Source organism: Pseudacidovorax intermedius, from assembly GCF_003350475.1.
GTDB lineage: Bacteria > Pseudomonadota > Gammaproteobacteria > Burkholderiales > Burkholderiaceae_C > Xenophilus > Xenophilus intermedius.
In genome coordinates this window covers 222,509-266,771 of sequence record NZ_QQAV01000009.1, presented here as the reverse complement: position 1 = coordinate 266,771, position 44,263 = coordinate 222,509, and the positions used below count along the sequence as shown (strand labels likewise).

41 protein-coding genes and 1 tRNA gene (1 of these 42 only partly in view) are annotated in these 44,263 nt (G+C 67.0%); 13 read left to right on the top strand and 29 right to left on the bottom strand.

The features are described from left to right. Positions 1–124: 124 nt before the first annotated feature. The 12 genes from DFR41_RS20995 to DFR41_RS20940 all read right to left on the bottom strand — a co-directional run bounded on the left by DFR41_RS20995 (position 125) and on the right by DFR41_RS20940 (position 16,412). Positions 125–976, bottom strand: coding sequence for a DMT family transporter (locus DFR41_RS20995; RefSeq protein WP_043119061.1), 852 nt, complete (start codon positions 974–976; stop codon positions 125–127). Between the two features lie 52 nt (positions 977–1,028). Continuing rightward, the gene (gene typA, locus DFR41_RS20990; protein ID WP_114804134.1) at positions 1,029–2,855 is read right to left on the bottom strand and encodes a translational GTPase TypA; all 1,827 of its coding nucleotides are present in this window, start codon (positions 2,853–2,855) and stop codon (positions 1,029–1,031) included. Further along, positions 2,852–3,844 carry a tRNA pseudouridine(55) synthase TruB gene (truB, locus tag DFR41_RS20985; protein ID WP_114804133.1) on the bottom strand — a complete coding sequence of 331 codons (993 nt, stop codon included), beginning with the start codon at positions 3,842–3,844 and terminating at the stop codon, positions 2,852–2,854. Before truB ends, typA begins: the two co-directional genes overlap by 4 nt. Before the next feature lie 4 nt (positions 3,845–3,848). Then, on the bottom strand, positions 3,849–4,220 hold the full coding sequence (gene rbfA, locus DFR41_RS20980) for a 30S ribosome-binding factor RbfA (protein WP_114804132.1): 372 nt from the start codon (positions 4,218–4,220) through the stop codon (positions 3,849–3,851). 24 nt (positions 4,221–4,244) lie between these two features. After that, positions 4,245–7,235 carry a translation initiation factor IF-2 gene (gene infB / locus DFR41_RS20975; RefSeq protein ID WP_114804131.1) on the bottom strand — a complete coding sequence of 997 codons (2,991 nt, stop codon included), beginning with the start codon at positions 7,233–7,235 and terminating at the stop codon, positions 4,245–4,247. Positions 7,236–7,258: 23 nt separating this feature from the next. Beyond that, complete coding sequence (nusA, locus tag DFR41_RS20970) at positions 7,259–8,746, bottom strand: transcription termination factor NusA (protein ID WP_114804130.1); 1,488 nt, start codon at positions 8,744–8,746, stop codon at positions 7,259–7,261. Positions 8,747–8,771: 25 nt separating this feature from the next. Continuing rightward, on the bottom strand, positions 8,772–9,386 hold the full coding sequence (rimP, locus tag DFR41_RS20965; protein ID WP_114804129.1) for a ribosome maturation factor RimP: 615 nt from the start codon (positions 9,384–9,386) through the stop codon (positions 8,772–8,774). 316 nt (positions 9,387–9,702) lie between these two features. Then, on the bottom strand, positions 9,703–10,839 hold the full coding sequence (locus DFR41_RS20960; RefSeq protein WP_052383722.1) for a YbfB/YjiJ family MFS transporter: 1,137 nt from the start codon (positions 10,837–10,839) through the stop codon (positions 9,703–9,705). Between the two features lie 65 nt (positions 10,840–10,904). Beyond that, positions 10,905–12,521, bottom strand: coding sequence for an ABC transporter ATP-binding protein (locus DFR41_RS20955; RefSeq protein WP_114804128.1), 1,617 nt, complete (start codon positions 12,519–12,521; stop codon positions 10,905–10,907). Between the two features lie 3 nt (positions 12,522–12,524). Continuing rightward, positions 12,525–13,568, bottom strand: a complete 1,044-nt coding sequence (locus DFR41_RS20950) for an ABC transporter permease (protein WP_114804127.1) — start codon at positions 13,566–13,568, stop codon at positions 12,525–12,527. Between the two features lie 2 nt (positions 13,569–13,570). Further along, entirely contained in the window at positions 13,571–14,605 is a 1,035-nt protein-coding gene (locus DFR41_RS20945) for a microcin C ABC transporter permease YejB (protein WP_114804126.1), read from the bottom strand. Between the two features lie 10 nt (positions 14,606–14,615). Continuing rightward, positions 14,616–16,412, bottom strand: a complete 1,797-nt coding sequence (locus DFR41_RS20940; protein ID WP_114804125.1) for an extracellular solute-binding protein — start codon at positions 16,410–16,412, stop codon at positions 14,616–14,618. 37 nt (positions 16,413–16,449) lie between these two features. Between DFR41_RS20940 and fabI the strand changes: the two genes are divergently transcribed. From fabI to DFR41_RS20925, 3 genes are read left to right on the top strand one after another with little or no spacing between them, the layout of a single operon-like run. Beyond that, entirely contained in the window at positions 16,450–17,244 is a 795-nt protein-coding gene (gene fabI / locus DFR41_RS20935; protein ID WP_017762261.1) for an enoyl-ACP reductase FabI, read from the top strand. Between the two features lie 28 nt (positions 17,245–17,272). Beyond that, positions 17,273–18,109 (top strand): DNA ligase, encoded by an 837-nt coding sequence (locus tag DFR41_RS20930; protein WP_043116145.1) that lies wholly within the window; start codon positions 17,273–17,275, stop codon positions 18,107–18,109. A gap of 5 nt (positions 18,110–18,114) precedes the next feature. Beyond that, positions 18,115–18,540 (top strand): YbaN family protein, encoded by a 426-nt coding sequence (locus DFR41_RS20925; protein WP_342354305.1) that lies wholly within the window; start codon positions 18,115–18,117, stop codon positions 18,538–18,540. Between the two features lie 88 nt (positions 18,541–18,628). Here the strand turns inward: DFR41_RS20925 and phnX are convergent, their stop codons facing one another. The 5 genes from phnX to DFR41_RS20900 all read right to left on the bottom strand — a co-directional run bounded on the left by phnX (position 18,629) and on the right by DFR41_RS20900 (position 24,527). Then, a complete protein-coding gene (gene phnX / locus DFR41_RS20920; protein WP_114804124.1) occupies positions 18,629–19,447 on the bottom strand; it encodes a phosphonoacetaldehyde hydrolase in 819 nt (272 codons plus the stop codon). A 20-nt stretch (positions 19,448–19,467) separates the two neighbouring features. Beyond that, positions 19,468–20,601, bottom strand: a complete 1,134-nt coding sequence (locus tag DFR41_RS20915; protein WP_017761706.1) for a TIGR03364 family FAD-dependent oxidoreductase — start codon at positions 20,599–20,601, stop codon at positions 19,468–19,470. A 19-nt stretch (positions 20,602–20,620) separates the two neighbouring features. After that, the gene (locus DFR41_RS20910) at positions 20,621–22,321 is read right to left on the bottom strand and encodes a putative 2-aminoethylphosphonate ABC transporter permease subunit (RefSeq protein WP_114804123.1); all 1,701 of its coding nucleotides are present in this window, start codon (positions 22,319–22,321) and stop codon (positions 20,621–20,623) included. 2 nt (positions 22,322–22,323) lie between these two features. Further along, positions 22,324–23,412, bottom strand: coding sequence for a putative 2-aminoethylphosphonate ABC transporter ATP-binding protein (locus DFR41_RS20905; protein ID WP_244917821.1), 1,089 nt, complete (start codon positions 23,410–23,412; stop codon positions 22,324–22,326). Between the two features lie 77 nt (positions 23,413–23,489). Next, positions 23,490–24,527, bottom strand: coding sequence for a putative 2-aminoethylphosphonate ABC transporter substrate-binding protein (locus DFR41_RS20900; RefSeq protein WP_114804121.1), 1,038 nt, complete (start codon positions 24,525–24,527; stop codon positions 23,490–23,492). A gap of 158 nt (positions 24,528–24,685) precedes the next feature. Here DFR41_RS20900 and DFR41_RS20895 point away from each other — a divergent pair, with 158 nt between their 5' ends. From DFR41_RS20895 to DFR41_RS20885, 3 genes are read left to right on the top strand one after another with little or no spacing between them, the layout of a single operon-like run. Beyond that, positions 24,686–25,423: a phosphonate utilization associated transcriptional regulator gene (locus DFR41_RS20895; protein WP_114804120.1), complete on the top strand. Its 738-nt coding sequence runs from the start codon at positions 24,686–24,688 to the stop codon at positions 25,421–25,423. 8 nt (positions 25,424–25,431) lie between these two features. Then, complete coding sequence (locus DFR41_RS20890; RefSeq protein ID WP_114804119.1) at positions 25,432–25,986, top strand: phosphonate degradation HD-domain oxygenase; 555 nt, start codon at positions 25,432–25,434, stop codon at positions 25,984–25,986. After that, complete coding sequence (locus tag DFR41_RS20885; protein WP_017761700.1) at positions 25,983–26,849, top strand: EamA family transporter; 867 nt, start codon at positions 25,983–25,985, stop codon at positions 26,847–26,849. Before DFR41_RS20890 ends, DFR41_RS20885 begins: the two co-directional genes overlap by 4 nt. A gap of 45 nt (positions 26,850–26,894) precedes the next feature. Here DFR41_RS20885 and DFR41_RS20880 read toward each other — a convergent pair whose 3' ends face one another. Further along, a complete protein-coding gene (locus tag DFR41_RS20880; RefSeq protein WP_017761699.1) occupies positions 26,895–29,189 on the bottom strand; it encodes an arginine/lysine/ornithine decarboxylase in 2,295 nt (764 codons plus the stop codon). 135 nt (positions 29,190–29,324) lie between these two features. On the opposite strand from DFR41_RS20880, the gene DFR41_RS20875 reads away from it, so the two are divergent. From DFR41_RS20875 to xth, 5 genes are all read left to right on the top strand, one after another. Further along, on the top strand, positions 29,325–29,750 hold the full coding sequence (locus DFR41_RS20875; RefSeq protein WP_114804118.1) for an NfeD family protein: 426 nt from the start codon (positions 29,325–29,327) through the stop codon (positions 29,748–29,750). 56 nt (positions 29,751–29,806) lie between these two features. Beyond that, entirely contained in the window at positions 29,807–30,733 is a 927-nt protein-coding gene (locus DFR41_RS20870) for an SPFH domain-containing protein (protein ID WP_017761697.1), read from the top strand. A gap of 15 nt (positions 30,734–30,748) precedes the next feature. Then, positions 30,749–30,839, top strand: a tRNA-Ser gene (locus tag DFR41_RS20865). A gap of 684 nt (positions 30,840–31,523) precedes the next feature. Then, on the top strand, positions 31,524–31,847 hold the full coding sequence (locus tag DFR41_RS20860; protein ID WP_017761696.1) for a hypothetical protein: 324 nt from the start codon (positions 31,524–31,526) through the stop codon (positions 31,845–31,847). Positions 31,848–31,992: 145 nt separating this feature from the next. Continuing rightward, positions 31,993–32,772: an exodeoxyribonuclease III gene (gene xth, locus DFR41_RS20855; RefSeq protein ID WP_017761695.1), complete on the top strand. Its 780-nt coding sequence runs from the start codon at positions 31,993–31,995 to the stop codon at positions 32,770–32,772. A gap of 33 nt (positions 32,773–32,805) precedes the next feature. On the opposite strand, the gene ntrC is transcribed toward xth, so the two are convergent. The 10 genes from ntrC to DFR41_RS20805 form a co-directional block, all read right to left on the bottom strand. Beyond that, positions 32,806–34,389 (bottom strand): nitrogen regulation protein NR(I), encoded by a 1,584-nt coding sequence (ntrC, locus tag DFR41_RS20850; protein ID WP_114804116.1) that lies wholly within the window; start codon positions 34,387–34,389, stop codon positions 32,806–32,808. A gap of 24 nt (positions 34,390–34,413) precedes the next feature. Next, positions 34,414–35,490 (bottom strand): nitrogen regulation protein NR(II), encoded by a 1,077-nt coding sequence (gene glnL, locus DFR41_RS20845; protein WP_114804115.1) that lies wholly within the window; start codon positions 35,488–35,490, stop codon positions 34,414–34,416. Further along, positions 35,490–35,987, bottom strand: a complete 498-nt coding sequence (locus DFR41_RS20840; protein ID WP_114804151.1) for a hypothetical protein — start codon at positions 35,985–35,987, stop codon at positions 35,490–35,492. Before DFR41_RS20840 ends, glnL begins: the two co-directional genes overlap by 1 nt. A gap of 164 nt (positions 35,988–36,151) precedes the next feature. Further along, entirely contained in the window at positions 36,152–37,567 is a 1,416-nt protein-coding gene (gene glnA, locus DFR41_RS20835; protein ID WP_017756968.1) for a type I glutamate--ammonia ligase, read from the bottom strand. Positions 37,568–37,718: 151 nt separating this feature from the next. Continuing rightward, positions 37,719–38,531, bottom strand: a complete 813-nt coding sequence (locus tag DFR41_RS20830) for a competence/damage-inducible protein A (RefSeq protein ID WP_114804114.1) — start codon at positions 38,529–38,531, stop codon at positions 37,719–37,721. Further along, complete coding sequence (locus tag DFR41_RS20825) at positions 38,528–39,418, bottom strand: EI24 domain-containing protein (protein WP_114804113.1); 891 nt, start codon at positions 39,416–39,418, stop codon at positions 38,528–38,530. Before DFR41_RS20825 ends, DFR41_RS20830 begins: the two co-directional genes overlap by 4 nt. A gap of 50 nt (positions 39,419–39,468) precedes the next feature. Then, positions 39,469–40,452: a sterol desaturase family protein gene (locus tag DFR41_RS20820; protein WP_017756971.1), complete on the bottom strand. Its 984-nt coding sequence runs from the start codon at positions 40,450–40,452 to the stop codon at positions 39,469–39,471. 27 nt (positions 40,453–40,479) lie between these two features. Further along, the gene (locus DFR41_RS20815; RefSeq protein ID WP_017756972.1) at positions 40,480–41,301 is read right to left on the bottom strand and encodes a polysaccharide deacetylase family protein; all 822 of its coding nucleotides are present in this window, start codon (positions 41,299–41,301) and stop codon (positions 40,480–40,482) included. Next, positions 41,291–42,286 (bottom strand): YncE family protein, encoded by a 996-nt coding sequence (locus DFR41_RS20810; protein ID WP_425326717.1) that lies wholly within the window; start codon positions 42,284–42,286, stop codon positions 41,291–41,293. The genes DFR41_RS20815 and DFR41_RS20810 overlap by 11 nt, the downstream gene beginning before the upstream one ends. A gap of 35 nt (positions 42,287–42,321) precedes the next feature. Continuing rightward, on the bottom strand, positions 42,322–43,086 hold the full coding sequence (locus tag DFR41_RS20805) for a pseudouridine synthase (RefSeq protein ID WP_017756974.1): 765 nt from the start codon (positions 43,084–43,086) through the stop codon (positions 42,322–42,324). 109 nt (positions 43,087–43,195) lie between these two features. Here DFR41_RS20805 and DFR41_RS20800 point away from each other — a divergent pair, with 109 nt between their 5' ends. Beyond that, positions 43,196–43,654: a DUF192 domain-containing protein gene (locus tag DFR41_RS20800; protein ID WP_017756975.1), complete on the top strand. Its 459-nt coding sequence runs from the start codon at positions 43,196–43,198 to the stop codon at positions 43,652–43,654. A gap of 179 nt (positions 43,655–43,833) precedes the next feature. Beyond that, the gene (locus tag DFR41_RS20795) at positions 43,834–44,082 is read left to right on the top strand and encodes a CsbD family protein (protein ID WP_017756976.1); all 249 of its coding nucleotides are present in this window, start codon (positions 43,834–43,836) and stop codon (positions 44,080–44,082) included. A 6-nt stretch (positions 44,083–44,088) separates the two neighbouring features. On the opposite strand, the gene DFR41_RS20790 is transcribed toward DFR41_RS20795, so the two are convergent. Beyond that, a protein-coding gene (locus DFR41_RS20790; RefSeq protein ID WP_114804112.1) for a sensor domain-containing protein crosses the window boundary here: on the bottom strand, positions 44,089–44,263 show its final stretch. Its footprint extends 1,202 nt past the window's final position; 175 of the gene's 1,377 nt are visible here — the last part of the coding sequence; its start codon lies off the right edge, out of view; the stop codon is at positions 44,089–44,091.

The following is a 44,263-nucleotide window of genomic DNA, read 5'->3' as shown; positions in this document are numbered from 1 at the left end:
TCATGACCTCAAGCGCTCGAACCGCCCGGTGCGGACCCGCATGCCGGGTGGTGTGGGAGGGGCTCCGTCGACAATGACGGACCCCTATCCCGATTGCTGCTCGCTCACACCGCGCCAGTGAGGATCAACGCTGCCCACGCGCTGCGCGCCATCCCAGCCATTCGTTGGCCACCAGCGCACCGATCACCAGCAAGCCGCCGCTGAACACCGTCGGCGCCGGCGCCTCGCCCGCCCCGACCCAGGCGAGCGCGATGCCGAAGAGCACTTCCAGCAGGGCCAGCAGCGCCACCTCGGGCGCCTTGAGCACGCCCGCGGCCATCATCGACAACATGCAGGGAATGGCGAGCTGGAACACGCCCAGGAAGCCCAGCAGCGCTAGGTCGCGTCCGCTGGCCGTGAAGGGCCAGGCCAGCGGCAGCGTGCAGGCGGCCGACACGGCGGCCCCGATGAGCACGGCGGGCAGGAGATCGACGTCAGCCCCGCTCGCATGGGCCTGCTGCACGTTGGTCCAGTGGCAAGCCCCGGCGATGGGCACGCACAGGGCCACCAGCGTGCCCGCCAGCGCGCCGTCGTCGCCGATCTGCGCGCCATACATCCAGGCGATGCCCGCACCGGCCACGGCAATGGCCGCCCAGGTGCGCGCCGGCAGGCGGTGGCCGATGAAGAGGCGCGCTGCCAGGGCCGCGAGCAGCGGCCCGGTGGCCAACGTGACCAGCACGTTGGCCGTCGTGGTCAGCGTGAGCGCCACCATGAAGGCGGTGAACATCACGCTCCAGCAGGCGCCGGAGATCCACAGGTGACGTCCGCCCTCGCGCAGGCTGCGCCAGAGGCCACGCCCGCGCCACGCACCGAGGATCAGCACCATGGCCAGCAGCGTGAAGAAGCTGCGCCAGAAGGTGACCTCGAAGCTGGCCGCCCGCTCCAGCTGGCGGGTGACGACGCCGGCCGTCGCCCACATGAGCGTGACCAGCACCATCAGGCCCACGGCGCGGCTATGCGTCAGGCCGCGCCGCGCCGAGCGCGCAGGATCAGGCTTCGCGGCTGGCGCGCTTGCGCTCATGTTCCTTCAGGAAGCGCTTGCGCAGGCGGATGCTCTTGGGCGTGATCTCGACCAGTTCGTCGTCCTCGATGAACTCGACGCCGTATTCGAGCGTCAGGTCGATGGGCGGCGTGATCTTGATCGCGTCTTCCTTGCCGCTGACGCGGAAGTTGGTCAGCTGCTTGGTGCGCGTGGCGTTGACCACGAGGTCGTTGTCGCGGCTGTGGATGCCGACGATCATGCCTTCGTACACCGGATCGTTCGCCTTCACGAACATGCGGCCACGGTCGTCCAGCTTGCCCAGGGCGTAGGTGAAGATTTCACCGTCGTCCATCGAGATCAGCACACCGTTCTTGCGGCCGCCGATGTCGCCCTTGTGCGGCTCGTAGCTGTCGAAGATGTTGCTGATGAGGCCAGAGCCCCGCGTCAGGTTCAGGAACTCGTTGGTGAAGCCGATCAGGCCACGCGCCGGAATGCGGTACTCCAGGCGCACGCGGCCGCGACCGTCCGATTCCATGTTGACCAGCTCGCCCTTGCGCTCGCCCAGGGCCTGCATCACGCCGCCCTGATGGCCTTCCTCGATGTCGGCCGTCACCAGCTCGATGGGCTCGTGACGCTCGCCATCAATCGTCTTGAAGACCACGCGCGGCTTGGAGACGGCCATTTCGTAGCCCTCGCGGCGCATGTTCTCCAGCAGGATGGTCAGGTGCAGTTCGCCGCGGCCCATGACCTCGAACACGCCTTCCTCGTCCGTTTCGTTCACGCGCAGCGCGACGTTGTGCTGGAGTTCCTTCTGCAGGCGGTCCCAGATCTGGCGGCTGGTCACGAACTTGCCTTCACGGCCGGCCAGCGGGCTGGTGTTGACGCAGAAGTTCATGGTCAGGGTGGGCTCGTCCACCTTGAGCATCGGCAACGGCATCGGGTTGGCCGGGTCGGTCACGGTCACGCCGATGCCGATGTCGGCAATGCCGTTGATCAGCACGATGTCGCCCGGGCCTGCCTCGGTGGCCTGCACGCGGTCCAGGCCCTGGAAGGTCAGCACCTGGTTGACGCGGCCCTTGTAGCTCTTGCCGTCCGGACCTTCGCAGACCAGCACGTCCTGCATGGGCTTGAGCGTGCCCTGGCTGATGCGGCCCACGCCGATGCGGCCCACGAAGGTGGAGAAGTCCAGCGCCGAGATCTGCAGCTGCAGCGGCGCCGACGGATCGCCCTTCTGCGAAGGCACATGCTTGAGCACGGTGTCGAACAGGGCCGACATGTCGGGGCCCCACTGCTCGCCCGGCGCGCCCTCTTCCAGCGAGGACCAGCCATTGATGCCCGAGGCGTACACCACGGGGAAGTCGAGCTGCTCGTCCGTCGCGCCCAGCTTGTCGAACAGGTCGAAGGCGGCGTTCACCACCTTGTCGGGGTTGGCGCCGGGCTTGTCCACCTTGTTGACCACGACGATGGGCTTGAGGCCCAGGGCCAGCGCCTTCTTGGTCACGAAGCGCGTCTGCGGCATCGGGCCTTCCTGCGCGTCGATCAGCAGCAGCACGCCGTCCACCATGGACAGCGCCCGCTCCACCTCGCCGCCGAAGTCCGCGTGGCCGGGGGTGTCGACGATGTTGATGTGGGTGCCCTTCCAGCTCACGGCGCAGTTCTTCGCCAGGATGGTGATGCCCCGTTCCTTTTCGATGGCGTTGTTGTCCATCACCGTGTCGACCACCTTCTCGTGGTCGGCGAAGGTGCCGGACTGGCGCAGCAGCTGGTCCACCATGGTGGTCTTGCCGTGGTCGACGTGGGCGATGATGGCGATGTTGCGGATCTGTCGGGTCATGGTGTCGTTACCTCCTGCGAGGGCTCAAGTGACTTTGAATGGGTTTGCAATAGGGTCTGCTGGATTTCGAGCGGGCTCAGCAGTCGCCCGGGAATCAACTCGCCGGCCTTCACATGGGCACTGCCCAGGAAGGCTTTGGGCTGTGCGCTAAAGACGGCCACCGCCTCGGCGTCGGCCCAGTGGCCGCGCCGACGCATGCCGGACAGGAAGCGACCAGCATCGTCCGTGCCCAGCGTGACGGGCACATGGCCGGCCACGAGCGCCTCGGTCGGCATCAGCGCCTCGAGGCGCTGCGCGTCGTCCATGGCCTCCAGCGCCTGTAGCGACACGCACTGGTCGGCCGCGAAGGGTCCGGTGCGGGTGCGGCGCAGGGCCGTCAGGTGGCCGCCGCAGCCCAGCGCCGCGCCGATGTCGGCGCCCAGCGTTCGGATGTAGGTGCCTTTGGAGCACTGCACCGCCAGGCGCAGGAAGGGCTCCGGCCCCTCCAGCCGCGCCTCGAGCAAGCTCAGCGCATGGATCACGACCGCGCGCGGCTCGCGCTCCAGCACGATGCCTTCCCGGGCGTATTCGTAGAGCGCCTTGCCGTCCTTCTTCAGGGCACTGTGCATCGGCGGCACCTGCGAGATGGGTCCGCGAAAGCGCACCAGCACCGCCTGCACCTGCTCGGCCGTGCAATGGACCGGCTGTTCGCTGGTCACCTCGCCCTCGGCATCGCAGGTGCTCGTCGTGCGGCCCAGGCGGACCGTGGTCTCGTAGCACTTGTCGGCGTCCAGGTGCAGCTGGCTGAACTTGGTGGCAGCGCCGAAGCACAGCGGCAGCACGCCGGTCGCAAGCGGATCCAGCGTGCCGGTGTGGCCGGCCTTTTCGGCGCGCAGCAGCCATTTGGCCTTCTGCAGCGCCTGGTTGCTGGACAGGCCCAGCGGCTTGTCGAGCAGCAACACCCCATGCACAGGGCGCCGCTGCACCCTGACACGGGATGGCGACGTCATCGGTCTACTCTTCTTTCGAGCGCGAAGACACCGCCTTGGCGATCAAGGCGTTCATGTCCGCGGCACGCTCGGTGGTGCGGTCGAACACGAAATGCAGCGTCGGCACGGTGTGGATGTGCAGCCGCTTGAACAGGCCGTTGCGCAGGAAGCCGGCGGCCTGGTTCAAGGCCTCCTGCGTCTCCTGCGGATCACCCACCAGCAGGCTGAAGAAGACCTTTGCGTGGGCATAGTCGGGCGTGACCTCGACGGCCTGCAGGGTGACCATGCCCACGCGCGGATCCTTCAGCTCGCGGGCGATCAGCTCCGACAGATCGCGCTGGATCTGGTCCGCGACCTTGAAACCGCGGTTGGGGACGGATGACTTCTTCGCTGGCATGGCGTAGGGACCTCTGACCGGCGCTTACAGCGTCCGGGCGATTTCCTTGATCTCGAAGAGCTCCAGCTGATCACCCTCGCGGATGTCGTTGTAGTTCTTGAGCTTGATACCGCACTCGAAGCCTTCGCGCACTTCCTTGACGTCGTCCTTCATGCGCTTGAGCGAATCGAGCTCGCCGGTGTAGATCACCACGTTGTCGCGCAGCAGGCGGAAGTGGGCATCGCGCTTGACCACGCCGTCCAGCACATACGAGCCCGCCACCGTACCGATCTTCGTGGCCACAAACACCGTGCGGATCTCGGCGTGGCCGATGACCTCTTCGCGGCGCTCAGGCGCCAGCATGCCGGCCATCGCGGTCTTCAACTCGTCCACGGCGTCGTAGATGATGCTGTAGTACTTGATGTCCACGCCATTGCCTTCGGCCAGCTTGCGCGCGCCCGAATCGGCACGCACGTTGAAGCCGATGACGATGCCCTTGGAAGCGATGGCCAGGTTGACGTCCGACTCGCTGATGCCGCCGACGCCGGCGTACACCACCTGCACGCGCACTTCTTCGTTGCTCAGCTTGAGCAGCGACTGCGACAGCGCTTCCTGCGAACCCTGCACGTCTGCCTTGATGATGATCGGCAGCGTCTTGACCTCGCCGGCCGTCATCTCGGAGAACATGTTTTCCAGCTTGGCGGCCTGCTGGCGGGCCAGCTTGGTGTTGCGGAACTTGCCCGCGCGGTAGGTCGCGATCTCGCGGGCACGGCGCTCGTCAGCCATGACCATGAAATCGTCGCCGGCCTGCGGCACCTCGGTCAGACCCTGGATCTCCACCGGGATGGAGGGACCGGCCGACTTGGTGTTCTTGCCGTCCTCGTCGGTCATAGCACGGACGCGGCCGAAGGTCGCGCCGGCCAGAACCACGTCGCCCACCTTCAGCGTGCCCGACTGCACCAGCACCGTGGCCACGGGGCCGCGGCCCTTGTCCAGTTGGGCTTCGATCACCAGACCCTTGGCGGCGGCATCCACCGGCGCCTTGAGCTCCAGCACTTCGGCCTGCAGCAGCACCTGCTCCAGAAGCTCGTCGATGCCCTTGCCCGTCTTGGCCGAGACCTCGACGAAGGGCGAGTCGCCGCCGAATTCTTCCGGCACCACCTCTTCGGCCACCAGTTCGCTGCGCACGCGCTCGGAGTTGGCGTCGGGCTTGTCGATCTTGTTGATCGCGACCACGATCGGCACCTTCGCCGCCTTGGCGTGCTTGATGGCTTCCTTGGTCTGCGGCATCACACCGTCGTCCGCCGCCACCACCAGGATGACGATGTCGGTGGCCTGCGCACCACGGGCACGCATGGCCGTGAAGGCCTCGTGGCCCGGGGTGTCCAGGAAGGACACCATGCCGCGCGGCGTCTCGACGTGGTAGGCGCCGATGTGCTGCGTGATGCCGCCGGCCTCGCCCGCCGCCACCTTGGTGGTGCGAATGCGGTCCAGCAGCGAGGTCTTGCCGTGGTCGACGTGACCCATGACGGTAACCACCGGTGCCCGCGGCAGCGCGTCGGCCGCTGCGGCCTGCACTTCTTCCTCGGTGAAGGCTTCGGGATCGTCCAGCGCGGCCACGACGGCCTTGTGGCCCATTTCCTCGACGAGGATCATGGCCGTGTCCTGGTCCAGCGACTGGTTGATGGTCGCCATCTGGCCCAGCTTCATGAGCTGCTTGATCACCTCGGACGCCTTGATGGCCATCTTGTGCGCGAGTTCGGAAACGGTGATCGTCTCCGGCACGTGCACTTCGATGATGCGCTGCTCGACCGGTGCCGACTGCTGCGGCGAGTCGTCGCGATCACCGCCGCCACGGCGGCTGCGGGGCCCGCTGCGCCAGTTGTTGCGGCCCACGCCACCGCTGGCATCGCCGCGGGTCTTGATTTCCTTCTTCTTGGCGTTGTCGTTCGCCCAGCTGGAGGACAGCTTGGCCGACTTGACTTCCTTGCCGGCGCCAGGCGCGGCAGCCGGGGCGGCCGTCGTGCCAGCCGGACGCGTACCGGTGCCCGTCGCAGGCTTGTGCAACGTGCCCTTGACGGCCGGCTTGGCCTCGACGGGCTTCGGCTCTTCCTTCTTGGCCACGAGCACGCGCTTGGGCGCGTTCATCATCTGGCGGATGGCTTCGGCCTCGGCCAGGGCCTTGCGGCGGCGTTCGTCCAGGTCGCGGGCACGGGCGGCCTCGGCGTCGGCGGCCGCCTTGGATTCGGCGGCGGCCTTGGCGCGGGCTTCTTCCTTGGCATCCTCGCGGGCCTTCTCGGCCGCGGCGCGGTCGGCGGCGACCTTGTCGGCGCTGGCCTTGGCGGCGGCGGCGGCATCGGCTTCGGCCTGGGCGCGGGCGGTGGGCGACGACGCCACACGGGCCTGGTGCGCAGCGGCGTTCAGCGCGGCAGCCTCGGCACGCGCACGCTCGACCTGCGCCTCGCGATCGCGGCGGGTACGGTCCACGGCGTCCACGGCATCGGCCTTGGCACGGGCAGCCGCTTCTTCAGCGTCTTCTCTTGCCTGGCGCTCGCGCTCGGCAGCCTCGGCCGCCTCACGCTCGGCGCGCTGCCGGGCGAGTTCCTCTTCCTGCCGGCGCAGGGCCTCGGCGGCCTGACGGGCCTCTTCCTCGCGGCGCGCCAACTCGGCCGCACGGCGGGCGAGTTCGGCCTCTTCCTCCTGCTGCGCGGCGGCGTTGTCGACCGGCGCATCGTCACGCTGCATGAAGGTGCGCTTCTTGCGCACCTCCACCTGGATCGTGCGCGCACGGCCCAGGGCGTCGGCCTGCTTGATTTCGCTGGTCGATTTCTTGGTCAGCGTGATCTTCTTGCGCTCAGGCGGCGCGGCAGTGCCATGGCTCGCCTTGAGGTGGCTGAGCAGGCGCTGCTTGTCGCCCTCGGTGAGGGCATCCGAAGCGGCAGACTTGGCCACGCCGGCGCTGCGGAGTTGGTCAAGCAAGGTTTCGGGCGTCTTCTTGAGTTCTTGTGCGAACTCTGCAACGGTAGTGCTGGACATAGGATCTGGTGCCTCCCATCACATCACTCTTGCGCGCCGTCGAACCAATGTTCGCGTGCCTTGAGGATGAGGGACTTTGCTTCGTCGGCGGTCTGGCCGGTGATTTCGGTGAGTTCGTCGACGGCGAGGTCGGCCAGGTCGTCGCGGGTGTGGATGCCGGCTTCCGCCAGCTTGCCGATCAGTTCGGGCGTCAGGCCTTCCAGGTCGCGCAGGTTCTGCGACACGGCCTCCACCTTCTCCTCGCGGGCGATCTCCATCGTGAGCAGCACGTCCTTGGCACGGGCGCGCAGTTCGTTGACGGTATCTTCGTCGAACGCCTCGATCTCGAGCATCTCGGCGATGGGCACGTAGGCCACCTCTTCCAGGCTGGAGAAGCCTTCCTGGATCAGGATGTCGGCGATTTCTTCATCGACGTCCAGCTTCTCCATGAAGAGCTGGCGCGTGACGGCGGTTTCCTCGGCCTGTTTCTGGGCCGATTCGTTCGCGTCCATGATGTTGATCTTCCAGCCCGTGAGCTCGGAGGCGAGCCGCACGTTCTGGCCGCCGCGGCCGATGGCGATGGCGAGGTTCTCCTCGTCGACCACCACGTCCATGGCGTGCTTCTCTTCATCGACGACGATGGACTGCACGTTGGCCGGGGCCAGCGCGCCGATGACGAACTGGGCCGGATCCTCCGACCACAGCACGATGTCCACGCGCTCGCCGGCGAGCTCGTTGGTCACGGCGTTGACGCGGGTGCCGCGCACGCCGACGCAGGTACCGATGGGATCGACGCGCTTGTCGTGGCTCAGCACGGCGATCTTGGCGCGGCTGCCGGGGTCGCGGGCGCAGCTCTTGATCTCGAGCAGGCCCTGCTCGATCTCGGGCACTTCGTTGCGGAAGAGCTCGATCATGAACTCCGGCGCCGAGCGCGACAGGATGATCGGCGCGCCGCGCAGCGTCAGGTCGACCTCCATGATCATGGCCCGGACGCGGTCGCCGTTGCGCAGGTTTTCCTTGGGGATCATCTCGCCGCGGCGCAGGCGGCCTTCGACGCGACCGGACTCGACAATGATGTCGCCCTTGTCCATGCGCTTGACGGTGCCGGTGAATATCTTCTCGCCGCGCGACATGAAGTCGTTGAGCAGCATCTCGCGCTCGGCGTCACGGATCTTCTGCAGGATCACCTGCTTGGCGGCCATGGCGCCGATGCGGCCGATGGGCAGCGATTCGACGGGCTCCTCGATGTACTCGTCGACCTGGATGTCGGCCACTTCTTCCTTGGCTTCGAACAGCAGGATCTCCTGGTCGGGCATCTGCAGGCCGGCCTCGTCGGGCACGACGTGCCAGCGGCGGAAGGTTTCATAGGCGCCGGTGTCGCGGTCGATGGCCACACGGATGTCCACATCGCCCGGATACAGCTTCTTGGTCGCCTGTGCCAGGGCGGATTCCACGGCAGCGAAGACGACGTCGCGCTCGACGTTCTTCTCGCGCGAGATCGCATCCACCAGCATCAACATTTCGCGATTCATTCGATGACCCTACTGTTCGTTCTTGTCACTGCGGCGTCGCCGCGCCGCTCTTGGGCTTGCGCCCCTTGAAATCCACGATGGGGGCGAGTCGCGCCTCGCGCAACTCGTCCAAGGTGAAGCCGAGCGCCTGCAGCGTGGCGGGCGCGCGCTTCTTGCTGATCTTCTGGCCCGGCTTGGCGGGCGTCGGCTCGTCGCTCCAGACAATCTGCCAGCCATGGCTGCCGTCAGCGGCCTCCACGCGCTCGAGCGTGCCGCGGAACTTCTTGCGGTTGGCGCTGACCTGGCCGGCGGCTGCCTGGCCCATGGGCGCCTTGAGCACGATGTCGATGACCTCGCCCGCGAAACGCTCGAAATCGCGATCGTGGCGAAGGGGACGATCGATGCCGGGCGAGGAGACCTCGAGCCGCTGGTAGTCGACGCCTTCGACCTCCAGGGTGTATTGCAACTGGCGGGTGACCTTCTCGCAGTCCTCGACGGTCACGAAGGCTTCTTCAACGCCTTCGGCAACGGGGCCCGCCCAGGGCAGATCGATCGTGACACGCAGCAATCCACCGGCCGAGCGCTCGATCTCGACCAGGTCGTAACCCAGCCCAGTCACTGTCTGGGCTACCGTTTTTTCTACCGTCTGCTGCAATGCCACCGTTCGCGTGCGTCCTTCTGACTGAAAGCCCTGGCCGATCTTTGCTGCCGCACCAGAACCGAAGGCCTGCCGGACGGCAGTGCATCCGGCGGGCCTGAACATCAAGTACCCGAGGCGGCGAAGAAGGGGGGACAACCAAAAAAAAAGGGCGGTGAGTACCCGCCCGTTTGGTCGTGAGCCTCCGATTATAGGGAATTTGTGTCGCAATTGCACCTGCTGCTCAGCGCGGCGGACAAGACGCACGCAGAAAGGCAAATGGGAGCCCGAATGGCCGCTCTTTCCTTTCGCATTCCCCGCCGTACCGAGCGCGCCGGATTCAGCGCCCACGCCCCTCGGATGCAGTGCGATGCCAGACGATCACGAACAGCAAAGCCCCCAGCATCAGCGCTGCCGCGGCCACCCACAGCGCCGGCGCAAAGCTGCCCCAGCGCTGCGCCACCGGCGCGGCGAAGAGCGGCCCCACGATCTGCCCCAGTCCGTAGGAGGCCGTGGCATAGCCGATCAGTCCGGCCGCCGCATTGCCACGCAACCGGCGCGCCTCCCGCACGGCGAACAGGGTGATCGCGGTGAAGGGCAGGCCCAGGAGCATGCTGCCGACCGCAAAGCCCGTGATCGTCGGCCACGTCACCGACAGCAGCACCCCCATCGCCTGCATCAGATAGCCACCGGCGAGCAGCAGCCGGTTGTCCCAATGCTGCGGTGCCCGGCCGCCGATCAGCACCCCCGGCACCACGGCCAGCCCGAACAGCGGCCAGAACAGGTCGGGCCAGGTCGAGCCCGGCAACGCCTGCCGGGCGATGACCGGAAGGAAGGTCGCCGTGATGATGTAGCCGAAGCCGGCCAGGCCGTAGAGCCCGATCAGCCAGGCCGCCTCGGCGCCGCCGCGGGCCGCGGCGGGCGGCGTGGACGGAGCCGCTGCGGACGCAGGCACTCCCTCGCACCCATCGTCGAAAACGCGCCAGACCAGCGCAATCAAGGCCAGGGCCAGGACGCCATACACGCACCAGGCGATCGAAGCCCCCCACCGCCCTGCCGGCCCACCCAGGAAGCCCGTGATCGCAATGCCCAGACCCGGCCCCGCATAGATGACGCCCCCCAGTCCGGGCGCATGCACCTCGGCCAGCCGGCGCGCACCCCATCCGCTGGCAAAGACGAAGACCCAGGCGCTCGCGAGCCCGGCCGCCGTGCGCAAGGTGGCCCAGGAGGCAAAGCCATGCAGCAACCCCATGCCGACCAGCAGCGCGGCCGTGGCCACCAGCCCCCCGCGAACCAGCGTGCGCGCAGGCGCACGCAGCCAGGCGCTGGACAAGGCGCCGACGAAATACCCCAGGTAGTTGAGCGAGGCCAACACGCCGCCCGCCTGCAGGTCGATCTGTCCCTCGCCGAGCATGACCGGCAGCATGGGCGTGAAGGCGAAACGGCCCAGACCCATGGCGACCGCCAGCGCCACCATGCAGCCCAGGGCGGCGCGCCAGGCCTGGGCGCCTTCGGAGCGCGGGCCGCCCTGACCGGTGCCGCTCACGCGGGATGCCCCACCAGCGCCGCGGAGACCAACTGACGGGTATACGCATGGGTGGGTGCGCCGAGGACGGCATCGACCGGCCCCTGCTCGACGATGCGCCCATCCTTCATGACGACCACGCGATGCGCCATCGCCTGGACGACCTCGACGTCGTGCGTGATGAGCAGGTAAGCCAGACCCTGCTCGCGCTGCAGCCGCTGCAGCAGGGCCAGCACCTGCTTCTGGATGGTGACGTCGAGCGCACTGGTGGGCTCGTCCAGCACCAATAGGCGCGGCTGCACGATCAGCGCACGCGCGATGGCGATGCGCTGGCGTTGGCCACCCGAGAACTCGTGCGGATAGCGGGACAACAGCTGCGGGAACTGCGCTTCCTCGAGCCCGACTTCCGCCAGCGCCTGCACGACACGCGCATGCCGTTCGGCTGCCGTCAACTCCGGCGCATGGACCGACAGGCCCTCGCCCACGATCTGCGCCACGGTCATTCGCGGCGACAGCGACGAAAACGGATCCTGGAACACGGCCTGCACCTGCCGTCGCAGGGCGCGGTCGGCCTTGGCGCCGCGGCGCCAGGCCTTGCCGGCCACGCGCATCTCGCCCGCAAAGGGCAGCAAGCCCAGCGCAGCCAACGCCAATGTCGACTTGCCGGAGCCGGACTCGCCGACGACGCCGAGCGTCTCGCCGGGCTGGATCTGGAGTTCGGCGTCCTGCACCGCAACGAACCGGTCGCGTCCGAACCAGCCGCGAAAGCCCGGACGCGGCACCGGATAGCTGACCATGACCTCGCGGGCCGACAACACCGGCGTGTCGCGGCCTTCCGCCGGCACATCGGCCACCCGCCGCTCGGGACGGCTGTCGATCAGTTTGCAGGTGTAGGGATGGCGCGGCGCATCGAAGACCTGCCGCACGCTGCCCTGCTCCACCAGCCGCCCATGCTCCATGACCGCGACGCGGTCGGCAAAGCGGCGCACGAGGTTCAGGTCGTGCGTGATCATCAGCACGGCCATGCCATGGCGCTGCTGGAGCGTGTCGACCAGGTCGAGGATTTGCACGCGCAGCGTCACGTCCAGGGCCGTGGTGGGCTCGTCGGCCAGCAACAGCCGCGGCTTGCAGGCCAGCGCCATGGCGATCATGGCGCGCTGGCGCTGCCCGCCCGACAGCTGATGCGGAAAGGCACGGGCGCGGCGCGCCGGCTCCGGCACGCCCGTGTCGGCGAGCAACTGCACCGCTGCCTCGTGCGCATTGCGGGCATCGAGGCCTTCGTGCAGCCGCAGCACCTCGGCGATCTGGTCGCCCACCGGGTAGAGCGGGTTCAGGGCCGTCATCGGCTCCTGGAAGATCATGGCGATCTCGCGGCCGCGAACGCCGCGCAGCGAGCGCTCGGGCAAGGCCAGCAGATTGCGCGGCGGATCGCCGTCCAGCCAGACTTCGCCGCTCACCTGAGCATCGGGCACCAGCCGCAGCAGACTCAGCGCCGTGACGGTCTTGCCCGAACCGGATTCGCCAACGAGCGCCAGCTTCTCGCCGGCGGCCAGATCGAAGTCGACGCCGTGCACCACCGGCTTGCCATCGAAGGCGATACGCAGGTCCTTCACACGCAGGAGCGGCTGGGTCATGGGTCAGGCCTTCCGCGGATCCATGGCGTCGCGCAGCGCGTCGCCCATGAAGGTGAGCAACATCAGCGTCACCACCAGCACGCCGAAGGTGGACAGCGAGATCCACCAGGCATCGATGTTGGCCTTGCCCTGGTTAAGCAGCTCGCCCAGCGAGGGCGTGCCCGGTGGCACCCCGAGGCCGAGGAAGTCCAGCGAGGTCAGCGCGAGGATGGCCGCACTCATGCGAAAGGGCAGGAAGGTCACTACCGGCACCAGGCTGTTGGGCAGGATGTGGCGCCACATGATGGCGAGGTTGCCCACCCCGAGGGCGCGGGCCGCGCGCACATAGTCCATCTGCCGGTTGCGCAGGAACTCGGCCCGCACATAGTCCGACAGCCCCATCCAGCCGAAGAGCGACAGCAGCACCAGCAGCAGCGCCACGCTGGGCGCGAAGATCGCGCTGAAGATGATGAGCAGGTAGAGCTCGGGCATCGAGCCCCAGATCTCGATGAAGCGCTGGAAGGCCAGGTCGGTCTTGCCGCCGAAGAAGCCCTGGATGGCGCCGGTGATCACGCCGAGCACCACGCCGATGACCGTCAGTGCCAGTGCGAACAGCACGCTCACACGAAAACCGTAGATGAGTTGCGCCAGCAGATCGCGGCCCCGGTCATCGGTGCCCAGCAGGTTCTCGGACGAAGGCGCGGCCGGATTGGGCCGGCTGGCAAAGTAGTTGAGCGTGCGCGGTCCGTAGGGATTGGGTGCATAGACGGCCCAGTTGCTGCCCTGGGTGATGCGCTCTCGGATGAAGGGATCCAGATAGTCGGCAGGGGTCTCGAAATCGCCGCCGAAGGTCTTCTCGGAGTATTCGGTCAGCACCGGAAAGTACAGCCGGCCCTCATAGCGCACCAGCAGCGGCCGGTCGGAGGACAGCACCTCGGCGAAGAGGCTGAGCACCACCAGCACGACAAAGAGCACCAGGCTGACGAAGCCCAGACGGTTGCGGCGGAAGCGCCGCCACGCGCGGCGACCGGGCGACAGCGGGACGGGAGACGCGGAAGGATCGCTCATGCTCAATCGAACTTCACGCGCGGGTCGACCCACACGTAGCACAGGTCGCTGATCAGCTTGGTCACCAGGCCGATCAACGTGAAGAGGTAGAGCGTGCCCAGCACGACCGGATAGTCGCGGCGGATCACGCTCTCATAGCTGAGAAGGCCCAGGCCGTCGAGCGAGAACAGCGTCTCGATCAGCAGCGAGCCGGTGAAGAAGGCACCAATGAACGCGGCGGGGAAGCCTGTGATGATCGGGATCAGCGCATTGCGCATGACGTGCTTCCACAGGATCTGCTTCTCGCGCAGGCCCTTGGCGCGGGCCGTCAGCACGTACTGCTTGCGGATCTCTTCAAGGAAGGCGTTCTTCGTCAGCATGGACGTGACGGCGAAGCTGCCCAGCACCATGGCCGTGATGGGCAGCGCGATGTGCCACAGGTAGTCGACGATGCGCGCGCCCCACGAGAGCTGCTCCCAGTTGGCCGAGGTCAGCCCGCGCAGCGGGAACCACTGCAGTTGCCCGCCAAAGATCACCAGCAGCGCGACGCCCAGCACGAAGCCCGGAATCGCATAGCCCACCAGCACGAGCAGCGTGGTGATGAAGTCGAAGCGCGTGCCGGCCCGCACCGCCTTCGCCACACCCAGTGGCACGGCAATGAGGTAGCTGATGAAGAAGGTCCACAGACCCAGGCTGATCGACACCGGCAGCTTTTCCTTGACCAGGTCCCAAACGGCCTTGCGCTGGTAGAAGCTCTGGCCGAGATCGAAGCGCGCGAAGGCCGTGAGCATCTGCCAGAAGCGCTCGGGCGCCGGCTTGTCGAAGCCGTACAGCGCCTTGATCTCGGCCACCTGTTGCGTGCTGAGTCCCTGGCGGCCGCGGTAGGCAGAGCCGCCGGCCGAAGGCCCTTCGCCGCCGGCCGAGCGGCCCTGCAGTTGCGAGACCATCTGCTCGACCGGACCGCCCGGCACGAACTGGATGACCGCGAAGCTCACCAGCAGCACGCCCAGCAGGGTCGGCACCATCAGCAGCAGACGTTTGAGGATGTAGATGGGCATGCCGCGCTGCCTACTTGTTGCTGGGGGACGCCCACCACGTTGCCGCGGCCCAGCTGTCCGGTTCGTAGTAGGGCGGGACGCTCGGCGGCAGCACGAAGCCGGCGGGCCGGTAGCCCACTAGGAAGCCACTGCTGTACCACTGCGGGATGCCGTAGTAGCCGTTGGTGAGCACGCGGTCGAGCGCGCGCATGGCGGCGCCCAGCTCGTCGCGCGTGGTGGCGGCCAGCACGCGGCGAATGAGCGCGTCCACCGCCGGATCCTTCAGGCCCCAGTAGTTGGCCGACCCATGCGTGCCGGCTGCTTCGGAGCCGAAGTATTCGAGCAGTTCGCTGCCCGGCGTGGTCCGTGCCGGGATGCGGATGCTGCCGAGCTCGAAATCGAAGTCGTCCATGCGCTGCTGGTACAGCGCACCGTCGACGTTGCGCACCGTCATCTGGATGCCCAGCTTGGCCATGGCGGCCTGCATCGGCAGCACCAGCCGCACGCCCGAAGGCTGGGCGTTCAGGTATTCGAGCGTGAACGCTTCGCCCTTGGCATTGCGCAGCGCGCCGTCGCGATAGGTCCAGCCCGCTTGGGCGAGCAGATCGCGGGCCTTGCGCAGGTTCTCGCGCAGGCTGGAGGGCGGCACGGTGCTGGGCGACAGCGGCACCGGCCCGAAGACCTCGGGCCGCAGTTGGGCGCGCAGCGGCTCCAGCAAGGCCAGTTCATCGGCGCCTGGCAGGCCCTTGGCCTGGAAGGGGCTGTTGGGAAACCAGCCCTGCACGCGCGTGTAGATGCCATAGAACATCTGGCGGTTCAGCCATTCGAAGTCCATGGTCAGGGCCAGCGCCTGGCGCACCCGCACGTCCTGCAGCTTGGGGTTGCGCAGGTTGAAGATGTAGCCCTGGTAGTCGCCCGGCGCGCCGCTGGGAAAGACCTGCTTCTTCACCTCGCCGCGGTCGAAGGCGCGGCCGGTGTACTGGCGCGCCCAGTTGCGCGAGATGAACTCGCGCTTGAGGTCGTACTCGCCCGCCTTCAGGCCCTCGAAGCGGGCCGTATCGTCCAGGTAGAGCTTGTAGGTGATGCGGTCGAAGTTGTACTGCCCGCGGCGCACCGCGAGGTCACGCCCCCAGTAGTTCTTGTCGCGCACGTAGGTGATGTCACGGCCCAGCCGGGCGCTGGATGGCCGATACGGACCAGAGCCGATGGGCAGTTCGGTGATGACTTGGTCGAAGGGCTTGCCCTGGCCCCAGCGCTGGCTGAAGACCGGAATGCCGCCGGCCAGCAGCGGCAACTCGCGGTTGTCCGAATCGAAGTCGAAGCGCACCACGCGCTCACTGACGGCCTTGACGCTGCGGATGCCCGCCAGCAGCGTGCGGTACTGCGGCGCCGCCTGCTTGCTGATGAGCGTACGCCACGAATACACGACGTCTTCGGCCAGCACTGGCGTGCCGTCGCTGAAGCGCGCCTCGGGCCGCAGGCGGAATACGGCAGAGCGATGGTCGGGCGCCACCTCCACATCCTCGGCCAGCAGGCCGTAGGCCGTCGAGGGCTCCTGCAGATTGCCCACGAGCAGCGACTCGAACACCAGGTCCGTGAGGCCTGCGGGCGCGGTGCCTTTGAGTGTGAAGGGATTGAACTTGTCGAACTGCGTGACCGCGATCGGCGGCACCAGCCGGATCTCCCCGCCCTTGGGTGCGTCCGGATTGACGTAATCGAAGTGGGTGAAGCCGGCGGAGTACTTGATGTCGCCGAACTGGGCATAGGCGTGCGCACCCCACACGGGCAGCGCCGCAACCAGGAGGGCCGGGAGCAGCCAGAGTCGCATGCGAGAATTCTGCCCAAGTTTTTCTCAAGGCAGACCCATGGGCTTTCTCAGCGGCAAGAAACTTCTGATCACCGGCGTCCTTTCCAATCGTTCCATCGCCTACGGCATCGCCAAGGCCTGCCATGCGCAAGGCGCAGAACTCGCCTTCAGCTACGTGGGCGAACGCTTCAAGGACCGCATCACCGAGTTCGCTGCCGACTTCGATTCCAAGCTGGTCTTCGACTGCGATGTGGGTGACGACGCCCAGATTGCCAAGCTGTTCGAGGACCTGTCGCAGACCTGGCCCAAGTTCGACGGCTTCGTGCACAGCATCGGCTTTGCGCCGCGCGAGGCCATCGCCGGCGACTTCCTGGAAGGGCTGTCGCGCGAAGCGTTCAAGATCGCGCACGACATCAGCGCCTACAGCTTCCCGGCCATGGCCAAGGCCGCCCTGCCCTACCTCAACGACCAGGCGGCGCTGCTCACGCTGACCTACCTGGGCGCCGTGCGTGTGGTGCCCAACTACAACACGATGGGCCTGGCCAAGGCCAGCCTGGAAGCCTCGGTACGCTACCTGGCCGGCTCGCTGGGCCCCAAAGGCGTACGCGTCAACGGCATCAGCGCCGGCCCCATCAAGACGCTGGCGGCCAGCGGCATCAAGGGATTCGGCAAGCTGCTGCCCGCCGTGGCGGCCGTCTCGCCCATCCGCCGCAACGTGACCATCGACGACGTGGGCAATGTGGCCGCCTTCCTGCTGTCCGACCTGGCCGGTGGCGTGACGGCCGAGATCACCTACGTGGACGGCGGCTTCAGCAACGTGGTCGGCGGCATCGACGAGCCGTCCGAAGGCTGAGCCACTATCCCTTTCTCTTGTGATGAACATGCGCCGTCGCGGTCTTCTGCTGGCGGCGTTTTCGTTTGCGCTGAGCGCGCCAGCATGGGCCGCGCAGCCTGCCCTCATGCTGGCGGAAGTCTGGCGCCCGGGCATGCCGCTGGACGGCTACTGGGTCAGCGAGAAGTACGACGGCGTGCGCGGCTTCTGGGACGGGCAGGCCTTGTGGACGCGCGGCGGCGAGCGCATCGCCGCGCCGGCCTGGTTCACGGCAGGCTGGCCGCAGCAACCCATGGATGGCGAGCTCTGGGCCGGCCGCGGGCGCTTCGAGCATGCCTCGGGCACGGTGCGCAGCCAGGCGCCCGACGATGCGGCCTGGCGCGCCATGCGCTTCATGGCCTTCGACCTGCCCGCAGAATCCGGTGACTTCGACCATCGACTGCAGGTGCTGCAGCGGCTGCTTCCGATCAAGGCCATCCCCTGGCTCGAGCCCGTGCGGCAGGAACGCGCCACCACGGCCGAGGCGCTCAGGCGACAGCTCGACGCCACAGTGCGGGCTGGCGGCGAAGGACTGATGCTGCACCGGGGCAGTTCGCTCTATGGCGCGGGCCGCAGCGCGGATCTGCTCAAGGTCAAGCCCTACGACGATGCCGAGGCGGTGGTGCTCGCGCACCTGCCGGGCCAGGGCCGGCATGCCGGCCGGATGGGCGCGCTGCAGGTGCGCACACCCGAAGGCGTGGTGTTCAAACTGGGCGGCGGATTCACCGATGCACAGCGCGACGATCCGCCGCCTGTGGGCAGCACGGTCACCTACCGCTACAACGGGCTCACGGCACAGGGCGTTCCACGCTTCGCGCGCTTCATGCGCGTGCGCACGGATCGCTGAGTCACGTGGAGCCCACGCCGCCCCCAACGCCCGCCGTTCAGCCGCAGGACGCGGCACCCCGCCGCCTGCGCGGCCCGGCGCGCTGGCTGATGATGGCTCTGGCCGTGGTGGCGTTGGTGCTGGCCGTGGCCGGTGTCGTCCTGCCGGGCCTGCCCACCACGCCCTTCGTTCTGCTTGCCGCCTGGGCGGCCGCCCGCAGTTCGCCGAGGCTCGCGGGCTGGCTCGAAAGGCACCCGCTCTTTGGGCCGTTGATCTTGAACTGGCGTGCGGGTGGCCGCGTCAGCCGACGGGCCAAGCGCAGCGCGGCAGCGGCCATGACCGTGTGCGCCGTCGTGCTGATCTGGCTGTCGCCCTCCCGCTGGGGGGCCGCAGCAGGAATCGGCGCCATGGCCTGCGTGCTGATCTGGCTGTGGCGGCGGCCGGAGCCGTGAGACTCGGATCGCGGCTCCGGCCAGGCGGCATCGGCGCGGATGGCCTCAGCGGCATCACGCCAGGCTCCCGTCGCGCGCCGGCAGGCGTTCAGGCTGACGGCCATTCGCCGCGCGCCAGCCGCGCTTCGATGTCGTCCAGCACCGGCATCAGGTCCGCCACGCTGTCGATCACGTAGTGCGCCCCGGCGCTCTTCAGTTCCGCCGTCGCGCGGGCACGCACCTGCGCCTGGCCTGCGGCATCGAGCGCCTGCCACTCGGCCAGCGTCAGGCCCGCCGCATTGCCGCTGATCGCCAGCCCCACGGCCCAGGTGCCGGCATTCAGGCCCTCCTGCACGCCGACACCGGTGTCGTCCACCTTGACCACCGTATGGGCCGGCCACACGCCGAGGTCGGCGAAGCAGCGGTACATCATCAAGGGCGAAGGCCGGCCGGCCGCCAGGTCGCCCGCGCACACGAGGTTGTCCGGCACGTAGCCGCCCTTGGCGGCGATGGGCGTCACCACCTCCATGATCGGCCGGTTGTAGCCGGTGGTGGAGCCAATACGCAGGCCACGCGCACGCACGGCGGCCACGGTGTCGAGCGCGCCCGGGATGAAGTCGCAGAAGTCGGGCACCACGGCAGCGTTCATCGGCGTGAACACCTCGTAGAGCTCGTCGATGTCGGCCCGCGTGAAGCCGCGGCCGAAGCGCGCCTCCCATTGTGCTGCCACGCGTGGCAACTGGCTGAGCGCATGAATGTGGTCCCACTTGGCCACGCCCATGGGCCCGCGCGCCTCGGAGATGCTGAGGTCGATGCCGTAGCGCTCGAACAGACGCACGAAGGCGCCCATCGGCGCGCAGGAGCCGAAGTCGATGATGGTGCCGGCCCAGTCGAAGACGACGGCCTGGAGTTTTTGCTGGTCAGTCATGGGATAAGCGGTGGGTCGACCTACCAGCCGGCGAAGACTTCTTCGGCGATGCCGAAGGCCGTGCTGGCGCCGGTGCCGCTGGTGACGATCACCAGCCGGGTGGCGTCGTCCGGCGCGTCGATCAGGCAGTCGGTGTCGGGCGACGAGGGATAGGTGCCCACCCAGCGCTGGGTGACGGTGTAGTCGGGCAGGTGCAGCGCCTGCTGCATGTGACGCAGCATCAGCGCGTCGACCTGCGTGTCGGCGAAGGGTTCGAGCACCGGGCCGTAGTGGTGGGAGTCCCCCACCACCAGCGAGCCGTCGGCGCTCTGCACCACGATCAGGTGGATGCCGTGGGCCAGCGACCCGCCCTCCTCCGCCTCCAGTTGGGCCCGCAGCGCCTGCGCCGCCGGCAGCTTGCTGTAGCCGTGGTAGCGCACCAGGCTCAGGTCGGCCATGACCGAGCCGGGCAGCTTGAAGCCCTTGGGCGGCTGAACACGCAGCATGTGCAACTGACACAGCTGCAGGCGATGCGGCGCCAGCCGCTCGGCAAACAGGCCGTTCAGTTCGATGTTGGTGCAGGCGACCACGCGCTCCGCATGCAGCGTGGCGCGGGCGGTGCGCACGCGCGGCGTCGCCACCTCCAGCACCTGTTCGCTGAAGCGGAAGACCACGCCATGCGCCTCGGCCAGCCAGGCCGCCAGCAGGCCGATGGCGGTGCGCGACTCCACACGCGCCTCATGCGGGCTGTAGAGGACCGCACGGGCCGGGCCTTCGGGCCCGTCCAGCCGCAACGTCGGTGCGCGCTGCGCGGCCTCGGCCACGTCCAGCAGTTCGCAGCCTTCGGCCATCTCGGTGTCCATGAACTGCTCCAGCACCGCCAGCGCCTTGTCGCGGAAGGCCGTGAGGTACAGGCCCTGGTGAACCACCTCGACGCCCGCCTGCGGCGCCACCTCGCCCCACACCTCGCGTGCGCGTCGGGCGCGGCGCCAGGTGTCGCCGGCGCCCTGTCCGGTCACGGTCACGAAGCCGAAGTTGCGGATGGACGCACCGACGCAGGCGGCGTCCTTCTCGATCACGCAGACATTGAGGCCGCGCCGCGCGGCGGTGTATGCATGCGCCAGGCCGACGATGCCGGCACCGACCACGATCAGGTCGAAATGGGTGTTGCTCATTCGTGGGAATCCCTTTGGCTCATCGCAGCCGCCAGCGCTGGGTGCGGCGGTCCACCCAACGGCCGAGCAGCAGGTACAGCACGTTCACGATCGCCGAGGTCCCGGCGATCAATACCGCCATGGCGGCGGCAGCGCCGATCTCGCCCGCCTCGTCGAGGTTGAGGATGGCGACCGAGGCCAGGCGCGTCTCGGGCGAGTACAGGAAGACGACCGCCGAGATGGTGGTCATCGCGTTGATGAAGAAGTAGCGCGACACGTCCAGCAGCACGGGCAGGCAGATCGGCAGCGTGACGCGGCGCACGGTGGTGAACACCGGCACCTTGAGTGAGGCGGCGACGGCCTCGAACTCGCCGTCGATGGCCTTCAGGGCCGTCACCATGGTCAGGTGACCCGTCGTGTAGAAGTGCACCACCGTGCACAACACCAGCAGGCCCATGGTCTGGTACAGGCCATTGAGCGGGTTCCACGGCGCGTTGAAGAAGAAGATGTAGCCCAGGCCGAGGACCAATCCCGGCACCGCCATGGGCAGCATGGCCATCAACCGGATCAGGGGACGCAGCACATCCAGGCCGCGCGTCTTCTCCAGCAGGTAGGCGCCGCAGAACACCACGGCTGTGCCGACCACGGACGTACAGGCTGCCAGCAGCAGGCTGTTGAGCACCGCGCCGCCCAGTTCGGCATCGACGATGCCGGCGACGTAATGGTCGAGGCTGGGCGTGAGGTTGTAGGGCCACAGCTTGGCAAAGGAAGCGAACACCGCCATGCCGAACATCGCCACCATCAGTGCGCACACGAGCAGGCAATAGGCAGTCATGGCCGCATCGAAGCCCTTTGCAGGCCGGGGCGCCAGCGCCACGGCGCGCGCCGTGAGCATGGCCGTCTGCTTGCGCTGCACCAGGTGGTCGACCGCGAAGGTCAGCAGCGCGGGCGCCAGCAGCAGCAGGGCCACGACGGCGCCACGCTGAAAGTCCTGCTGGCCGATCACCAGCTTGAACACGTCGGTCGCCAGCACGTTGAAGTTGCCGCCGACCACCTTGGGAATGCCGAAATCGGTGATGACCAGCGTGAACACCACCAAGGCGGCGGAGATCAGCCCGTACTTCGCGCCCGGCAGCGTGATGGTGAAGAAACGCCGCAGGGTGCGCGTCCCCATCGCATCGGCGGCTTCATAGAGCCGTGCGTCGGCCAGCGACAGCGCCGTCACCAGGATCATCAGCGCATGCGGGAAGGTGGCGAAGCATTCCGCGAGCACGATGCCCGGCGCGCCATAGATGCTGTCGAAGCCCAGCGCCTGCCACAGCGCCTTGGCCGCGCCCTGGTTGCCGAACCAGTAGATCAGTGAGATGGCCGACAGCAGCGAAGGCGCAAGCAGCGGCAGCAGCGTGATGCTGCGCAGCAGGCCCTTGGCGGGCATGCAGCTGCGCGTGAGCGCATAGGCGAAGCCGAAGGCCAGCGGGATCACGAGGGCCGTCACCAGTGCGGAGACCCACAGGCTGTTCCAGAGGCTGCCCAGCAAGGCGGGCGATGCGAGGTAGGCGCGGAAGTGGCCCCAGCCCGAGCGCTCCTCGGTCTGCTGCAGCGCCTGCGACAGGATGGCACCCAAGGGCAACAGCAGGCCGATGACCAGCAACAGCGCCACGGCCACCAGCAGCAGGTGCGCCACACGGTCGCTCCAGTGCACATGCAGCCGGACAGCCGGCAGGCGGATCGCAGTCTGCATGCTCAGGCCTCCGTCGCGGGGAAGGCGCGCAGCCGGTCCAGCCGCAGCGCGAAGCGCAACCGACGGCCCTGCTGCACGCCGAACTCGTCCATCTGGTTGAGCGAGAACTGCAGCTGCAGCGGCTCGGGCAGCCCCTCCACCACCAGCTCGGCCAGGCAGTTGCCACCCAGGAACTCGATGTGCGCCACCGTGCCCGTGCACAGGCCCGGGTGGTCGGCGTCGAAGCCGGTCATCGCGCGGTCTTCCGGACGCAGGTAGAGCATCACCTCGCGGCCCGCGCGGTACTCCGCCCCATGGCCGGGCTCGACCTGCCAGCGCCGGTCGCCGCATTGGAACCAGCGCCCGCCCTCAGCCACGGCGGGCAGCCGGTTGACCTTGCCGACGAACTCGGCCACGAAGGGCGTCGCGGGCTCGCGATACACCTGCAGCGGCGTGCCCACCTGCTCGATCACGCCGTGGTTCATCACCACGATGCGGTCGGCGATGGACAGGGCCTCTTCCTGGTCGTGCGTCACCATGATGGTGGTGACGCCCAGCCGCCGCTGCAGCGCACGGATCTCGTTGCGCAGGTGCACCCGCACGATGGCGTCGAGCGCCGACAGCGGCTCGTCCAGCAGCAGCAGGCCCGGCGAGGCGGCCAGTGCGCGCGCCAGCGCCACCCGTTGCTGCTGGCCGCCCGACATCTGCGCCGGATACTTGCCGCCGCTGCCGGGCAGGCCCACGAGCTGCAGCAGCTCATCGACACGCGCGGCGATGTCCTTGCGCGGGCGCCGCTGGTTGACCAGCCCGTAGGCCACGTTGTCCGCGATGCTCAGGTTGGGAAAGAGCGCATAGGACTGGAAGACGATGCCGTAGTCGCGCTGTGCAGGCGGCAGGCGCGAGATGTCGGTGCCGCTCTGCCAAAGCTGGCCACCCGTCTGCACTTCCAGCCCCGCAATGATGCGCAGCAAAGTGGTCTTGCCGCAGCCCGAGGGACCGAGGAAACACACCAGCTCACCCTGCGGAATGGTCAGGTCGATGGACTCCAGCGCCGTGAAGCTGCCGAAGCGCTTGTGCACGCCTTGCAGCCGCAGGTAGTCGGGTTGGGGCACGCTTTCGACCAGGGTCAGCGGCGCCGGCGCAGCACCCACGCTGCGTTCGGCCGCATGGGCACGCGCCGGCGCGTTCATCACTTCTTCGCCTCGCTCTTGGCGTCGTAGCGGCGCGTCCACTCGGCCAGGGTGCGCTCGCGGTTGGTGGCCGACTTCTCGAAGTCCATTTTGATCAGGCGGGCCTCGTAGTCGTCGGGAATGCCCGCCAGCTTGGGGGCCACGCCCGGCTGGGCGGTCACGGCGAAGTTCTTGCCATAGAGCAGCATGGCGTCCTTCGACGTCGCCCAGTTCGCCAGCTTCTTGGCAGCGTCCAGCTTCTTGGTGCCTTTGTAGATGCCGACGGCCTCCAGGTCCCAGCCCAGGCCCTCCTTGGGGAACACCAGCTCGATGGGCGCACCCTTGGCCTTGTTGGTGTAGCCGCGGTATTCGAAGGAGATGCCCGCCACGTACTCGCCGGAGGCCGCCATGTTGCAAGGCTTGGAGCCGGAGTGCGTGTACTGCGCGATGTTCTCGTGCAGCGCGTCCATGTACTTCCAGCCACCGCCCTTGCCCGCGTCGTCGCCCCACAGTTGCAGCCAGGCCGCGACGTCGAAGTAGCCGGTGCCCGACGAGGCGGGGTTGGGCATCACCACTTGGCCCTTGTACTCGGGCTTGGTGAGGTCCTTCCAGGTGGTGGGGATGGGGATGTTCTTCTTCTTGGCCTCGACCGTGTTGAAGCACACGACGGCACCGAACACGTCCATGCCGACCCAGGCGGGCGGGTTCTTCTTGTCGCGGTACTGCGGCATGACCGCATCCAGATTCAGCGGTGCATAGGGCTCGAGCATGCCCTGCTTGTCGAACAGCGCCATGCTGGAGGCGGCCACGCCCCACACCACGTCGGCCTGTGGATTGGCCTTCTCGGCCAGCAGCTTGGCGGTGATCACACCGGTGGAGTCGCGCACCCACTTGATCTCGATGTCGGGCTCGACCTTGTTGAAGGCACTCTGGTAGGCCTTGAGCTGGTCGGTCTCCAGCGCGGTGTAGACCGTCAACTGGGTCTTCTGCGCGAAGGCCGCGCCGGTGGCGGCCAGGCCGATGAGGGCGATGGCAATGGTCTTGACGGAAAAGTGCATGGGCAGGCTCCTCGATGAAATGACCGGGCGAATGTGCCGCCGCGAAACGACATCTTCGTGACACGGTCGCCAAGCAAAATCGGGGCCTGCTCCACCTCTTTGTCTATTGTTCTTTGTAGATCGTAGACAATCTACGCTCTCGAACCTACCATCGCGCCATGCCTGCCGCCCCTGCCAAGAAGGTCTCTTCCCATCCCGTCATCGCACAGCTTCAGTGCCATTCGCTGGCGAATGTGGTGCAGGCCGAGATCGAACGCATGATCCTGGATGGTGAGCTCGGCCCCGGCGCCAAGCTCACCGAGGCCACGCTGGCCGACCAGTTGGGCGTCTCGCGCGGGCCGGTGCGCGAGGCCTTCCGCATGCTGGAGGAAGGCGGTCTGGTGCGCACCGAGAAGAACCGCGGCGTCTTCGTGCGCGACGTCCCCATCGAGGAAGCGCTGGAGATCTTCGAGGTGCGTGCCGTGATGGACCTCTATGTGGGCCGCAAGCTGGCCGAGACGGCCGCCCCGGCCCAGGTGCGCGAACTGCGGCAGCTGGTCGAGGCCATGGACCAGGCGGTGAAAGCGGGCGATGCCAAGGACTACCACCGCTTCAACCTCGCCTTCCATGACCGCCTGCTGGAGCTGGCCGGCAACGCCAAGCTGGTCGCCACCTACCGCAAGCTGGTGAACGAGCTGTCGCTGTTCCGCCGGCAGAACCTCACCGACGAATCGATGGCCGTCTACTCGCGCGAGCATCGCGCCATCCTCAAGGCCATCGCCTCCGGTGACCCGGAGGCGGCGGGCCAGGCCATGTACCAGCACGTCATGAACAGCCGCGAGCGCACGCGGCTGAACTGGGAAAAGCAGCGCGGCTCGACCACGGGCAGCGGCGCTGCCTCGCTCGCCACGCCCTGAGGCCCGCCATGCTGACCCTGCACGACATCGAGAACCTCTTCGCGCGCCGCGGCGCCGAGCAGTACAGCGGCGAACCCGTGACCCAGTTGGAACATGCGTTGCAGAGCGCCTGCCTGGCCGAGCAGGAAGGTGCCGACGACGCGCTCGTCACGGCCGCGCTGCTGCACGACATCGGCCATCTGCTCAATGACCAGGGCGAGACGCCGACGCTGCGCGGCATCGACGACCGGCACCAGTTCCATGCCCTGCCCTTCCTGCGCGGGCTCTTTCCGGACCGCGTCCTTGACGCCATTGCCTGGCATGTCGATGCCAAGCGTTATCTGTGCGCGACCCGTCCGGACTACTGGGCCGCGCTCTCGGACGACTCCAAGCGCAGCCTGGTTCTACAGGGCGGGGTATTCAGCGACGAAGAAGCCATGCGCTTCATGCAGCGCCCGCACGCCCAGGAGGCGGTCCGCCTGCGGCTGTGGGACGACACGGCCAAGCAGGCCGACCTCGCCACTCCCGACCTGCCGCACTATCTGGCGCGCGCGCGTCGCTGTATGCTGGCCCCAGGCGCATGACGCTGACGGGCCCCGTCGCGCTGGCCGTGCTGTTCGGCGCCGTGCTCCATGCCAGCTGGAATGCACTCATCAAGTCGGCGTCGGACAAGTCGCTGGACACGGCGCTGATCCACAGTCTTGGACTGTTTATCGCGCTGCCCATCCTGGCCTTCACCGGCCTGCCTGCCGCCGCTTCGTGGCCCTATCTGGCCGCCTCGGTGGTGATCCATGTGGGCTACTACGTGGCCCTGGCCGGCGCGTACAAGCACGGCGACCTGGGGTTGGCCTATCCGGTGATGCGCGGCAGTGCGCCACTGCTGGTGGCCCTCAGCAGCCTTGCCGTGATGGGCGAGCGTCTCTCGGTATTCGCATGGTTCGGTGTGGCCGGCATCTGCGTGGGTGTGCTCACGCTCGGCCTGTCACCCGGTCATCTGCACACGTCCGGGCACCGCGGTAAGGCCCTGGGCTTCGCGCTGGCCAACGCCTGCATCATCGCGCTCTACACCGTGATCGACGGCCTCGGCGTGCGGGCCAGCGGCAACGCCGCCGCCTACGTCGCCCTGCTCTTCGTCTTCGACGGCCTGCCCTTCATGCTGCTGGTGCTGTGGCGGCGCGGCCCGCAAGGGCGGCGTGATGCTATCGCCTACATGCGTGGCCGCCTGGGTGTGGCGTGGCTGGGCACGGCGGCCTCGCTGGCCAGCTATGGCATCGCGCTCTGGGCCATGACGCGGGCGCCCGTGGCGGTGGTGGCGGCACTGCGCGAGACCTCGGTGCTTTTCGCCGCGCTCATTGGCACGCTGTGGCTGCGGGAGCGCTTCGGCCTGCAGCGCGCCCTCGGCACCGCCGTGGTGGTCGGCGGCGTGATGGCACTGCGCTTCGGGTGATGCGGGCGCGCAGCGCACCAGGGCTGCGCGCCGTTGAGCGCAGGCTCAGCGCTTGACGCAATCCGCGTAGTAGCGCTTCTTGCCCTTCTCGTCCACGCGGGCCACCAGGCCGTGGATGTCGGTCTCGAAGCCCGGGCACTCCAGGTTGAACTGGCGCGCGAACTTCAGGTAGTCCACGATCTTCTTGTTGAAGACCTCGCCCGGGATCAGCAGCGGAATGCCCGGCGGATACGGCGTGATCAGGCTGGTGGTGATGCGGCCTTCGAGATGGTCGATCTCCACGCGCTCGGTCTTGCGGTGCGCGATATGGGCAAAGGCCTCGCTGGGCTTCATGGCCGGCTCCAGGTCCGACAGGTACATCTCGGTCGTCAGGCGCGCGATGCCGTACTTGGCATACAGCTCGTGCACCCGCTGGCACAGGTCACGCAGCCCCATGCGCTCGTAGACGGGATGCTGCTGGCAGAACTCCGGCAGGATGCGCCACATGGGCTGGTTGCGGGCGTAGTCGTCCTTGAACTGCTGCAGCGCCGTCAGCAGCGTGTTCCAGCGGCCCTTGGTGATGCCGATCGTGAACATGATGAAGAAGCTGTAGAGGCCCGTCTTCTCCACGATCACGCCATGCTCGGCCAGGAACTTGGTGACGATGCTCGCCGGGATGCCGGTGGGCGCGAACTTGCCGTCGAGGTCCAGGCCGGGCGTCACGATGGTCGACTTGATGGGGTCGAGCATGTTGAAGCCGTCGGCCAGCTTGCCGAAGCCGTGCCAGTTGCGCGCGCCATTCTTCTTGCCGCCGTTGCCGGCGCGGGTCTCGCCCTTGATGATCCAGTCGTCGGCGCGGCCGATGCCTTCGTCGACCAGGTGTTCCGGACCCCAGACCTTGAACCACCATTCGTCCTTGCCGAATTCTTCTTCCACCTTGCGCATGGCGCGGCGGAAGTCCAGGGCTTCGAGGATGCTCTCTTCCACCAGCGCGGTGCCGCCGGGCGGCTCCATCATGGCGGCGGCCACGTCGCAGCTGGCGATGATGGCGTACTGCGGGCTGGTGGACGAATGCATCAGGTAGGCCTCGTTGAAGAGGTCCCGGTCCAACTGGCGGTTTTGCGAATCCTGCACCAGCACATGGCTGGCCTGGCTGATGCCGGCCAGCAGCTTGTGCGTGGACTGCGTCGCAAAGACCAGCGATTCCTTGGGTCGCGCGCGGCGCTTGCCCATGGCGTGATACGGCCCGTAGAAGGGATGGAAGGCCGCGTGCGGCAACCAGGCCTCATCGAAGTGCAGCGTGTCGACGTAGCCGTCGAGCATCGTCTTGATGGTCTCGGTGTTGTAGATCACGCCGTCGTAGGTGGACTGCGTGAGCGTGAGCACGCGCGGCTTGACCGTGTCGGCGTCGACGTCCTTGAGCAGCGGGTTGGCGCGGATCTTGGCCTTGATCGCCTCGGGCTCGAACTCGCTCTTTGGGATCGGGCCGATGATGCCGTAGTGGTTGCGCGTGGGCTTCATGAATACCGGAATCGCGCCGGTCATGATGATCGCGTGCAGGATCGACTTGTGGCAGTTGCGGTCCACCACCACCACATCGTCCGGCGCCACCGTGTGGTGCCACACCATCTTGTTCGACGTGGACGTGCCATTGGTGACGAAGAAGCAGTGGTCGGCATTGAAGATGCGCGCCGCATTGCGCTCGCTGGCGGCCACCGGACCGGTGTGGTCCAGCAGCTGGCCCAGTTCCTCCACCGCGTTGCAGACGTCGGCGCGCAGCATGTTCTCGCCGAAGAACTGGTGGAACATCTGGCCGATGGGGCTCTTGAGGAAGGCCACGCCACCGGAGTGGCCCGGGCAGTGCCACGAGTAGGAGCCGTCTTCCGCGTAGTCGATCAGCGCCTTGAAGAAAGGCGGCTGCACCGTCTCGAGGTAGCTCTTGGCCTCGCGGATGATGTGCTTGGCCACGAACTCCGGCGTGTCCTCGAACATGTGGATGAAGCCATGCAGCTCGCGCAGGATGTCGTTGGGCAGGTGCCGGCTGGTCTTGGTCTCGCCGTAGATGTAGATCGGCACATCGGTGTTCTTGCGTCGCACCTCGCCGATGAAGGTGCGAAGGTTCAGCACGGCCGGGTCGAGGTCCGGGCCGATGGTGAATTCCTCGTCGTCGATCGACAGGATGAAGGCGCTCGCCCGGCTCTGCTGCTGCGCGAACTGCGACAGGTCTCCGTAGCTGGTCACACCCAGCACCTCGAAGCCCTCGCTTTCGATGGCCTGGGCCAGGGCGCGGATGCCCAGGCCGGAGGTGTTCTCGGAGCGGAAGTCCTCGTCGATGATGACGATGGGAAAGCGGAATTTCATGGGCTGTCGGGCTCCGGCTTTTGGGGGGTGCGCAAAGAAGGCGCGAAGTGTAAGGAATTCAAATGACGGCCGCGTCACGCGGCGTGCCCCAGAATGTGGGGCTTCCCGCCACCTCTTTGCTGTAGGAACTCGTCCATGGCTCAATCGACGCTCTGGTGGCTGCTGGCCGGTGCAGCCGTCGCGCTGGAACTGGTCTCCGGCACCATCTACCTTCTGCTGACGGCCGTGGCCTTCGCAGCTGCAGCCGTTGCCGCGCATCTGGGTGCCGCACTGCCCGTCCAACTGGTCGTGGCCGCCGTGGTCGGCGTGGGCACGGTGGGCGCCTGGTATCTCAAGCAGCGCGCGCGCCCCGCTGGACCGCCGCCGCAGGCCAGCCCCGACATGAACCTCGACATCGGCGAACGCGTGCAGGTTGACGCCTGGCTCGCGGATGGCACGGCGCTCGTGCGTCACCGGGGTGCGCAATGGACGGCCGTGCTCCGCGCCGGCGGCCGCGGCCAGCCGGGAGCGCACCGCGTCGTCGAGTTGCAGGGCAACCGTCTTGTGCTGGAGCCGCTCTGATCATCGGGACTGCCCCGAGCTCGCGGAACCTTTCAATCTCACTTCATCGAACTGCCATGGAAATCGCCGTCGTCATCCTCGTCATCGCCGTCATCTTCATCTGGCAGTCCATCAAGTTCGTGCCCCAGCAGAACGCCTGGGTCCGTGAACGGCTGGGCAAGTACCACAGCACGATGACGCCGGGGCCCAACTTCCTCATCCCCTTCATCGACCGCGTGGCCTACAAGCACAGCCTGAAGGAGATTCCCCTCGATGTGCCCAGCCAGATCTGCATCACGCGCGACAACACGCAGCTGCAGGTGGACGGCATCCTCTACTTCCAGGTGACCGATCCGATGCGGGCGAGCTATGGCTCCTCCAACTACATCGTTGCCGTCACCCAGCTGGCGCAGACCTCGCTGCGCAGCGTGATCGGCAAGCTGGAACTGGACAAGACCTTCGAGGAGCGCGACATCATCAACGCCCAGGTCGTGGCCGCCATCGACGAGGCCGCGCTCAACTGGGGCGTGAAGGTGCTGCGCTATGAGATCAAGGATCTGACGCCCCCGGCGGAGATCCTGCGCGCCATGCAAGCGCAGATCACGGCCGAACGCGAGAAACGGGCCCTGATTGCCGCCTCGGAGGGCCGTCGCCAGGAGCAGATCAACATCGCCACTGGCGAACGCGAGGCCTACATCGCTCGCTCCGAGGGCGAGAAGCAGGCGGCCATCAACAACGCACAGGGCGAGGCCGCCTCCATCACCGCGGTGGCCGAGGCCACTGCGCTCGCGATCGAGCGCATCGCGGCCGCCATCCGGCAGCCAGGCGGTGATCAAGCCGTGCAGTTGAAGGTCGCCGAACGCGCCGTCGATGCCTACAGCAAGGTCGCGGCGGACGCCAAGACCACCCTGATCGTGCCGAGCAACATGACCGACACCGCCGGATTGATCGCCTCGGCGATGCAGATGGTTCGCGCAGGCCGCAGCGGCTCAAATCCGGGTTAGAATCGTGGGCTCCACGGAGCGGTGGATGAGTGGTTTAAGTCGCACGCCTGGAAAGCGTGTGTGGGTTAATAGCCCACCGCGGGTTCGAATCCCGCCTGCTCCGCCAAATACGAAACCCGTTGCACGCGCAACGGGTTTTTTTATGTCTGCAGCGCTGGCATCTGCTCCTTACAGATGCTCGGCTTTTGCGCAATTGTCGACTGCCTTAATTTTTGCGCACACTTTTGTTTACAGCGCAAAGAGGGCGCGTTCACAATCGCGAAACAGCACGTAAGGAGCGCAACAGCATGGACAGCAGGTCAAACAGCGGCGCGGGTGATGGGGGTTCGGATCCGCGCGGGGGATCCACGGAATCCGGAGGAGGCGATCTCCGGCACCTTTTCCAATCCAAGATGTCCGAGGGTGCCAAGCGCAGCTATCTGCTGAAGTTGCGGAACGCTGCGTTCGGACGTCTGCGCGAGCGTTCTGCCCGCAAACGCCAAGTCTGATCCACCTCGCGCCAGAGTGCGCAGGTTGCCCTGACAGTCGCCCCGCGAGGCCTCCTGCTGCCAGACACGACCCGGCACGCGCAGCCGTCCAGGATCGTTCGCGGTGAGGCACCGGCACTCACGCGTGAATCCGCGCCCGCCTATTGATTCCTCGCACTGCCGCAACCTGAAGGCACGGCGCCACCACGGGCTGAGCCACTCCTGCAGACGCCCTGCCCCGCCCGTTGAAACGCCCGTGGTGCGTGGGGCAAGAACTGCCCGAAAGAATGGCCGCCCCGTAACTCCGAGGCAATGGCCAAGGCATGACCAATGATGAACTCGCAGCCAAGCTCAACACGCTGCGCAACGAAGTACTGACGATGCGACTTGAACGGCGGGGTTTGCTCTTCGCCCTCATGGCCATCATTTCGACCCACCCCCGGCACGAAGACTGCCAGTTCCTGCTCGACCACTACCTGAACGGCCACCTGGAAAAGTCCGAGACGGGGCGATCGCTGCCGGATGGCTCCAGGGAACATCTGCGGGCCTATGTGCGCTCCCTCCAGGATGCCGCGTCGCCCCACACCCCGGAGGCCGTCCAGGCCCTGCGCTCCAAGCTCTTCCCGTGGGAAAACGATCCGCCGTGACCTGGAGGCCTTCGCTGCCGCACGACCGGCACGCCTGCCGATAGGATGGCGGGCCGGCACGCTAAGGACGCCTCATTCGGCTCGCCGCTGGCCCGTGCTCACCCGCCACCTCAACCCGTTGACCGACTGGGATCAACGTCGCCTCATGAAAATCGCCACCTGGAACGTCAACTCTCTCACGGCCCGCCTGCAGCATGTGCTGGACTGGCTGATCGCCAACCCCGTCGACCTCCTGTGCCTGCAGGAACTCAAGATGACCGATGACAAGTTCCCGCTGGAGGTGCTCAAGTCCGCCGGCTACGAGGCGGCGAGCTTCGGCCAGAAGACCTACAACGGCGTCGCGCTGCTGAGCCTGTCTCCGCTGCGCGAGATCCAGCGCAACATCGGCGGCTTCGAGGACGAGCATTCGCGCGTGATCAGCGCGACCGTCGACACGCCCACCGGCCCGCTGCGCGTGGTCAACGGCTACTTCGTCAACGGCCAGGCGCCGGGCTCCGACAAGTTCGCCTACAAGATGCGCTGGCTGGACGCACTGCGGGACTGGCTGCGCGCCGAGATGGCCGCACATCCGCGGCTGGTGCTGCTGGGCGACTTCAACATCACGCCGGAGGATCGTGACAGCTACGACCCGGTAGGACTCAAGGAGACAATCCACCACACGACCGAAGAGCGCCAGCATTTCCAGGCGCTGCTTCAACTGGGCCTGGTCGACGGCTTCCGCCTCTTCGAGCAGCCCGAGAAAAGCTTCTCGTGGTGGGACTACCGCATGCTCGGCTACCAGAAGAACCGCGGCCTGCGCATCGACCACATCCTGGTCAGCGAGCCGCTGGTGCCCGAGGTGCGCTCATGCACCATCGACCGCGTGCCGCGCAAATGGGAAAAGCCCAGCGACCATGCCCCCGTGGTGATGGAGCTGGGCGGCTGAGCTTGTACCGAAGGCCGGCAGGGCCGGACGCGATCAGGCGTCGTCCTGATCCAGCCCGAGTTCGGCGATCTTTCGCGTGATGGTGTTGCGGCCGATGCCGAGCTTCTGCGCCGCCTCGATGCGGCGCCCGCGCGTGAAGGACAGCGCGGTCAGGATGAGATGCGATTCGAAGCGCCGCGAGAGCGCATCCCAGACGTCCGGCTGACCGGACGCCAGCATGGCCTGCGCTTCGGCGTCGAGCCCCTGCTCCCAACTGGCCGCTGCAGCCGTGGCCACCGTCGCCATGGGCGTCGCCGCTGGAGCAGTTGCGACCATTGGCATGGACACCGGCATTGCCGCGGCAGCGCCAGCGGCAGGCTCGAAGGCGGCCGCCTCCACCGACGTCGTGACGGACGGCACGCCCGCCTGCAGCGGTGCGCCCGCGCCGAGGCCCGCCTCCGACGCCGCGTTCGACAGCACCTCGGGTGGCAGATCCTTAGGCTCGATCAGCTGGGCCGGCGCCATCACCGTGAGCCAATGGCAGATGTTCTCCAGCTGCCGCACGTTGCCCGGGAAGTTGAAGGCCGACAGCTGCGACAGGGCCGCATCGGAGATGCGCTTGGGCTCCACGCCCAGCTGCTTGGCACTTTGCTGCAGGAAGTGACGCGTGAGCGAAGGCACGTCCTCCTTGCGCTCGCGCAAGGCCGGCAGCCGCAGGCGGATGACGTTGAGGCGGTGGAACAAGTCCTCGCGGAACACGCCCTGCTTGACCCGTTGCTCCAGGTCCTGGTGCGTGGCCGCGATCACACGCACATTGGCCTTGACCGCGTTGTGCCCGCCCACCCGGTAGAAGTGCCCGTCCGACAGCACGCGCAGCAGGCGCGTCTGCAGGTCGAAGGGCATGTCGCCGATTTCGTCGAGGAAGAGCGTGCCGCCGTCGGCCTGCTCGAAACGGCCGCGGCGCATGGTCTGTGCGCCCGTGAAGGCGCCGCGCTCATGGCCGAAGAGCTCGCTCTCCAGCAGGTCCTTGGGGATCGCCGCCGTATTGATGGCCACGAAGGGCCCGTTCGACCGCGGCGAGTGCTTGTGCAGCGCGCGCGCCACCAGTTCCTTGCCCGAGCCCGATTCGCCGGTGATCAGCACCGTCACATTGCTCTGCGACAGGCGGCCGATGGCGCGGAACACGTCCTGCATCGCAGGCGCCTGGCCGAGCATCTCGGGTGTGGCCTGCATGCGCTCCTCGGCCACCTCCTCGCGCTGACTCTCGTCCACCGCGCGGCGGATGAGTTCGACGGCGCGCGGCAGATCGAAGGGCTTGGGCAGGTATTCGAAGGCGCCGCCCTGGAAGGCCGACACGGCGCTGTCCAGGTCGGAGAAGGCCGTCATGATGATGACCGGCAGGCCGGGATGCTTCTGCTTGATCTTGTCGAGCAGGTCCAGGCCCGAACCACCCGGCATCCGGATGTCGCTGACCAGCACCTGCGGTCCCTGCATCTCGTCGTCGTTGGCGGCTTCGAGCGCGGCGAGGACTTCGCGGGTATTGGTGAAGCTGCGCGTCGGCAGGTCCTCTCGCAACAGCGCCTTTTCAAGCACGAAGCGTATCGATTGGTCGTCGTCCACTATCCAGATCGGCTTCATGCAGCTCCTTGTTGTCCTTTCCTGCTACGGCAGCGGTATCAATATCGTGAAGTCGGTACGGCCGGGCACGCTGTCGCATTCGATGACCCCATGGTGCTGTTGCACGAAGGTCTGCGCCAGCGTCAGGCCCAATCCGGTTCCGCCTTCCCGGCCCGAGACGAGCGGATAGAAGATGCGGTCCTTGATCGAGTCCGGGACGCCCGGGCCGTTGTCGATGACATGCAATTCCAGTGCCAGTCGCCACCACTGCTTGTTGAGGATGACCTGGCGGGCGATGCGCGTGCGGAAGGTGATGCGTGCATCGCCCGCCGCGCGGCGCTCCGCGAGCGCCTGGGCGGCGTTGTGGGCGATGTTGAGCGTGGCCTGGATCAATTGCTCGCGGTCCCCGCGGAATTCGGGAATGGACGGGTCGAAGTCGCGCTCCACTTCCAGATCGTGCGGGAACTCGGCCAGCAGCACCGACCGGACCCGCTCGCAGACTTCGTGGATGTTCACGTCGCCGACCACGTGCGGCCGCCGGTGCGGAGCCAGCAAGCGGTCCACCAGCGACTGCAGCCGGTCGGCCTCGTGGATGATGACCTGCGTGTATTCGATGAGGTCGCGCGACTCGATCTCCATCTGCAGCAACTGCGCCGCACCACGGATGCCTCCGAGCGGGTTCTTGATCTCGTGCGCGAGGTTGCGGATCAGCTCCTTGTTGGCTTGCGCCTGGTCGAGCAGCCGCACCTCACGGTCCTGCCGCACCTGCTGCTCCTGCGGTGACATCTCCAGCAGCAGTTCGGCCTTGCGGTCCGTCTGGGCCAGCGTGACCTGCACCGGCAGCGGCTCCTGCGTACCACGGCGCAACTGCGCCTCGTAGCGCAGGGTGGCGAAGTCGTTGGTGCGGGCACCATCGATGGCCGTGCGCAAGGTTCCGGCATCGACGAAGAAGTTGCCCAGCGCTGCGCCTTCGAGCGTGCGACGCGACGTACCCAGCGCGTCCTCCAGGGCCGAATTGGCGAAGACGATGGTGCCGTCATGGCGGATCACCACCACCAGGGTCGCAAGCAGGTCGAAGGCCTGGAAGCGCTTGCTGGCGCGCGCGACCGTACCGAAGGCCATCAGCGCGACGCCGGCAGGCGGTCCAGTTCACGGCGCAGGCTGGCCAGGTCGGCCTCGTTGCGCGCAATCTCGGCCTTCATTTCGGCCACGCGGTCCAGGTACTTCTGGTAGTTGCGCGCCTCGCTGCCCTGCTTCTCCGGCTCGCCGTTGTTGTAGTCCTTCATCAGTTCGGACTGGCGCGCCTCCAGCCGGCGCAGTTCGCCTTCCAGCACGCGACGGGCGTCGCTGTCGCGCGCCCGCTGCTCTGGCGAATCGACGCGAGGGCCGCTGCCGGTGGGCCGCGGAGAGGCGGTGGACGAAGGGGTGGACGCGCCAGCGGGCCGCGTCCCTTGCACGACGGTCACATTGCCGCCTTCGACCACCTTGCAGCCACGGCGCTGCGCATCGGCAGCGTTGTTGGTGTACTCGTTGCCACACCGCCAGATGCGCTCCTGCGCCTGCACGCCGAAAGAGCAGCCCAAACCGAGCAGGACAAGAAAAGGCAGGTAGGGTTTCATCATCACGGACGCAGAGAAAGGGCTTGGCGCGGCAGGAAGATGCCGCGCCGCATTGTCTTGCAATTGGAAGACGGGCCGACAGGCCGGTTCCCGCACCAAAGAAAAAGGACGGCCGGGGCCGTCCTTGTTTGCGATATCGCCGGGCACCGAGGCGCCCGAGAAGATCACAGCGAGTAGTACATGTCGAACTCGACCGGATGCGGGGCCATGCGGAAGCGCGTGACTTCGCCCATCTTGAGGTCGATGTAGGCATCGATCATGGAATCGGTGAACACGCCGCCCTTGGTCAGGAAGGCACGGTCCTTGTCGAGGTACTCGAGCGCCTGGTCCAGGCTGTGGCAGACGGTGGGGACCAGCGCATCCTCTTCCGGCGGCAGGTGGTACAGGTCCTTGGTGGCGGCTTCGCCCGGGTGGATCTTGTTCTCGATGCCGTCCAGGCCGGCCATCAGCAGCGCCGAGAAGCACAGGTACGGGTTGGCCGAGGGATCGGGGAAGCGCGCTTCGATGCGGCGGCCCTTCGGGTTGGCGACGAAGGGAATGCGGATCGAGGCCGAGCGGTTCTTGGCCGAGTAGGCCAGCTTCACCGGGGCTTCGAAGCCGGGGACCAGGCGCTTGTAGCTGTTGGTGCCAGGGTTGGTGATGGCGTTCAGCGCGCGGGCGTGCTTGATGATGCCGCCGATGTAGTACAGGGCGGTGTCGGACAGGCCGGCATAGCCGTCGCCGGCGAACAGGTTCTTGCCGTCCTTCCAGATGGACTGGTGAACGTGCATGCCCGAGCCGTTGTCGCCGGCGTAGGGCTTGGGCATGAAGGTGGCGGTCTTGCCGTAGGTGTTGGCCACGTTCCAGACCACGTACTTCAGGACCTGCGTCCAGTCGGCGCGCTCGACCAGAGTCGAGAACTTGGTGCCGATTTCGTTTTGGCCGGCGCCAGCCACTTCATGGTGGAACACTTCGACGGGGATGCCCAGGCTTTCCAGCACCAGGACCATCTCGGCGCGCATGTCCTGCGTGCTGTCGACCGGGGGAACCGGGAAGTAGCCGCCCTTGGTGGTGGGACGGTGGCCGCGGTTGCCGCCTTCCATCTTGGCGCCGCTGTTCCAGGGCGCTTCGTACTCGTCGATCTCGCTGAAGACGCGGCCGGGCTCGTTGCTCCAGCGCACGTTGTCGAAGATGAAGAACTCGGGCTCGGGACCGAAGTAGGCGGTATCACCCAGGCCGGTGGACTTCAGGTAGGCCTCGGCCTTCTTGGCGACAGAGCGCGGGTCACGGTCGTAGGGCTTGCCGTCGGCGGGCTCGAGCACGTCGCACTGCAGGAACAGCGTGGTCTCTTCGTAGAAGGGATCGATGTTGGCCGTGCTCGGATCGGGCATCAGCTGCATGTCGGAGGCTTCGATGCCCTTCCAGCCGGCGATCGAGGAACCGTCGAAGGCATGACCTGCGGTGAACTTGTCTTCGTCGAAGGCGGAAACCGGCACGGTGACGTGCTGTTCCTTGCCGCGGGTGTCGGTGAATCGGAAGTCGACGAACTTGACCTCGTTTTCCTTGACGAGTTTCATGACGTCGGCGACGGTCTTTGCCATCAGGTTCTCCTGGGGATGGAAGGGTTGACGAAATTTGCGGGTAAGACGAACGCAGGTTCTATGCCATTTTCATTCGTCTGCCCAAGAGGCAACCGCAGCACTTCTCAATGCTGCCGGTTACAGCAAATGCACCGATATGATGCACAGCAGCCTAACGCACCAATTCTGCGCCAATCGATGCACCAAAATCAGACAAACCCCGTTTGAGACGTGCATACGCCGGTTCAAGTTGGCGCGTATCGCCCTTGACGCCGAGCTCGATATGTCGCCCGTACTGCGGGTGGTCCACGCTGGGCAGGCTGAATACCTTGATGCCCGTGAACTCGCTTTCGAGCGCCTCCATGAGGGGCGTGAGGCTGGCCTCCATCGCACCGAAAACGATCAGCGAGCGCTCGGCAATCGCCACCTCTCGGCGCAGATGGGCATAGCGCCGATCCAGCACCCACTCGACCATCGGCCACGCCATCACTGGAAAGCCCGGCACGAAATGGACATCGTGGACGCTGAAACCCGGGATCTTGTTGTATGGGTTGGGGATGATCGACGCACCCTGCGGAAACACACCCATGTTCAGGCGATGCACGTTGTCGGCGCGGTCGGGCTCGTAGGGCACGCCCTGCTCACGCGCGGTGTCCTGCATCCGCTCGCGGATCAGCTGGGCGGCCTCTGGATGGAGAGCGAGGGGCACGCCGAGCGCCGCAGCTGCGCACTGGCGCGTGTGGTCGTCGGGCGTGGCACCGATGCCACCTGTGGAGAAAACGATGTCCGGCCCCTCGAATGCACGCCGCAACGCCGCCGTGATGCGCGCGGGATCGTCGCCGACGTATTCGGCCCACGCGAGCGACAGTCCCCGCGCGCCGAGCAATTCGATGACGCGGGCCATGTGCTTGTCGGTGCGCTTGCCCGAGAGGATCTCGTCGCCGACGATGATCAGACCGAAGGCGGGGCTTTCAGTGGAACTCATGCTGCAGGAGGATGGAAGGAAGGCAGGGCCGGCGGAGCCACGTCGGGCGGCGGGTCGGCGGGCGGAAGGAAGGTGGGTGGCGCGGCGGCAGACGCCTCCTGACGCAGTTGCGCCAGCGCTTCCAGCGCGTAATGGGCGAACCACAGGGCTGAGAAGGCGAAGACTAGCGTGTAGATCCACATCGCCACGGGAATCAGGATGAAGAAGGCCGCCGCGAACACCAGCCCAGAGGCCCACACGATGCTCGGAGCGGCACCCAGATAGCCGCACAGGATGCCGATGGTGAGCAGGCGCAGTCGATGGCGGCGCACGATGATGCGCCGCTCGTCTGCACTGGCATGCTCGGCCAAAGCATCGAAACTCATCACCCGGCAGGTGAGCCAACCCCAGATCAGCGGCGGCAGCACGAGCACCAGCGGCGGCACCAGCCACAGCGGCATCGACACCAGCAGGGCCACCACGGCGGCCACTGTCAGCGCCACCGAGCGCACCACGCTCGCCACCATGCCTGCACCGCGCTTCTTCTCCAGGGTGGGAAAGCGCCGCTCGGCCACGAGACGCGTCAGCGCGGGCGCCATGAAGGCCGCGACCACGACCAGCGACACCATCGCGAGCACTGGGGTCGCCGCCAGCAGGACGATCAGAGGCGCCAGCAGGTTGCGGACATCGCCGACGAAAAGACGTTGGAGCCAGTTCCAGAAGCCGGCCAACAGGGGCCAGGCGTCCAGCGCTCCGCGCATCCAGCCGACCGCAGGCTCCCAGTAGAAGTAGGACAGGCCCACCGAGGCTGCCACCATCAGAGCCAGCGGCACGAGCGACAGCAGGATGACCCGCGGATGCAGGCAGTAGGCGGCCGCGCGCCAGCAGGAATCAGCGAGAAGACGCATCGGCGCGCAGCATAACCGCAGCCCGCAAGCACCCACCGGCGCCGTATGCGTCAGGCACGCCCCAACAGCCTCCGCAGGCCCAGCCACTGCTGCGACCAGAAGCCGCGACCATAGTCGCGCAGGCGGCCATGGGCATCGGGCTCCACTTGGTCGCGCACGCCCGTGGGCAGATAGCGCAGATCGAAGTTGGCGGTGCGCAGCAGCATGTCCCACCATGGCAGGAGCACGCCGAAATTGCATCCGCCCAGCACACCGGGGCGGCCCACCTCCTCATGGCCCACGCCGATCGCATGATGCAGCCGATGAAAGCGCGGACTGACCCACAACCGCTCGCCCACGCGCCCGAAGTGCAGCCGCAGATTGGCATGCTGCAGGCTCTGGCTGAGCTGGGTCAGCGCCACCAGGACGACGAACTGCCCTGGCGGGACGCCGATAAGCTGGGCGACCACGACGACGATGGTGCTGTGGATGATGTCGTCCAGCAGGTGGTTGCGGGCATCGCTCCACATCGTCATCTGCCGCTGCGAATGGTGCAGCGCATGCAGCCGCCACCACCAGTCGATGGTGTGCTGCCCGCGGTGGATCAGGTACTCGACGAAATCAAGCACGACGAGGTACAGCAGGAAAGTGATCCATGGCTGATCGGTCACGCCGGGCCATAGCGCGTCGAGCTGCATCGTGCCCCAGCCTGCGGCGCGCACATGGCCGAGCACCATGTCGAACAGCGGCTGCAGCACGAAGAAAATCCCGACCCGGAACAAGCCCAGCCGATGGACAAGCGTGTAGATCACGTCCACCCGCACGGCCCGGCGGTCCTGCACCGGCTCCACTGGACGCCAGCGCTGGAGGGGCGCAAAGATCGCCAGCATGACGATGATCTCGAGCAGGCCCACAAGCAGCCAGCCGGTGGCATCGAAGCCATCCTCCAGCAGGTTGCCCATGCCGGCCGCGAACATCACCGGCTGGACCACGGTCTCGAACAGCCACTGCTGCATCAGGCCGAAGGGGTCGGTCAGCCAGGCATGCCAGTCCATCGCAAGCTCTCCGTCCTTGTTCGAAATTCAGGGATGCGCCGCAATCCAGGCACGGTAGTCGGGATGGTCGCGCAGCGTGCGGAAGCAGAAGCCGCGTTGCTGCAGGCCCGTGACAAGCGGCTCGAGCACTGCCGGCGCCCATGGATCCTGACGCGACCAGATGCCCAGGTGCGCCAGCAGCACATCGCCGGGGCGAATGCGCTCCAATGCCTGGGCCAGCAGCTTCTGGTTGGGATATTTGTCACTGGGCAGTTCGTCGCCCAGAAAGCCCGCAGGCGACCAACCCACGTACATGTAGCCGCAGGCACGCGCCGCCTCCAGTAGCTTGGGCGAGGTCTTGCCGCCCGGCGCCCGGTACAGCGGCAGCGGCTTCTTGCCCGTGATCTGCGCCAGGCGCTCACTGGACTTGCGGATGTTCTGGCAGTACTGCGCCGCCGTCCAGGTCAGGCGCTGGCCCGTCTGAGGGCCCGCTGAGGGCTGGATCGTGAAGCGTTTCTGCCCGTTCTCGTCCGGCAGGTCGGCGCGCCAGTAGGCATGGTCGTAGGTGTGCGACGCGAACTCGTCGCCATCGGCCGCCCTCGCCTGCCACCAAGGCGCCCAATGGTCGTCCAGGCTGTCGCCACCGTCCTTGGTGCGCTCGGCGGCAGCAAAGAAGGTCACATGCACGTCGTGGCGCTTGAGCACGTCGGCCACCAGCGGAGCCACCCCCATATGACCCGTGTCGAAGGTCAGATAGACCGGCTTGCTGCACTCGGCTGCCGTCGCGGCCAAGACCGATGCGCCGGTCGCTGCAGCCACGACAGCGACGGCCAGGCGGCACGCGGCACGGCCCAGGCGTTCAGCGCGCATGGTCGAGAGTCCAGACACCATGCGGCGACTTGCCGACGGGCACCTGCTTCATGAGCTGGCCGGCCTGCAGGTCGACCACGCTGAGCTTCTTGGCCCAGCGCGAGGTCACGTACAGGCGCTTGCCGTCGGCGGAGACATCCATGCAGTCGGGTCCGCCGGGCACGGCGTAGTTGGCCACCACCTTGAGGGAGGCGAAATCGATCCGGCTGATGGTGTTGGCCACGCGGTTGCTGACAAACACCGTCTTGCCGTCGCCCGCCGCCCGGAAGGCATGCGCGCCCTTGCCGGTCGACAGGATGCCCACGGCCTTCGGCTCGCGGCCCGATACGTCGAACACCTGCACACCCTCGCCACCCGTCAGGCCGACCAGCAGTGTCTTGTCGTCATGGATGCCGAAGATGTCGGCGGGCATCGGTCCTGTCGCGGTGCGCCAGCGGATGGTCTGGGTGGGGATGTCGACGGCGATCAGCTCGTCGCTGTCCTGCATCGAGACATAGGCCGTGGTGCTCTTGGAATCAATCCAGATGTGGCTGGGTGTCTTGCCGGTGACGAGGCGCTTGGCCAGTTGCAGGTTACTGCCATCCCAGCGGTAGATGTCGACATGGTTCAGCCGGTTCGCGGCGGTGACGAACCACTTCATGTCGGGGGAAAAGCGCAACTGGTAGGGGTCGATGATGCCGTTGACGGTGCGCTGGATCTCGCCCGTCTTCGGGTCGAAGAAGGTCAGCGAGTCGCCAGCCGAGTTGGCCACGATGACCGAGCGCTGGTCCGGCGTCAGGTAGATGTGGTGAGGCTCCTTGCCCACCGAGACCCTGCGCATCTCGGTCCAGGAGGTGGGATCGATCAGGCTCACGGTCGCATCCAGCGAATTGAGCACGAAGATGGGCGGGGGAGCCGCCGCCGCGAGGCCCGGCAGACAACTGCAGGCCAGGGACAGCAAAACGGCCGCGAGGCGGCCGGCACGAAGGGAATGAGCGCGCAAGATTCAACCTGTGGAGGCGGGACGAAAAATACTAACGGTCAGCCCCCAGCAGAGGATGACTTCGTGGTCAGCTTCTTGACCTGGAACAGCGATTCGACCTCTGCGGCGGTAAGCCAGCGCCACTCGCCCGGCGCGAGTTCCGGGGGCAATTGCAGTTGCCCGACACGTGCCCGGTGCAGCGCCTCGACGCGATTGCCTGCTGCCGCCACCATGCGCTTGACCTGGTGGTACTTGCCCTCGTCGAGCGTCAACTGCAGCAGTCGCTCCTCCAGCCGCTCGGCGGCCAGCGCCCGCACCGGCCTGGGATCGTCATCGAGCACCACGCCTTCGCGCAACCGCGCCAGTTGCGCCTCATCCAGCGGGTGCTTCAACGCGGCCTCGTACACCTTGGGAACATGGTGACGCGGCGAAGCCATGCGGTGCAGGAACTTGCCGTCGTCCGACAACAGCAGCAAGCCGGTCGTGTCCTGGTCGAGCCTTCCAACGGCCTGAACCCCGTCCACACCGCCCTTGACCGGCCGCTGGCGCAACGGATCCGGCAGCAGCGTGTAGACCGAAGGCCAGGTCGAAGGCTTTTGCGAGCACTCCGTCCCCGCCGGCTTGTTCAGGACCACGTAGGCCTTGGCGTGGTATTCCCACGGCTTGCCCTGGACCGTGTAGCGAAGACCTTCCTGGGCGTCGACATCGAAGGCAGCGTCGGTGACGGCCTGTTCGTCGAGCGTGACGTGGCCATGCTGGATCAGGCCGGCGCACACGCGCCGCGTTCCGAACCCCTGGCTGAAAAGCAGTTCTTGCAGTTGCATGGTGGGCGCGGATGTTAGTCGACGCCCATCCGCGCGCTGGACCACAATCCGGCGCAGCACGCCCCGGGTCGGCCGGGAACGCACCCTTCTTCACCGCATCGAAGCAGCCATGCTCCATCCCCTTCTCCGCTCCCTTGCCGCCGCCACCACGCTCGCCGGGACCGCCACCCTCGCCTTCGCGCAGCCGCAACTCGATCTGCCCCGCGTGCCCATCACGGCCGGCATGTACCGGATCGATGCGCAGGTGGCCGCCACGCCTCAGCAGCGGCAGACGGGCCTGATGTTCCGAGAGAACCTGCCCCAGCAGGAAGGCATGCTCTTCGTGTTCGAGGAGCCCGCCGTGCAGTGCTTCTGGATGAAGAACACGCTCGTGCCGCTGACGGCCGCCTTCGTGGCCGACGACGGCCGCATCGTGAACCTGGCCGACATGCAGCCGCAGACCACCGACAGCCACTGCTCCGAGGCACCGGTGCGCTACGTGCTCGAGATGAATCAGGGCTGGTTCGCCAAGAAGGGTCTGCGCAAAGGTGCCAAGCTGGCGGGTGCGCCGTTCGCGGCCGGTCGCTGATCGCCGCCCATGCGCCCAGGCTTGCGCGCCTGGACGCTGACAGCCTACCGCGCCTTCCTACTACGCGAGGGCGTCGAGCACCACCTACATCGATGCCATCTAAGCCCAACGATCCTTCGGACCAGACCCCGGCGGCAATGTGGCAGCCGGGCCCCTGGCAACACTCAAAGGATCTTTCGATGTTCGAACAAGCACAAGGCGCTTTCCAACGCGTGGCGGGCAAGGCCCAGGATGCGCTGGGCGAAATGACCAATGACTCGGGCATGCAGGCCGAGGGCAAGATGCGCGAGGCACAAGGCGTTGTTCAGCAGAGCTATGGCCAGGCGCTGGACGAAATCCGCGAAATGGCCGTGAAGCACCCCCTGGGACTCGTCGGCGGCGTGGCCGCTGCGGCGTTCCTGATGGGAATGATCTGCGCCCGCCGCTGACGCGTTTCAGTCTGCCGACCGATAGAACGGCTCCGCTGCAGCGCTCGCGGGAGTGCTCTGGCCAAGCCTTCCCTGCTCCCGGGCGGCAGGCTCACGACTTGCCGCCCTTTGGCGTTTGACCCCATACATCGCCGCGTCCGCATGGCCGAGCAGTTCCTCCGCATCTCTCCCATCGGCCGGA

Excerpts from the sequence above, each read along its gene's own strand:
- DFR41_RS20995 (WP_043119061.1), bottom strand. The coding sequence starts at position 976 with ATGGTGCTGGTCACGCTCATGTGGGCGACGGCCGGCGTCGTCACCCGC.
- typA (WP_114804134.1), bottom strand. The coding sequence starts at position 2,855 with ATGACCCGACAGATCCGCAACATCGCCATCATCGCCCACGTCGACCAC.
- truB (WP_114804133.1), bottom strand. The coding sequence starts at position 3,844 with ATGACGTCGCCATCCCGTGTCAGGGTGCAGCGGCGCCCTGTGCATGGG.
- rbfA (WP_114804132.1), bottom strand. The coding sequence starts at position 4,220 with ATGCCAGCGAAGAAGTCATCCGTCCCCAACCGCGGTTTCAAGGTCGCG.
- infB (WP_114804131.1), bottom strand. The coding sequence starts at position 7,235 with ATGTCCAGCACTACCGTTGCAGAGTTCGCACAAGAACTCAAGAAGACG.
- nusA (WP_114804130.1), bottom strand. The coding sequence starts at position 8,746 with ATGAATCGCGAAATGTTGATGCTGGTGGATGCGATCTCGCGCGAGAAG.
- DFR41_RS20960 (WP_052383722.1), bottom strand. The coding sequence starts at position 10,839 with ATGGTGGCGCTGGCGGTCGCCATGGGTCTGGGCCGTTTCGCCTTCACG.
- DFR41_RS20955 (WP_114804128.1), bottom strand. The coding sequence starts at position 12,521 with ATGACCCAGCCGCTCCTGCGTGTGAAGGACCTGCGTATCGCCTTCGAT.
- DFR41_RS20950 (WP_114804127.1), bottom strand. The coding sequence starts at position 13,568 with ATGAGCGATCCTTCCGCGTCTCCCGTCCCGCTGTCGCCCGGTCGCCGC.
- DFR41_RS20945 (WP_114804126.1), bottom strand. The coding sequence starts at position 14,605 with ATGCCCATCTACATCCTCAAACGTCTGCTGCTGATGGTGCCGACCCTG.
- DFR41_RS20940 (WP_114804125.1), bottom strand. The coding sequence starts at position 16,412 with ATGCGACTCTGGCTGCTCCCGGCCCTCCTGGTTGCGGCGCTGCCCGTG.
- fabI (WP_017762261.1), top strand. The coding sequence starts at position 16,450 with ATGGGCTTTCTCAGCGGCAAGAAACTTCTGATCACCGGCGTCCTTTCC.
- DFR41_RS20930 (WP_043116145.1), top strand. The coding sequence starts at position 17,273 with ATGCGCCGTCGCGGTCTTCTGCTGGCGGCGTTTTCGTTTGCGCTGAGC.
- phnX (WP_114804124.1), bottom strand. The coding sequence starts at position 19,447 with ATGACTGACCAGCAAAAACTCCAGGCCGTCGTCTTCGACTGGGCCGGC.
- DFR41_RS20915 (WP_017761706.1), bottom strand. The coding sequence starts at position 20,601 with ATGAGCAACACCCATTTCGACCTGATCGTGGTCGGTGCCGGCATCGTC.
- DFR41_RS20910 (WP_114804123.1), bottom strand. The coding sequence starts at position 22,321 with ATGCAGACTGCGATCCGCCTGCCGGCTGTCCGGCTGCATGTGCACTGG.
- DFR41_RS20900 (WP_114804121.1), bottom strand. The coding sequence starts at position 24,527 with ATGCACTTTTCCGTCAAGACCATTGCCATCGCCCTCATCGGCCTGGCC.
- DFR41_RS20895 (WP_114804120.1), top strand. The coding sequence starts at position 24,686 with ATGCCTGCCGCCCCTGCCAAGAAGGTCTCTTCCCATCCCGTCATCGCA.
- DFR41_RS20890 (WP_114804119.1), top strand. The coding sequence starts at position 25,432 with ATGCTGACCCTGCACGACATCGAGAACCTCTTCGCGCGCCGCGGCGCC.
- DFR41_RS20885 (WP_017761700.1), top strand. The coding sequence starts at position 25,983 with ATGACGCTGACGGGCCCCGTCGCGCTGGCCGTGCTGTTCGGCGCCGTG.
- DFR41_RS20880 (WP_017761699.1), bottom strand. The coding sequence starts at position 29,189 with ATGAAATTCCGCTTTCCCATCGTCATCATCGACGAGGACTTCCGCTCC.
- DFR41_RS20875 (WP_114804118.1), top strand. The coding sequence starts at position 29,325 with ATGGCTCAATCGACGCTCTGGTGGCTGCTGGCCGGTGCAGCCGTCGCG.
- DFR41_RS20870 (WP_017761697.1), top strand. The coding sequence starts at position 29,807 with ATGGAAATCGCCGTCGTCATCCTCGTCATCGCCGTCATCTTCATCTGG.
- DFR41_RS20860 (WP_017761696.1), top strand. The coding sequence starts at position 31,524 with ATGACCAATGATGAACTCGCAGCCAAGCTCAACACGCTGCGCAACGAA.
- xth (WP_017761695.1), top strand. The coding sequence starts at position 31,993 with ATGAAAATCGCCACCTGGAACGTCAACTCTCTCACGGCCCGCCTGCAG.
- ntrC (WP_114804116.1), bottom strand. The coding sequence starts at position 34,389 with ATGAAGCCGATCTGGATAGTGGACGACGACCAATCGATACGCTTCGTG.
- glnL (WP_114804115.1), bottom strand. The coding sequence starts at position 35,490 with ATGGCCTTCGGTACGGTCGCGCGCGCCAGCAAGCGCTTCCAGGCCTTC.
- DFR41_RS20840 (WP_114804151.1), bottom strand. The coding sequence starts at position 35,987 with ATGAAACCCTACCTGCCTTTTCTTGTCCTGCTCGGTTTGGGCTGCTCT.
- glnA (WP_017756968.1), bottom strand. The coding sequence starts at position 37,567 with ATGGCAAAGACCGTCGCCGACGTCATGAAACTCGTCAAGGAAAACGAG.
- DFR41_RS20830 (WP_114804114.1), bottom strand. The coding sequence starts at position 38,531 with ATGAGTTCCACTGAAAGCCCCGCCTTCGGTCTGATCATCGTCGGCGAC.
- DFR41_RS20825 (WP_114804113.1), bottom strand. The coding sequence starts at position 39,418 with ATGCGTCTTCTCGCTGATTCCTGCTGGCGCGCGGCCGCCTACTGCCTG.
- DFR41_RS20820 (WP_017756971.1), bottom strand. The coding sequence starts at position 40,452 with ATGGACTGGCATGCCTGGCTGACCGACCCCTTCGGCCTGATGCAGCAG.
- DFR41_RS20815 (WP_017756972.1), bottom strand. The coding sequence starts at position 41,301 with ATGCGCGCTGAACGCCTGGGCCGTGCCGCGTGCCGCCTGGCCGTCGCT.
- DFR41_RS20805 (WP_017756974.1), bottom strand. The coding sequence starts at position 43,086 with ATGCAACTGCAAGAACTGCTTTTCAGCCAGGGGTTCGGAACGCGGCGC.
- DFR41_RS20800 (WP_017756975.1), top strand. The coding sequence starts at position 43,196 with ATGCTCCATCCCCTTCTCCGCTCCCTTGCCGCCGCCACCACGCTCGCC.
- DFR41_RS20795 (WP_017756976.1), top strand. The coding sequence starts at position 43,834 with ATGTTCGAACAAGCACAAGGCGCTTTCCAACGCGTGGCGGGCAAGGCC.